We start from the raw sequence: 56,754 nt of genomic DNA on the forward strand, positions 1-56,754 counted from the left end.
GATTTTTAACAGCGCAATTGGTAACTTTTCATCAGGGGTGTTATATAACGGCAGTAATGAAACGAGTTATAGCCATGAAAAATGGGTACGTCTGGAAAGTAAGTGGCAGTATATAGACCCTGAAAAGATCAGGATATATACCTTAGGGGACTTTATTTCCAATAGTTCTGATTGGGGGAATAGTGTACGTCTTGCTGGTTTTCAGTGGTCGAGTGCCTATACCCAACGTGGTGATATTGTCACTTCTGCACTCCCACAATTTTCCGGTTCGGCTGCACTGCCTTCGACTTTAGATTTATATGTCAATCAACAAAAGATTTATTCAGGACTTGTTCCCTCAGGTCCATTTGACATTAAGCAGCTCCCGTTTATTTCGGGAAATGAAGTCACGCTTGTGACCACCGATGCAACGGGTCAGCAGAGCATTACTAAACAGGCTTACTATTTTTCATCTAAAATTCTGGCAAAAGGCATTAATGAATTTTCGGTAGATGTTGGAGTTCCACGCTATAACTATGGGCTGTATTCGAACGATTATGATGATGCCACCTTTGCTTCAGGTGCGATTCGGTATGGTTATAGTAACTCACTGACTTTAAGTGGGGGTGCAGAGGCTTCAACAGATGGACTATCAAATCTGGGCACTGGTTTTGCCAAGAACCTGTTTGGTTTTGGGGTAATTAATGCTGATATTGCAGCGAGCCAGTATAAAGATGAAAACGGTTATTCTGCCTTGGTTGGTTTAGAAGGACGGATTAGTAAGAATATTTCGTTTAATACCAGTTACCGTAAAGTCTTCGATAACTATTTTGACCTTGCCCGTGTCTCTCAAATTCGATATTTAAAAGATAATCAAACAGATGCTGAACCCAAAAATTATTTGAGCTACAGCGCACTGGCAGATGAGATTTTTAGGGCGGGGATGAGCTATAACTTTTACGAAGGGTATAGCGCCTATCTGGGATATAACCAGATCAAATATAGCGACAACTCTTATAAATTACTCTCTACAAACCTAAGTGGGAGTCTGAACAAAAACTGGGGCTTTTATGCCTCAGCATATAAAGATTATGAAAACCGTAAGGATTATGGAATTTACTTTGCGCTGCGTTACACACCGTCTACCCGAGTGAATGCGATTACAAGTGTATCTAGTGATGCTGGCAGGCTGAGTTACCGTCAAGAAATATTCGGTTTATCAGAACCACAAATCGGTTCATTTGGATGGGGAGGCTATGTTGAGCGTGATCAAGATGCGAATCAAAACAATGCATCTATCTATGCATCTTACCGTGCTCGGGCGGCTTACTTAACAGGTCGATATAACCGAATTGGGGATAATGACCAAGTTGCACTTTCAGCGACAGGATCACTGGTTGCGGCAGCAGGGCGGATTTTTGCGGCCAATGAAATTGGAGATGGTTACGCTGTTGTAACCAATGCTGGGCCGCAAAGTCAGATTATAAATGGCGGGGTAAATTTAGGCGTAACCGATAATTCTGGAAGATTTCTGATTCCTAGTCTCATGCCATATAAAGAGAACCATATTTATTTAGATCCATCGTATCTGCCTTTGAATTGGAGCGTGAAGTCTACAGATCAGAAAACAGTTGTAGGTTATCGCCAAGGTGGTCTTATTGATTTTGGCGCTCATCAGGTCATTTCTGGATTAGTCAAACTTGTTGACCAGAATAATTCACCTTTATTACCGGGTTATACGGTTCGAATTAATGGGCAACAAGATGGGGTAGTTGGCTACGACGGTGAAGTATTTATTCAAAACCTATTAAAACAAAACAAGCTTGAAGTCGATCTTCTGGATCATGGCTCATGCCAAGTTGACTTCACATATAACAGTAATCAGTACTCAACTAAAAAATTGGGACCTTATGTATGTCATTAAATATTATGAATAAGGCTCAAATAGAGAGCTATAAGAAATTTTCATTGGCTTTAAAATACTTTATAGGCATTTGCTTATTTTATCTCGTTTATGCTTTTTTTAGCCCAGCACATGCTGCTTGTACAGTAAGCGGAACTACTAATAGTACTTTTACCTACACGGCAGCAAATATTAATAGTGATGCAACTGTAAACCTTTCAGGCACAATTACTTGCACGAATTTAGGACTTCCCCAAATTTCTAATTTCATGTGTATGAAAACCGTATTTACAGGAGCAACCACTGCGAATAATAGTGTGACTTTACCATATACGGTCACTGCAACTGTAGGTGGAGCTGGGTCTTCTACCACCAACCAAACCTCCAATGTGTGGTATGGTCCAGTAGCAACAGTGGCATCAAATAATATTGTGAGTTACTCGGTAAATGTGAAAGTTCCAGCTCGAACGGGGTCACTCATTGCATATCCTAAAGGAACATATACGGCTTCGGTTCGGTTGTATTGGGATATGGATCTTTTGGGTTTATCATGCGGTGATTTAATTGGTGGCTGGGATTCAGGTGATGCATTACTAACAGCAAACTTTGTGGTACCAAGTATGTGTCAATTAAACTCAACCTCAACTGTAGATTTCAGCAATATTAATGATATTAGTACCACTAGTCGTGATTACACAGCGCAAGGAGCTGTAAATTCGACCTGTAATTATGGAACACCATATAGCATTTATTTAGGCGATGGCAATAACCGTATTCCTGGCGGATTTAGGCGTATGACCAATGGTAATAATGAATATATTCCCTATCAGTTATATAAAGACTCTAACTATAGTACGGTGTGGGATGCCACAGGTGGCGTAACCAATGTTGGGGGAGCCGGTGGAGTGTCTGGTACGGGAACAGGTAGCGCTCAAAGTACACCTGTCTATGGAAAAATTCCACAAGGTACTTCCATCGCAAGTACACCAGGAAACTATTCTGACAGTGTAGTTGTTACAGTGACTTATTAATTTATCAAATATACGCGGTTCTATTTTAGTAAAAATGGTTCCGCGTAATTTTAATTATATTCATTAAAATTGGCTGAGCATAAAACGATATAAATCAAATGATTTTAGTTTTTTGAAACTTGTCCGTCATCAAAAACAGTTTGACTTAAAAATACATACTGTATATTTATTGATTAGTTCCAAAAAAGAACTAGCAAGTAAAACAGGCAATTAAAATAAAGGTGAATAAATGTCGGATATTATTTTGCATCAATGGGAGATTTCGCCATTTTGTCAGAAAGTTTCAAGAATTTTGAAATTTAAAGGAATTTCATTTGAAACAGTTAACTATAACGGTATTTTGGGAGCTAAAGTTCCTTTATTGAGTAAAGTGGGCAAGGTGCCTGTAATTGACCATAGTGGTCAGCGTATTCAAGATAGTACTCGAATTGCTCGTTATCTGGATGAAACTTATCCAGATACGCCTCGGCTCTATCCAGAAGATCCAAATCAAAAGGCACTTGCAGAGTTATGGGAAGACTGGGCAGATGAGTCTCTCTATTTTTATGAAGTCTATTTACGAGTAAATGATCCAGAAGCCCTAGATGAAGCAATTCGTATTAGTAGTATTGGTCGCCCATCTTATGAAAAGCCAATGGTAAAAGGATTTATTTTAGCTGAATTGAAAACACAGCTTTTCTTTCAGGGCCTTGGCCGAATGAAAGCTGAGCATGTTGAAGAAGAGTTTAGAAGACACTTAGGCCGTATCGAACAAGTTTTATCACAAAGTGAGTGGTTGGTTGGAGATTCTCAGACAATTGCTGACATTGCTGTTGTCGCTCAACTAGGTGAAGTGATTCGCACAAGCAAAAAATTTCGTAAAGAAATTTTGGATCGTCCGTTTATTGCATTATGGTATAAAAAACAAACAGGGTGAAATGACTATGACATTAGCAACACCAGATAAAATATTAGATTGTGTAGTTGTTATTGGCGTTGGGGCATCACAAGGTATTGGCGCAGCCGTGTGCCATCGTTTTGCAAAAGAGGGCTTAAAAGTTTATGTCGCTGGGCGTACTTTCCAAAAAATTGAAGCAGTGGCTGCCGAAATCCATTCGAAAGGCGGTGACGCTGTTGCATTTCGTTTAGATGCAGAAGATGTAAAGCAAGTACAAGCCTTGTTTGACACAATTACTAGTCAAAATGAGCGCATTACTGCTGTAATTCACAATGTAGGAGGGAATATTCCCTCAATTTTTTTACGTAGTCCATTATCGTTTTTTACTCAAATGTGGCAATCCACTTTTTTATCGGCGTATTTAGTTTCTCAAAGCTGTCTAAAAATCTTTAAAGATCAAAACTACGGTACGCTTATTTTTACTGGGGCGAGTGCTTCTTTGCGCGGAAAACCTTTTTTTGCAGCTTTTACGATGGGTAAATCTGCCTTGCGAGCTTATGCACTAAATTTAGCTCAAATCTATAAATCACAAGGCATACATATTGCTCATGTGATTATTGATGGAATGGTCGATGGCGATAGAGTGAATAAAGCATTATTTGGCCTAGGACGTTTAGCCCGTCTTACGCGTGGAACGGGGGGGCTCAATATTGATGCAATTGCAGAAAACTATTGGATGCTTTACCAACAAATGCCTGAGCTTTGGACACATGAGTTGGATTTACGCCCTTATCAAGAAAAATTTTAAGAGACTAAAATGCTAAAAAAAATATGTCAGAGATTTCAAAAAAAGCTGGGCTGTGTTGTCGTTGCTGGTCATGACTTACACTTGATCGAGCGTGACTTTGTAATTCTAGATAAAAACGCTCAATTTCCCTTACATCTTTATCAAGTTGTGCATGATTCAGCCGTGCAGAATATACAAGTGCATTCTATAAATGATGGTGTGACAGCAGTTCATTTGAACTTGGTGAATGCAGATCATTTAAAAAGCTTGTTGAATTATATTTCCAGTCACAGACATACAATTGAACTATGTGTGTTTCAGCCCAACTTTTCATCTTCACCAAATATTGAGGCTTTATCTTTAGAAGAGATTGAACACCATTGGCAGACCACCGGTTTAAGTGCAGTGAGTGTAGCGCAAGCTGTGATTAAGCCTATGCTAAAACAGCAACGGGGCACAGTTATTTTTCTTGGAGCGCCATTTAGCAACTCGACTCATTATGATGTATTAAGCCAAAGCATGTTCGCGGGAATTCGTGCTTTAGCGCAGTCATTGGCAAGAGAGTTTCAACCTAAAGGCATTCATATCACCTATTGTATGGTTGAGAAATGGGATGGACAAAACCAGCACTTTACCTCATCTCTTAAGCAAGTATGCCAACACATCTATCAACAACCTGATTCGGCATGGAGCCAAGAACTTAGCCTATCTTGAAATTTTACTTTTGCATGTTGTTAAAATACAGTACTGATCTGGAATGATGACAAAACAATAATTTCGATAGGTATTTGCATGGCAAAAATTAAGCGTGTTCAGCAAGCTGTTAAAACGGTTTGTACATTGGCAGTTTTCATGTGCTTTTCTTCATTAGCACAAGCATATCAATATGATCAGACTGCCCGTTTAATTAACGAGCGCTTATCTTATATGAAGGATGTAGCGGGTTATAAAGCAGAGCAGCATTTGCCGATTGAAGATTTAACTCAAGAAAAGAAAGTTCTCGATCAATCTGTTTCCGAAGCTGAATCTTTTGGTTTAAATAGCGAAATAGTGAAGCCATTTATTGTGACTCAAATGAATGTTGCTAAGGCAATTCAGTACCGATATCGAGCAGACTGGTTATCGAGTCCGGAAACCAATTGGAAGCCCCAAGATTTAGCAGAAGTACGTTTAAAAATTAGTACGCTAAACACGGAGCTTCTAAAAAATATTGCCTATGAACTTAAGAAAAATAATAACAAGGCACCTCATAGCTGTGGCTACATGTGGTCTGTACAGCATCCTCAACTTAAAGAGGCCGACAAAAAAGCTTTATGTATGACACTAAATAAAATTAAGTTAAAACAATAGGTTTTTTAAACTCATGCATATAACTTGCTGATTCAAGCCAAATTAAATCAGCAAGTTCTTCAAGCTTAAATTTGTTGAAGAGTAGTTGGATGAGTGCGGAAATACTTTAAGTTGTAAATGCTTTTAGATAAAAAGCATTTACAACAAGTTTTATTTATTGAGTAATTAGCAAAACAGCGAGAATAAAAAAGATACAACCACTGATTTTATTTAATCGAGCAAAGTTATTTCCAGACAGCATTTTTTCTTTAAAAATTGAAGAAAAATTAGCGTATACCAAGTGGATTAAGAAACCAATAAGGCAAAAAGTTAAAGATAGTATTAAAAATTGGTTGATTATTTTTTCTTTTATATCAATAAATTGTGGAAAAAGAGCAATAAAGAAAACAATGGTTTTTGGGTTGAGAAGTGACGCAAATAATCCTTGATAGAATAATTTAGATTTACTCACCGCTTTTTCACTTGTTTCTGTATCTAATAAGTCCTGAGAAGATGACGTTTTGACAAAGTTTTTATAGCCTAAATACATTAAATAAAATGCACCAACAAATTTTAATACAGTAAAAATAGTGGGATTACTGGTAATGATTAAACCAACTCCACTGGCCGAAATGACTGCAATAACAAACATGCCAATAATTAAGCCAATAATTCCAAACAGGGCTGTACGTACCCCGTAATTTATTGAGTTTGTAACAGTAAATAAAACGCCTGGTCCGGGACTAGATAGCGTAAGAAAGGCAATTGTTATGAAAACTAGTAAACCACTCACTTAATATATCCTTTTAAAAATGAATTATTTAAATAAAAAAGCCTTCTGATGTTCCTCAGAAGGCTTTTAGTTTTATGCGCTTGCCAATTCTTTAACTGAATCTAAAGTAGTTTTGTCTCTTACTTCAAAGGCAACAAGACCTTTCCAATTGTGGCGGTTGATTGTTTCGATAAAGTCAGAATAATTTACAGTACCGCGACCAATACTAAAGTGTTGATCTTGTTCACCATTGTTATTGCTAAAAGAAATACCTTTAATTTTGTCATGGTATTTGTCTACAACAGCAACAGGATCGCCTTCACCCACATTTGCATGTCCTGCATCTAAGAAGAAATAGACATTTTTGTGGTCAATTTTATTAAAAACATAATCGTATTCTTCCATGTGGGTAAATACATAATGGAAAGGGCGATAGTTTTTATAATTTGATAAATTTTCTAAATAAATATCAACTGATTTTTCAGCAGCATATTCAGCTAATTCTTTAACAGATAAAATATAGTTATCGAGAGCTTTTTGTTTAGCCAATACAATTTTCTTTGGTTCTACAATACCACCACCGTGAATAACTAAAGGTGCCCCAATTTTTGCGGCAATATCAATTTCTTTTTTTACATATTCAACGGCTGCTTCACGTAAATAATCTACGTCGCTACCTAATGGTGCTTTGAAGTTACCATGGAAAATAGGTTGTACATTATATTTCTTTATTAAGTTATTTAGATTTTCGATCCGTTCAGAAGACCAGTCTGGAACCATTTCCCCATGCAAACTTCCATCCACATACCAGTGGGTGCAACCATCGTTAAAAGCCCTAAGGATACCTTCTTCGGCTGGTAAATATTGCTGATGGGCAATTCCAGAAGCAAAGTTAAGGTAATTATTCATTAAAGGCGAAGTCATTGTTATGTTCCTGATTTATTAATGATATTTTGGGTGTAATTATTTATTCACTCGTTACCCAGCCGACATCTTATTTTTATTTTGTCACAAAACATTAGACTAAAGTCTAATATATTTAAGCGGGCTATGTGTTTATACAGACAGATCTGTATATTGCATAATTTATCAAAATATTTAGATCTCATCTTTAAAATATTCTTCTGGTATTAGTTAGATATACTCAAAAATAAGTAATTTTTAATATATATAGTTACTAATTATCATTTGTTAAATTTTAGAGATTTTTTATTATTAGCATTATATTACAGATTTTCGCGTGTATATTTAATAGTCTAATAAGAAAATTAATAGTTTGTTGGTTCGAATTATATACATTATATAAATAATCATACTGTTTACTGAAGCTGAATTATTGATTAGTAGTTTGAATTTTAATCATTGTTGACTCTACTTTATAATCATAAAACTTAAAAATATCCTAGATAAAGATAGATCTGATATATATTCCTTTTTATTCAATACCAACAACAGTCGTGATATAGCTCGTTGTTAAAAGAATGGCTAGACCTAGTGATATTTCAAATAAAATGGCGTAACCCAACTGGTTTGCAAATTTTGAGTGTTGTAAACGAGGAGTGAAATACCATTTGTTAAAGGCTGCTAGCAATAAAATACATAGCACAAAGAGTAGTTTTATAATGAATCCATGCCCATAAGGGGTATTGACCAGCGTATTGAAATCTTTAAGCAATAGCAGGGCAATAGTAACACCACAGACAAGTAAAACTCCGACAATAAAGGCTGCAATTTTTCCAAACAGATGCATACGTTCTTTTAACGGTAGGCCATGAATTATTCTGCTCGTTTTCCATAAGGGATAGAGTGAACCCATCCATAAAGACATTGCAAGTACATGTGTTGATAGTAAGATTTGCGCAAATAAGGATAAATTCGTGACATGACCTAATTGAGAAAAACTGAAAACAATGGGTATTAATAGTAGAGCGAAAATCGATCCTTCAAATTTAGAAATCTGACTATTTCCACTGCTTAATTTTACGAGCATAAAGAGCAATAAAAGCAGAAAGCTCATTGATCGAATGATGTGGATATGCCCAACCGGCGTGTTAATGAGTAGATTTATATAGTTACTATTCCACATACCTGATAGACCAGTATTGGCAAAACTTCCGATGAGAATGAAGAAGCCTAAAGTACTTGAGACAAACCCCAACCCTGCACCAACAGTGATGTATTTGATAATAATTTTTTTAATTTCTACATAGTGTCCAAGCAAGAAATAACAGAAGGCACCTCCAATAACAAATGCGGTCCCCAAGTATAAAAAAGCTTTAACAAGCCAAGTCGCATATATCCATGTTTCAGGCGCCATATTCTTCTCTCTATACAATATGCCAGCTCATTGCTGGCATGGACTAGCGATATTTTTTTATTTTTCTGGTTTATTTAATAGTGAATGTATATTCGCCACTCATGTTGTGACCATCAGAGCCCATTGTGGTCCACACTACGGTATATTTTCCTTTTTTTAGCTTTGGCACAGCGACTTCAAATGATTTTTTTAAATCATGACTCACTTGGTAATTTAAAGGAATGTCTGTACGTTGAGCATCAAGCAATTTAACGTTCATTAACATGACTTCGCCGCCAAAATTAAGCGTTATATTTTTAAGTTGACTCACTACTGAAGCATTAATACCGGGGTTTGCGCTAACTAGGCTGACATGTGCAAATACGTTTGAAGCAGCAACCATCATAGTTGCTCCTACTAGAACATTCCGTAGAGCGGTCATTTTGTTGTGAACAAGCTTCATGTTTTCATCCTCGTAAAATGAATATTTGACTAAGTAATGACTGAATTAAAATAAAGGACATACTTTATTAGTCACACTCTTTGTATGCCTATTATTCAAGATAGAGAGAAACGCGTTGATGACTCCAAAATTACATTTTTGTCATCTTAAAAAATCGAGTATTTATCAGTACCAAAGACTTTTTCTGTTTTGATAATATTTCTCAGTTAGATCAATTCAACCAATAAATGAATGAGAGATCAGAAATACACTTAATATTGAAAGATGATTTTAAAAGTAATATGCCCATTCTCATAGTTCGCCTGAATAGTAGCTCCATGTACATCAAGAATAGATTTGGTAATTGCTAATCCCAACCCCGTGCCTTCTTCAACTCGCTGTCTTGACGCATCTGTACGATAAAAACGATCAAATAATCGAGTAAGTTGTTCTTGTGATAGGGGGGAGCTTTCATTTTCAATGGTTAGTTCAGTTGTATCACTATTCTGTTGGCATTTAATTTTGATGATCGAATCTGATTTACCATATTTGATTGCATTTGATAAAAGATTGTTAAGCGCTCGGCGTAACATTGAAGGATCACCCTCGACATAACCTTGGCCAGTTTGTTTTAGTGACATGCCTTTTTCAGCAGCAATAGCGTCATAAAAATCAAATAATGCCGAGACTTCTTTGACTAGATTTACTTGTTGTAAGTCTGCTCTATGTAAGCCATGTTCTGCTTTGGCAAGAAAGAGCATATTGGACACCATTCTGGCTAAACGTTCAAACTCTTCCAAGTTGGAAAATAGAATTTCCTGATAGGTAGCGATATCTCGACTACGCGATAGACAAACTTGTGTTTGAGTCATCAAGTTATTAATCGGTGTTCTAATTTCATGTGCAAGATCAGATGAAAAATCCGAGAGTTTTCCTACGGCTGTTTCTAGTCGATCTAACATATCGTTAAATGCGATAGCTAACGATTTCAGTTCAGTTGGTGTGTTGTCGACTTCTAACCGCTCGGAGAGATGTTGAGCTGAAATACCTTCTGCAACCTTTGCCATGGTTTGAACTGGACGGAGCCCACGCCAAGCAGCAAACCACCCCAAGAGCATCAAACAAATTGTACCGATAACACCGATATATAAGAGCTGACGTCTAAAATCGTTTAAGAAATGTAGGTGCTCAGATGTATCAATACCCACAATAATTTGAGCCGATGGAATAGCACTATTTTGATCGAAAGACTTTTTATAAATTAAGCCATGATAAATTTTATTTTGTACTTTCCATTCAAGCCACGGACCATGTTTAGATTTTACTAATGTTTTACTCTTAAGCGCTGTTGGCGATGAGCTAAAAATAATTTGACCGCTCGGGCGCTCTATTTGCACGATCAGGTCATGATGTCCAACTAAGGCATCTTTTAAATATAAGTTTAATTCAGAAGGATTGTGATGATTTTGCTCAAGTAGGTTTTCTACAAGTTGAATTTTACCTTCTAATTGAGTTCTATCTTGAGTTTCAAAATGATGCATGACGAGTTGGTGAATGACCAATCCCATAATCATTAAGATAATAACTGTAGAAAAAGAAAAAAGAATTGCAATACGAAAGCTGATCGCATTAAACAGTTTATTAGGCATCTTCAACCTCTAAAACATAACCCATTCCTCGTATGTTCTGGATCAGCTTAGGACTGAAGTTACTATCTATTTTATTTCTTAAACGTTTAATAGCGACTTCTACAACATTGGTGTCACTATCAAAATTCATATCCCATATTTGAGAGGCAATGAGGGTGCGAGGTAAGATTTCTCCACGTCTACGCATGAATAATTCCATCAATGCAAACTCTTTAGCTGTTAAGTCAATACGTTGACCCGTTCGAGTGACACGACGCTTACGAAGATCAAGCTCAAGATCAGCAATTGTAATAATATTACTATCTTCTTTTTGTTGCCCACGACGGAGTAGGCTTTTTATTCTGGCAAGCAGCTCAGCAAAAGCAAAAGGTTTTACCAGATAATCATCGGCCCCAAGTTCTAGACCTTTAACTCTGTCTTCAATTTGATCACGGGCTGAAAGAAAAAGAATGGGCATAGTTTTCCCGCTTTTTCGGATATCGTTAATGATGTTCCAACCATCTAACTTCGGTAACATCACATCCAGAATAATTAAGTCATATTCTTCGACAAGCGCTTGATGTTTACCTGATAATCCATCAGTCACCCAATCGGTAATATATCCAGCTTCCGATAAACCTTGTTTAAGGTAATCACCTGTTTTTATTTCATCTTCAACCAATAAGATTCTCATTTATAAAAAATCTCATATTATTCACTGAGAATATAATAACGTTATAAACACATGATTCGGCGTAGATTACAAAAATGTCATTTTCAGGTCACCTAGATGTCCGTTGGAAGTCTATAGGGTATTTAGATAAAGTTAATTTTTGGATCTAAAAATGAAAACTCTATTTCGCCGTAGTTTAACAATGCTTATGTGTGTTGGTGCTTTAATCACTGGAACCCAGTCTTGGGCAGAAGATGCAAAACAAACAACGGCTGCGAATGCGGAAAACAAGCCAAATTCTAAAGCACAAGAAAAATGCACAAAACCTTGTAGCATGAAGAATGATGGAAAAATGCAGCAAGACCATACGCAGCATGAGCATGGCAATATGGCAGATATGTCTCAAATGGATCACTCTAAAATGGGTGACATGGATCATTCTAAAATGATGAATATGTCTGATAAGTAAAAGAGTAAATATATATGAGAATAAAGAGCATTGTTTTTAGTAAGTATAATTAAACAGTGCTCTTTGCGGATCCAATAAGGGATTAACTTAAGAAAGCAGTAAAACTCTTGCATTTGAAACTTAAGTCTTCATCTTCCACTTGTCTGATTTCATAATTAACATTATCCCACTGATTTTTGTGCTTTTCGATAATTAAAGAAGGGAATTGTTGAGAATTATTTCTAAAACTGTCATTCAGACTTAAATCTGAAATATGGTTAAAGCATACATTAAATTTAGGGGATGAAGGATCATGTAAATCCTTAGATAGAATCAAAACAAGGTTGTAGCAATTCATTATAGGATCATGTTCTATTTTGAATGTATCTACATGATCAAAATTAAAAAAATTCCCATTCATTTCGTCTAGGTCTAACATAATTATCCTTATTTTAAAGTAGTTGATGAAATATATAATTAAGTTGTAGTTCATATTAACTAAAGACGAGCTAATAATGAATTTTTAACAAAGTAATTAAATATTCTAATCCAATGAAAAACAATAATTATTTAACTGTTTTCTAGCCAATATCACATTGACACTCAAAACCTCTACGATTATTCTTTGCCTGCTGGCCACATTGCCAGTCGGCTTTGACAGGCTGTATACCCAAAGCACACGAAAAAGTCTTTCTTTTTTGTGGGCATCCCTGCGTGCCCCCTCTGCGGCGGAACGGGAGGGGGACACCTTCGGGTGTGCTGATCTTTTGGGTATCAGTCTGTCAACCCTCTCTCGTTTCGTCACCATTATTTGACAGTAATGTGGTGAAGCTTCTTTATTACCCAAAGGAGTCCGCTCATGCGTACTAATTCTTCTTATTTCTTGGCCTTTGCCAAACTCCCTCTACCGATACCATTCAACTGGCATTTAAAGCGGTTTAATCGACTATAGGTTTTAACCTTTAGATCATTACGACTAAAAAATCATAGCAACAATAAAACCTGAGATAGGTGAACACACCACTTTTGTGTCGTTTTCACATGCCTGTTTTTAGCGCTCATTTTAAGAGTGCCGGTATTTCTATCTCATTTATATACAACAAAAATTTATTTTAAACGGTATATCTATGCCAAATTTAGAAGCTTCATTTAGAGCACTACAAGTGCTCCACGCGGCAAAAGATTTATTTAATCAACATGGGTTTTACATTGGTATCGACCGAATTATTAGTGAAGCCAAAATTCCAAAAGCCACCTTTTATAATTACTTTCACTCTAAAGAAAAACTGGTTGAGATGTCTCTGACTTTTAAAAAAGACGCATTAAAACATGAGGTGTTTTCTATTATTCATTCGTACCAAGAACTTATGGTTTTCGATAAGTTAAAGAAAATCTACTTCTTACATGCAAACTTAAACGGCTTTTATCGGTTGCCATTTAAAGCGATTTTTGAAATTGAAAAGCTTTATCCTGTGGCCTATAAACTCGTTATTGACTACCGAAATTGGTTCATTAACGAAATTTATAAGCTACTTTTGACCGTAAAAGTTACCGCTACACTTGAAGATGCTTACATGTTTTTATTTATGATTGATGGAGCAATGGTTCAGCTTTTAAGTGTAAATAAGATCGATGAAAGAGATAAGTTATTAGAATATTTTATGTCGATGCTCGTTTAGGTTGATTAATACTCTAGTTTTTAATGCCTTTAGAAAAGCCCTCAGAAGAGGGCTTTTTGTTCAATTTGATTTAGCTTTAAAAGTCAAAAGATGTTTGTAGATAGAAAGTACGTGGTTGCCCTACATACTTACCACCTGTAGAGTCAGTTGAGCGGGTAAAATATTGCTTATCAAAGACGTTCTTTATTCCACCAGCGATTTTTAAACCTTTAACTTGTGAACTCAAGTCATAAGAGGTACGGACCGCAAAAGTGGTATAACCCGGAATATCTCCATATTTACCATCAGCAGTTTCTTCTGTTTGATAGACATTACTATCTGGAAGATCTGGGGAATGCTGCTTAGACTGCGCAAACATGTCAGCATTTAAAGACCATTTATCTACTGTGTAACCTAACCCAACATTACCAACATGACGCGAGTAAAACGGTAGGTCTTTATCTTTAAATTGACCTGCTTCGGCGACTGCTTTGGTAAAAGTATAGTTACCATATACTTTTAAGCCTTCTAACGTGTCTGTTAATTGACCGAAATCATAGCTAATACCTGTTTCGACACCCTTATGGCTGGTTGCACCTAAATCTGTCCAGATTCCGTTATTGCCAGCATCACGTACTAATGAAAGCTCTTTATCAAAGTCTAGATAGAACACGGTAAATTCGGCATTTAAACCGTTACCTAAATATTTGGTTCCGATTTCATAGTTATTAGATTTCTCTGGATGTAAACCTTCAGTTGTAGCAGTTGCGGTTGTTCCTTCAAGACGAGCCAATTGGCTGTATTGCTGTGGACCAAACGATACACCAGCGTTTGCAAATATGTTCCAGTTTTCATTTGCCGAGTACACGACAGACAAACTTGGCAAAAATTCATCTGAATCAATTTTTGGATGAACTGTATTCGCTAGACCATTTTTGTCATATCCAGTGAAACTATTATGGGTTTCAATTGATTCGAAACGAACACCTGGAGTAATCGTCCAACGGCCCAGTTCCATACGGTTGTCGATATATACCGCATGCGCTTTGGTGCCACCTTCGCTGCTACTACGTGGAGCAAAATCTGGAGCTGATGAATCTGCTGCATAAGATGCAGTACGTCCAGCAAACTCAGAACTTTCTTCTTTTAAGTAGCGATAGCCTACCGTTACTTCATTTTGAGTGTTACCTAACTCATAAATACGAGAGTAACGCGGTTCAATTGCATAGACCTTGTAGTCGCGTGGAGCAGAGTCGAGACGCTTGTCACCACTTGCTAATACGGTCTCAAGATTACTTGTGCGGAAAGAGTCAATGTAGTAAGTCAGAACTTCGAAGTTATTTTTTTCATCTTTATGGTTATAACGTAAAGAGACATCAGTACGTCGACCTGCAAAATAGTTTTTTTCACCAGAAGATTGATAAGGGTTTTCAGCATACTGAGCCTGAGTTAAACCCTCTGGCATTTCGCCTCGACCTTCATAATGATGCAGATTTAAAGCAACTGAATCTTTATCATTAAATTGATAAGCAGACTTTAGCATTACATCATCGATATCAATCTTATTGTTTGCTTCTCGGTACCCATTTCCTTTAGTCCCTGAATATAAGAGGGCAAGGCCTAATCCGTTATCTAAAGTTCCCCCAACAAATAGATTAGGACTGAGTTTTACTTGGTCAGTACCAGATGCATATTCTGAAGTTAAGCTAACAGTTCCACTAAAATCTTGTGGAATTGATCGGGTCGTAAAGTTAATAATTCCGCCTACGTTTTGAGGCCCAAAACGAACTGACCCCGCACCACGTACTACGTCAACAGATTCAATATTACCTATTGAAACAGGCGCTAAAGATAATTGTGGCTGTCCATAAGGAGCAAATGAAAGTGGAACACCATCTACTAAAACTGTTGAGCGTGGCGAAAGACGTGATGCTAAACCACGCACACCAATATTCAATGAAACATCACTACCACCAGTTCCACTACTATCTTGAGCTTGAACTCCAGGAATTTGCTTTAGGGCTTCTCGAATTGAAGTCGCAGCCGTTTCATCTAACCGTTTGCGGTCAATAATAGTTCGAGCACCTGGGTGTTTGTGAACAGTTTCAGCATTTGCTTCTTCTAACCAGTTACCTTGCGCCTTAATAGTGATGGTTGGTAATGCGCTGGTAGCTGTATCTTCGGCATGTACTGGAATTGCTAGATAAGTACAAGCAAGTCCGATCGCATAGCTAAGAGTAGAAACTTTGAACTTAAAATTTGGGAGTGAAAGAGCAGATGAGCGTTCCATGTTTATGTATCGAAATCCTAAACGATAATTATAATCATTATAGCGAAAAAGTAACAAAATTTTATAAATTGGTTTATGTTTTTCTCAGAACTTTAAACAATTTCTAAAATAAATTGGTGTTAAAAGCAGAATTAAAGAGCTCCTAAAACAGGGCTTTTTTCTGTTCGATGATCTCTACTAAGTGTTCACATGACTGATTTACTTTTGATAAGGGTGAGGTTGCAACACCTAACATTAAGCCTGAAACAGCATTTTTAGGGTCTTGGTACCAAAGTGATAATGGAGAGGGAGCCAGATTGAAAGCTAATGCTTCATTCACAATTTTTTGATCGGATAATGAGGGCGGTAAATTAATGAGTACAGATAAACCAGCAGTATACGTTTGCAGATTAAATCGTTTTAAACACTTAATTAATTCATCACGCTGAGCACTATAAGTTCTTTTTGTTCGTCTTAAATGTCTTAAAAAATGGCCTTCATGCATAAACTCTTGAATTGAAAGTTGTAAAGATGGAGATGGAGCGGGTACTAAAGTAGCTGTCGTTTCTGCAAAGTGATTAATCATGTGAAAAGGCACAACCGCAAATCCAATCCGTAATTTGGGACTGATTGTTTTACTAAAGCTTCCTAAGTGAATAACTCTTCCAGTAGTATCTAATGAAAATAAAGCGGGGGCTGCTCGGCCATCTAATTGTAATTCTCCTAAATAATCATCTTCAATAATCCAGCTTCCGTTCTGGTTAGCCCAATCAAGTAACTTTAATCGTCTGGTCAAAGAAAGTGACATTCCTAAAGGTGCTTGCTGTCCCGGGGTGACTAATGCAAGGGAGGCATCCGGTACATTTTTCATTGCGAACTCTACATCTATCCCATCTTTATCAACGGGAATTGGACATATTTCCAGTCTTCCAACTTCAAGTGCATGTTTAGAGAAAGGGAAACCGGGATCTTCCACCCATGCCTTTTTTCCACCTAATCCTAAAACATGTAATGTAAGGCCCAATCCACCAGAGAAACCAGAAGTGATAAATACTTGGTCAGGAATACATTGAATGCCCCTTGATAGAGCTAAATAAGCCGCAATTTCTCGACGAAGGCCATGTTCACCTCGAGCGTCTGGATAGCTAGGCCATCCACTAGATTCATTACGCATAGATCTTGATCTGATTTTTGAAAATAACTTTGCTGGAAAAATTTCTTTTGATGGGACGCCTAATTGAAAAATGCCCTGCACAGTTGTCATATCTAAATACATCTGTGTAAACGAACTATTTTTATAGTCATCTTGAGTAGAGGGTGGCTTAACTGCTTGGTAGGCAACACGTGTACCTTGTGATCGGGACGCAATGATAAATTGACCATCGGAAAGTCTTTCATATGCAACTTTTACGGTACCTCTAGAAACACCAAGTTGACTGGCTAAATCGATCCATGAGGGTAGACGATCACCTTGTTGTAGCGTCCCAGAAATAATAGCTTGTTCAATCCCAAGGCGTATTTGTTCGGCTAATGGAGTCTTTAATTTGCGATCTAAATTAATTTTGAGCTGCTGATACATGCGTGGTACAGCCTTTTAATGCATTTTTGGTTCATGAATTTATACTACGGATCTATAAAATAAAAACAACTTCCTATCTTTATGTAGGTTTAATTTGAAATGAAAATAATCAAAAGCAGATTTTTTTTAGGTATAGGTCTAATGCTTGCGAGTATTGCACCATCTATGGCACATGAGCCAGTGGAAAAAGTTACGCCTAATTTTGAACACGTAATTTCTAATATACCGGGCAAGTCTTTTATCGCTTTAGAGGTGGATTATCCGCCTGGTGGAGCTTCTATTCCTCATACTCATGCGAAATCATCTTTTGTATATGCCTATGTGGTTGAGGGCAGCATTGAGTCTAAAGTGAATAATGAGAAACCGAAAATTTATCAGGCAGGTCAGAGTTGGTTTGAAGAGCCAGGAGCAGTTCATTCTATTAGTCGCAATGTAAGTAAGACTAAACCAGCAAAGCTATTGGCAGTATTTGTTGTAGATACTGACGATAAAGAGTTAGTTACCCCAGTAAAATAATTGAAAGTAAACAGGTGTCTATTATGGTTCAACGTATTGATTACAATCAGGTCGCTCCAGCAGGTGTTAAAGCTCTAGGTGGTGTCTATAGCTACGTAATGCAAAGCGGTTTGGCAGCAGAGCTAGTTGAATTGGTTTATCTACGCATATCGCAAATTAATAACTGTGCATATTGTTTGGACATGCATACGAGAGATTTAATTAAAAAAGGCGTAGCAATTGAAAAACTAGCTTTAGTTCAGGCTTGGCAAGAAGGTGGTCATCTATTTGATGAAAGGGAGAGAGCTGCTTTAGCTTGGGCTGAGTCAGTAACTAAAGTCTCTACAACCGGAGTACCTGATGATGTTTATCAACTTGCCCATTCTGTATTTGATGAAAAAGAACTGGTTGATTTAACGATAGCTATTAGTTTGATGAATGCATATAACCGTATGGCGATTAGTTTTAGAAATACCCCACAAGCCGCAAAGTAATATTCAAAAAGCCCTCTAGCGAGGGCTTTTAACTTATTTAAAAGAAGGTTGGCTTAAGATTTTGTAGACCTTTTCTTTATATACATCGTTGGAAATGACGCCTTTATCTCGCTGTTGTTTTAGCGATTTAAACTGCTGACCATGAATTTCTCTTTGAATATTCACATTATCATGATTTCTAATGTAGTAAAGACTACGCTCATGATCACTCATATTGACTGTTTCATCAGTAGAGTAGGACGGCTTAGCTTCATTTTCTTGATACTGTTTCGCAATCTCAAAAAAATCTACATTTTGATGATGAGCGGCAGAATTAGAAAAGTCTTTTGGTTGCCCATTAAATTTATGGTCTTGAGCACTCGTGTTTACTGCAAGCATGCTTTTATGCATATTAAAGTTAGGGTAGCTATATTCTTGTTTCATTTGAAATGTGTTTGTTTCAGAAAAAGCTACGGGAGAAAAAAGACTAATATTTAAAGATAAAAAAATTAATAACAATCTATTCATTTCTTTTGAAGTCCAATTGAAATTGAGTAAATCACTGTATTGTAACATTAAAGTTTAATTTTTAAAGGTTTTTCCTTTAGGGTATTTGATCATCTGGTCAATAATAGGGTGAATCGACAGGTTTGTGTGAAGTTCTATTGAAAGCTTCATACAAAGAATTTTATATAAAATAAAATCTAAAATTCTTCATTTTAGAGTCTTTGTCTATTATCTAATTCTAATATTTTCCCTGTAGCAGATTCTAATTTTTTAAAATGCTTCTTTTAAATTTATTATTAAGATTAACTAAATAGTACAGGTGTGACAATGGGGATTAAATTTGTTAAATTGCGTGGTTTTTATAACAGTGGGCGAAATTTATGAAGACGTTTTTGGTTATATCTTTATTGGGTTTTGGGCTGATTGGCTGTGCTTCATCTACATATAATTCTCAAGAAAATTACTTAAATAAACCTCCAATTGTTCCAGAAAATAAAGCCTTTAATAGTTTTAAAACACCTGAGCATGGAATTTTTACCGATCAAGATATCTATAATATTCCAGAAAATTCAAATATGAATATCCGTTATGAAGTCCCTTTTTAAAGAAAAATAAAACATTAATTTAAACAAAGGTGGAATAAGAACGGCTTACTACCTTTGCTGATTAGGGATATTCAATGATTAATACCACCTTCGGGTAGTTTTTTAAATTTTAAACTGTTAAATTTTAGTTATTGAAAAAAGGTATTTTAAATGAAAAACTTCACTATTATTGCTTCTTTATTTTTATTAGTTGGGTGTACTACTGGTCACAAGCAAGTTACTTCTGCTCAAGTGAATGATAATAAAATTACCTCAGAGGCTGAGATATATAAAAAGCAATATCAAAAGAAAATTTATAAAATATGGGATATTCCAAAGTCTTCTACAGGGATGAGTGCAAGCGTTAAAGTATTTTTAAGTGATAGTGGGGAAATTGAGCAAATCATCTTTTTAGATAAAGAAGAACAAAAATTTAAAACAAGTATTGAAAAAGCGATCTGGCGTGCAAGTCCATTTGCTTTGCCTTCCAACCCAGAAGTAAGAAAACAAGCAAGAAGATTTAATATGAAATTTCAGGTAAAATAAATGAATTCTTCTTAAAACAGTTGAAAAACATTGATGTGCAGTACTGCTAGTTTGTAGAAATAGAGTGAAATAATTATTTACTGTACTTCTATCGCTAGCGAATAAGAATTTAGCAACCGCCTTCTAGGGCGGTTTTTTATCGGAAAATGTATCTTAAAGTGTCAGTTACACAAATGATGATTGTTTGGTGTTGAATCTATCCGTTAATTATTTAAGGATGGAATGACACAAGTTAAGTAAAGGATGAATCTCATGATAGATGAAGAAAAACCCTTAAATTTTGACGATGATGAAGAACCTCTCGATTTTGCCGATGAAGAATTTATCGATGATAAAAAAGAGGATGAGTTATATAACAGCATTACAAAAGATGGCTCAAGTGTAGATCCCGCAGACGATGGTGAGCGACACATTCGCCCTGAAGATGGGGATCCCATCGAAATCGAACAATAACTCAAAGCCCAATTCAATATTGGGCATTTTTAATAGGTTTGATTTTTTTATCTGAACAGTACGATACGTCAGAGGTTATTCAATTATTATCATTAATGACTCAAAAAATTGATAGCTAAGCAATGAGTGTAGAGATGTGTACATATATATTTATTGAATGATTTATTCTCGAATTGAAGTAAAACTATGAGTAATTATATTTCTACATTTACCAACAAAATCAAAAATAAAGCAGTTCCACCTGTCAATGATGTTCTGATCGCTTTTAGGACTTTGAAGACCGTACCGGGCGGATTAACGCTATTGTCAAAAGTCGTTAGCCGAGTTGCTCCATATTTTCAGACTGTTAATCCAATTATTCAAAAATTAGAGGTAGATGTGTGTGAAGCCTCGATCAAAAAAAATAAATCAATCGAAAATCATATCGGGACGGTACACGTGATCGCGATATGTAATGGGCTGGAATTTGTCATGGGTGTGTTAGCTGAAGCATCTGTGCCTCAACATTTAAGATGGTTACCTAAGGGTATGAGTGTAAATTATGTCGCTAAGGCAAATTCTGATATTAAGTTAGTGGCAACAATTGATGAGGAATGGAAAGTTGGAGATATGCAAATAAAAGTTAATGCTTATAGAGCGGATGGGCAGCCTGTAGTTCAAGGATATATTACGCTTTGGGTTACAGAGAAAAAGTAAATAGCAGGGCATTAAATGCAAAAAATATTGGATTATCTCCGCAAAATTTTTACTCCCAAGCCTCAGCAAGATGCAACAGCGGATCGCCTTATTGCTACGGCAACTGATCATGGCGATGAATTGACAGGTATTGCTGTTGATGAGATGTCTCTTAGTGTGGATGGTGTAAACCAAATCTGTAATTTTGAGGGGTTAAAACTCAGTGCATATGATGACGGTACAGGCGTCTGGACTATTGGATATGGCACGACGAGATATCCTAATGGTAAGCGTGTAAGTGAAGGAGACCGATGCTCTCTTGAACAAGCTAAAACCTATATGCAGCACGATTTAAAGATATTTGAGCGTGCAGTAAATAGTTCTGTAAAAGTGCCTTTAAAACAGAATCAATTTGATGCACTAGTCTCTCTAACGTATAACATTGGGGTAGGTGCCTTTAAACATTCGACCTTACTCAAAAAGTTAAATTCAGGTGATTACAAAGAAGCAGCAAACCAGTTTGATGTCTGGGTAAATGCAGGCGGTAAGCGTTTGAAAGGGCTGGTTAATCGCCGTGCAATGGAAAAGAAATTGTTTTTATCATTAAAGTAGTTGTCTCAATTTCTTATTACACTTGGTTAAAAAGTCATGAAAAAGCCTCGAATGGTCAGGGCTTTTTCATATAGCAGCTGAATAAATTAACTTTTATCACCTAAAGTGATTCTGAGCCGGTTTAATGCTCCCATAAGCGAAATGCTAGTCGTTAACTCTACAATCTCTCTTTCACTAAAATATTCAGCTAAATGAGCTTTTACAGTTTCAATTTTTTCAGATAAAAAAGTGACTGCCTCCGCAAGTTCAAGAGCAAGAAGCTGCTTATTTGAAAAGACATTCGAATGTTTATAGCCCGGAATTTTATCAATGACTTCTTGGCTTACTCCCATATCTCTTAATTCTTGAGCATGAAAAGCGCAGCAGTAAGCACAGCCGTTGATTTGTGACACATATAACTCAACTAAAGCAACTATTTGAGGATCAATGCCAGAGGTTCGTATAGATGCATGTGCTGAGTACAAATGATTAATTGTTTTTTTAGCAACTTCTTTATATTCCATCATATAGACCAGTTTTTCGTAATGAAAAACTATTATTCATCACTAGGTATAGATTGTAAATCAGGCACTATTTTGTTATATAGGTATATTTTTTATACCTAATTAGACAATGAAAGATAATATTTCTGGCTGTTCTGTAGAAGAGGCAATGACAGTATTGGGTGGTCGTTGGAGAATGTTAATTATTTCATTTCTCATCGAAAGACCTATGCGTTTTAATGAGCTAAGACGAGCAATTCCTAATATTTCTCAAAGAATGTTAACTTTAGAGCTACGTTTTCTTGAAGAAGAAGGTTTTATTAACAGAGAAGTTTTTGCGGAAGTTCCTGTTAAAGTTGAGTACTCATTAACGGAAGATGGTAAGAAATTAAACGGTTTAGTTGAGGTGCTAAAAGAAGTTGGCTCTTGGCTAAAAGTAAGATAGTGCAGTTTATTTTATAGTTTTATTTACTTTGTTTTAGGTCACGCCGAGATCGTATGTCATCATTTTGACAGGATCATTTATACAAGTTTTAGGTGTAAAAAAAGCCTGATGCTACGAATCAGGCTTCAGTATTCATCAACAATAGGAGTTGATGAACAAGACCAATCTAACAGACCTGCCCTATAAAGGCAAACCAATGTCCGACCAGACAGTTCAGATACGCATAATTTTCTCAAATTATAGGCGTTAAAAAAGCCCTTGCTCGAAAGCGAAGGGCTTAGTCGTTCATTGATCTAGCAATGAACTATATAAGGCTCATCTCATACTAAGTTCAGTATATCTGAAATTGAAGTAACAAAGAAGAAAACATTCTAAATATCTTCTTCACTCTATTTAAACTCAATTTATTCATTCCTATAGCAACTTACATCTTTGATAAATCAATACACAAAATTTGCACTTTGCATTTTTGAGGACGTGTTATTTGTGTGTAGCGCTAGAGGGAAGCAAGGGAGTAAGGATGAATTTGATTAGATTAGAAGAACTTTCATTAATGAGTAATGCTGTTTTAACACCCCAATTAAACAATTGGCCGTGTGTACTATCTGGAAATACGGGCGTTGCTTCCTATAATAAGGATAAGGACAGTTTTTTGGAACAATCTGATAAAAAATTTTATAAAGAATGGCTGAAAAAACAAAAGAAAATACTTAAAAGTATTCCGAGTAATGCTGTTTTACTGAGCATGAAAACACCTATTTAGATTAGACATGAGACAAGTGTATAAAGATATATTACAAGGATGAGCTTTTAACCAAATATACACACTTAAACAATTAGTTGAAAAAAGTTTCCGTAATCTCATCAAATAGCGTGTTAAGTTTTTCTCAATCATAAAAATTTAAAAGGATTGAAACATGAAATTTTCATATCAAGATCTTGCCGGAAATAAGGTTGAAGTGGAGTGTGAAAGTTATATCCATATACCATCAGGAACAGCAATAAAATCTACAGAAGCTGGCAATTATCACCTTACTGAAAACTTCAGATTCTTTAAGAAAACTGAAGCTGATTCTATACCTATCTATCGATTTGCCATTGACCAAAATTTTAATGTTTTTAATAGTGATGAATTACCCGCATTAGCTCAAATCGGCACTGACTGGAAAAAATTGGTTTAAGTTTGTATTCAAAAATAAAACCCTCAACCGAGGGTTGCACCCTAAAATCTTTAAGAATTATTTCTTTTTAAATACGAGCATTAAGCCTAGCAAAATTGCAATCATCCCAATTAAACCTGCTAGTGGTAACTTATTTTTTAAAATTAGAAAATCTAAAAGTGCAGTCACGATAGGAACCAGATAGAACAGGCTTGTTACATTTACAATATTGCCCTGACTTAGAAGTCGGTAAAGTAAAAGCTGAGCAACTACAGAAATTAAAATTCCAAGAAATAAGACTGAAATAATCAGTTGTGAATTCCACGTTATTTCAAAATGTTCAAAGGGAACTATAAATAAGCAGACGATAAGACTGATTACATATTGTAGCGGTAAGACATCAGTCGGGGCTTGTTGAATGTTCTTTTGCATTATGGCCCCAAAAGTTATACAGATTAGGGCAGCCAAGGCAAACAGCATACCAATTGGAGCAATAAAAGACAGCGTTAGGCTTTTCCATACTAACAGTATGAGCCCAGCTAAAGAGATGCATAATCCTAACAGTCTTTCTTTTTGCCAGTTCTTTTCCAGAAGGCAAAGCGTGAGTATGGGCTGTATTCCCATAATTGTTGCCATTAAGCCAGGAGTGACCCCATGTGCCATGGCTTTAAAATAGCAAATTGAATAACCTGCAATAATAAGCAACCCAGTCAGTAGAACTTGTTTTCGAGTTCCATGTTTGGGTAAAAGTCTTTTTCTAAAAAGAGCAAGTACGAACAGAATAATTAAAGCAGTTGAAAAACGCAGAATTAATAATGCTATGGGCGAGGCATTATCTAACCCCCATCGAGTAAAAATTGCGGCACTACCCCAGAGTAAAACAAAAGCCGATGTTGCACTTTGTGATGCAAGCATCTGTTTATTTAGGCGCATAAAACCTCCTCCTAGTGTGTAATACCTAAGAAATACGAAGTGATAAAATTGTTAGTAAGTGCAGTTATTAATGTGTTCTTCAGTCATTAATCATGTACTGATCTTGGTTAAAATTGTGAATAGGGCAAATAAATCGCTTTGAACTTATTATGATTTCAGTATGGAAGAGAGAATAGGTAAAGAAAAGCGCATAATTCTTTTATATACTATTTGAAAATCGAATAGATAAATTGTAATGACTTTAAAAAACCTACAGATTGATTGGCTGAAGTGTTTTGTCACAGTAGTAGATACAGGCTCATTGTCAAATGCAGCGCCTGAGCTATATCGTTCGCAATCTGCTGTTAGTATGCAATTGAAAAAATTAGAAGAAGCTCTACATTGCCAACTTTTAATACGAACGCATCGACAAATTGAATTAACTCCTCAAGGGCAACTACTTTTAGGTTATGCACGCCGTATTCTCGATTTACATGCAGAAGCACAAATGGCATTTCATGGGGATGAATTGAAGGGACGTATACGCCTTGGAGTGCCTGATGACTATGCCGCTAAATATTTAACACCCGTACTCAAGCGTTTTGCACCACGTTATGGAGGTGTTGAAATCGAATTGATCTGTGAGCAATCTACCTCTTTAATTCCGCGGGTAGAAAGTGGTGATATAGACTTAGCATTAATTTCGAGAGATAACGCTCGTCAAGGAACACTTTTATTTCATGAACCAATGGTGTGGGTAGGATCTCCACAGTTTGAACTCTGGCGAGAAGACCCACTTCCAATTGCAGTTTATGAAAGTACGAGCCAAGCCAAAAAGAGCGCTATTCATTCTTTAGCATTACAAGGGCGCCGTTATCGTGTGGTCTACAACAGTTCAAGTTTAGCGGGCCAAATTGCAGCAGTTGAAAGCGGTTTAGCAATCGCCGTGTTCACACAGTGTAGCGCTCCTGAGCATTTAACCATATTAGGTGCAGATCATGGCCTCGGACCTTTAGAGCCGATGGAGGCTGCGGTTTATCGGAGTAGGTCATCGTTAGAGTCGAAGGCTGTAGATCATTTATACGAATTACTCATTAAAACGCTCAGACACTCAGTTAACGTTTAATGGCCAAATCTTAAGTTGATATTTAAATGTAAAACTAAAGAGCTTTACATTTTTGCGCTAAATCTACAAAAAAGCCTAGAAACGTATGCTGATCGTAAAACTAATAAAAAGTATTTATTAAATCACTATCTGAACAATTCATGAGGTGAAGTATGACAAAAATTATGGCTACCTTAGGTTTAGCTGCGATTATTTCTTTAAGTGTGAGCGCTTGCCAAGGTGAAAACGATACAAAACAGCAAGATAAAACGACAACCCCTCATTCAATGGACAAAGATTCATAATCTATAAATTCTCAAGCCCATCGTAAGATGGGCTTTTTTATATCTTTGTATTTTTACCCTAAAGTGTGATTTGTAACTCAAAATATTTATTTTTAATGTTGCTGTTCAAAATATGTTGACTAATATGCTAGGTTTTAAATATATTTAAATTCAACACGAATCATTTTAAATATAACTCTATATTTAAAGTAAATTGGTTCAAATGCCATCAGATCAGAAATTTAACCTTTAAATTTGATTATAAAAATATTAATTAATCAAGGAGGTGGGTATGGACGCTAAATTTCATTCTGAAAATGAATATGGTTTTATTCTAGATATATTGAATACTTATGTTGTGATAAAGAAGACATTAAAAAATGATCATTATCCTTATGATTCATTTGGTTATCTTCTTGCTCTTTATCAACCACTAAAAGTTTATATCCCTCAACTTCCACATCCGAAAATTTATATTGAGATTGGTGGAATTTCATATGACCGAATGATTGTTGGGCAAACAGAGGATGAAACGGAAGCCATAAATATTTTATCGAATTTAGGACAACTTGTTGCTTAACCATTAATTGATATTTTAATGCTGAGTTTAATTTACTTAAGGAAAGCGTTTTCTTAAGTAAATTAACGATAAAGCTATAGGCTAGAAAATGGTTGTTGGAAGAGAAAACTTAAAGAAATTCTTTGCAGATACATTTGCGATGGTTCTATTTTCGCTAGCCATAGGTACTTTTGTTGAGCTTGTAATTACGGGTCTTACACTTGAACAAACATTTAAAATACGTGCTATCGCAATACCTATTTCTATAGTGATTGGTCGACCATATGGGTTTTATCGCGATTGGGTTTTTAAAAAAATATGGGGAAAACATAAAACAGCTGTACAAAGCTTTTTGCTAGATACACTCGCTAATTTAACATTCCAAATACCACTATATATTTTAATACTTGCTTTTAATGGAGCAACTTTAGTGCAGGTAGTTACGGCTGTCAGTTCTATTCTTATAATTGTTAGCGTTTCTGGAAGACCCTATGGAATCTTCTTAAATTTTTGCCGCAAATTATTTGGTGTTTTTACATGACATGATTAAAGAAACTTTCTTATAAGATACAAAAAACCACAAAAGCTAAATCTATAAGTTTAAAAGAATTTGTTTATATAACTAAGAACATTAAAAGTAGGTCATCGTAATGAAAAAAATATTCTTAGCAACACTCACTGGATTGGCTTTATTAGGTAGTAATGCGGTATTGGCTAAACCAGATGCTGCCTTATTAAAAGAAGCGACAAAAAATGTAGTCACGGTGTCTAAAGCAAAAACTTTGGCTGATGAGTCCGGTGTTACTTTAACAGGCACCATCGTAAAGCATATTGCTGGTGATCATTTTGAGTTTAAAGATGCAACTGGGTCAATTGTAATTGATATAGATGATGACTTATGGAAACCTTTACAACTAAAAGCCGGAGATAAAGTCCGTGTTGTAGGAGAGGTGGACACACATAGAGTTAAGCCTACCGATATTGAGGTTTTTAAGATTGAGCGTGTTAAATAAAACTAGATCATTTATATAAAAATTGCTCAGAGCAAACAAAAAAGAAAACTCCTGTTCTAAGGAGTTTTCTTTTTAACGACAATAATTTTTATTATTGTGTTGCATTAAATGCCTCATGATAGTGTACGTTTCCTTTAGGAATATTGCCTGAGAAGCTTAAGGCTTGGAAATATTCACTTGGTACATCGGGCAAAATTAGCTCAGGATATGCTTTAAAACCAAATCTGCTGTAATAATTGGGATCACCCAGTAAAACACATCCTTCTGCGCCTAACTTTTTTAATTTATCTAGTGATTTATTCATCAGAAGCGAGCCAATACCAAGCCCCTGTTTATTTGGATGAACAGAAATAGGGCCTAAACCATACCAACCCATTTCCCCTGAACTCATTTGAACTGGAGAAATAGCAACATGCCCAATAACAGCGCTATCTTCAATCGCGACTAGAGAGATGGTCAATTGTCCGTGGTCTCTTAAACTATTCACAATAAAATGTTCTGTATGACTGGTGTGCTCAGCATTTTTAAAAGCTGCTTTCGTTAGTTTTTCTATTGCTTCAACATCCTCATTTCGCTCATCACGAATCGTAATATTCATTAAAATTCTTCCTTATTTATTGACCAATCATACGCTTTAATTTTTTAAATAAGTAAAACTGTAATTTAGATTTCTAAGATACTTTATTTGTTATTGGTTATAAAAAACAACTACTACTCATCAAAATCATACATAAAGTAAAATTTTATAAAAATTATTTTTAATATAATAATTTAAAATATTTTGAGGATTAAAAATTGAAAAAAATCATTAAAACTTTATTATTATCTACACTGATTTCAACTACATCCTTCACTGTTTTAGCTAAAAATATTGAGCAAAAAGTTAATTTTTTACAAGGTTCAACACATACCACATTAACTGGAAAATTTCAGGGCTATAATGATGTAAGGTACAGGGTTTATGCAAAGAATGGACAAGTATTAAAATTTAATATTAATAGTCTTGGTAATTTAGCCTATGTCAATATTTTTGCACCAGGTAAAAAACCAGGTAAAGATAATGCATTATTAATTGGCTCAACTGTAGGATCGAAAGGAGAACTTATTTTGCCAGTTGATGGCGATTATATTGTTCAAGTTTATCAAATGCGTAATAGTGCTCGTAAAAATAAAACCGTGAAATATAGTCTAGATGTCGAATTATTAAATAAAGTAAAAAAATAATATTTTATAAAATTTACTAGCTTTCACATGAGAGCTAGTAAATTTGAAGAAATAGTCTGAGTGAAAACTATTCGGCTAACGAAAATGACTCACTTATACCGCAATTTTCAACAAACAGTGGGTCGTGCGAAATGAGTAATACAGCACCTTCATAACTCTGAATGGCATGAGCGAGTAACTCCCTTGATTCAATATCTAAATGATTTTCTGGTTCATCTAATAACAGGAGTTCAGGTGTAGGTTTTATCTGGCTAAGCGCTAATAAAGCTACTTTGAGTTTTTCACCACCACTTAGCTGAGACAATAGTTGGATACCTTTATCACCGCGAATTCGGAGTTGACCTAATAAATTTCTCCATTCCAATTCTGAAAGCTCATTATTCATGTGGGTTAAATTCTCAATAACAGACATTTCATCACATAAAAAGCTAAAGTTTTGATCGAGATAAAAGCACTCTACAAATAATTGAATGCTGTCACAGGACTGATTCTTCTGTGCATTGATTGCTTTAAGCAGCGTTGACTTTCCAATACCATTTTGACCCGTTATGTGAATTTTTTCGGCTGCATGTGCAGCTAAATCTATAGGTTGTTGAGTCCCATAGTTCAGTTTGAGTTTCTTAATTCGAAGAATCTCTCCAGATTTTTTATGAAAAGTGGGGAAGACAAACTGTTGTGGTTTGACGGTTTCAAGACGCATTTTTTTGTCTTTTAACTCGTTTTGACTATTTGTAATTTGTCGTTGGTGCTGAGACTGTATAACCGCAATACTTTGGCCTGCTTGTTCCTTTTTAAAGTCGAGCAAAATTTTGGCTTGAGAATTTGATTCTCTTAATTTATTGCCAGCACGTTCACGTTTTTGAGCTTTCATTAATACATCATGTTGCTTTTGCTTCATGTGCTTAACTTCACGTTGGTTTTGTTGAACAGATTGCTCTAAAGCTGCAACATGAGTTTGATATTGCTCATCAAATTTCTCATAGTTTCCGGTTGTGTGATGTAAGCCGTGTTCATTTAAATGATAAATGTGGTTTACTTCGTTCAACAAAGTTCGGTCATGACTAATGATCAGTGCACCTGCTGGGTGCCTTTTCAAATGATCAATTAACCATTTTCTAGATTCCTGATCTAAATGATTGCTAGGTTCATCAAGAAGTAAGTAGTGATCTGATTTTAAAAATAAACAGCTTAAGGCCAACTTGGTTTTTTGACCTTCACTTAAGTTTTTAATTGGAAAGTCTAAATCAGTGGGTAAATGAGCAGATTCTAAGAGAGTATTCCATAAGGTAGGTAAATCCCATTTACCTTCCAATAAATCATAGTCATTGAAACTGGCAACACCTTGTTCAACTCTTTTAAGAGCTTGATAAATATCTAAGATATCTAATGCTTGGGCTATGGTCAGTCCCGTTAACCGATGCAATTGAGGTAAATAAGCATGTTTTACATGCCAAGATATTTGTCCAGATGTAAGAATTGAATCTGCTTTAAGCGTCTGATTTAACATTTGCATAAGCAAAGATTTACCTTGACCATTACGGCCAATTAAGGCAGACACCTGATTCGATTCAAGGCTAAAATTGAGTTGTTTAAACATGACTTTAGATGAAAGCTCTAAAGTCAGCTGTGATATTACACATGCCTGCTGAGTCATAAAAAAACCTCATAAATACAGGATGTACAAAATAGGAAAAAGTAGTTTTAAGCAGAGACGTTAAATCACAAAAAAATAGTCTATTTTGCACATCAAAAAAGAAAAAATTGATGGGAAAAAAGACTTACTTCATTGGCGTGACTCACGAAATTGGAAGAATAAGAAGCTATTCTAGCTCGGTTTTTGATTAGTGTAAAATTTATGCAATCTATTTTATTAAAAAACCCAATCGTTGGATTGGGTTCTTTTCATTTAAAAAGTTTATTCTTTTACAACCAATACCTGAATTTTGGTACTGTTTAAAACATCTTGAGCAAAACTACCCAAAATAAGTTTTTGGAAGCCTTTACGACCATGAGAACCAATCACAATCAAGTCTGAACCTAAATCTTCTACAGCTTTAAGAATACCATCTGAAGAAATTTCACCTTGGATAATCTGAGTTTCTGCATCAATACCTTCTTCAGCACATAAAGCTTTTACTTTAGCGAGAGTTTTTTCAGCATTGGCGCGTGCTTCAACAAAATAATCTTTTACAACTGGTGAGATATAGTAGAAATCTACGCCGCTAAAAGGATCTACTGCAACTAAGCTAATAGCGGTTAATCTACTACCAAATGCTTTGGCAATATGAGCTGCTTGTCTTGCTGCTGCTAAAGAAATTTCAGAACCATCGACAGGTACAATAATATGTTGGTAATTCATAATGTTATTCCTCTTATTTACAGTTGTTATATGTATGAAGCATTTATTAATTAAAGATTAACATATTTCATTCTCGGTAAACATCTATTCGACTAAACGAAAGAAAAATTAAATAAAACTGTTTTAAATCATTTGCTTATATTTATTCTTGTATTGGTTGTGATGGAGTTTAAGTGCTATTTCTGAATAATTGATAATATTTACATGAAAATTACAAAAAATTACCGTTCATATTTCTGTCATATAGAAACCGTATAACAAAATAGTGAACTAAGGGGGAGAGTGAGGAAGATGGCTGATTTAACAGCAAAGAAAGTCAATAAATTGGTAGAAGAGTTTCGTCAAACAGGTAAAGAACCCGAAAAATTAGTCATTGGCTATAAAACGTATGCCAGACTCATGACTGAAGATAAATTTGCAGAGAAAGTTGTTCCGTCGCTTGAAGATTCAAAAGAGCGGTTATATAAAAATTTGAAAATCAAACTTGTGACTGAAAAGCATTACTTTGAAATTAAATAAAAGTTATGTGACCTTCATCACTATCTATTAAACTAAAGTAACACTAAATAAGTTTTATAACATGATTATTGTATGATGATACAAATTAATAGTGTAGTGAACATTTGAAAACAGCAATCGTTTATAAACTCGATAGAATAAATTGCTTTTATTTTTAAGTAGTGGAATAAATTGAAATGCCAACACTCAGTGTAATTATATTTTATGTTTTAACTATATTAGGTAGTGTAGCTATTGTTTATGGATTAGTCAGCTTAAGTGTTTTTTTAATTGTTATTGGATTAGCTCTATTATCTGCAGCATTATTATTAAAAAAAGAATTTAAATTAGATATTTTGTTCTGGAAGTAAATAAAATATGTATTTATATTTTTAATTGTCTATAAAACTTTTCAATAGAACTGAAACGAAAAATTTCAGTTCTAAAAAGATTAAATTATTTTTTTATGATGAATATTGATGTAATAACGTTTTTTTGATCGAAATTATTACAATAAAATATAAAAGTGGAAAATTTTAAATTTATTTAAGTATTTAAAAATAAAAAAGTTTCATTTAGGATGAAAGTAAAATTGTAAAAGCGTTTGTAGCGATTAAACAATAACAAAGCGAGGTGAGCATGACTTATAAGTATGAGTATGCAGGGTTCTGGTTAAGATTTGGTGCAATGATTATTGATACTCTTATTCTTTTTTTGGCAGTTATTCCTGCGGCATGGATTTTTTATCAAGGGGATTATGATTTAGTCTTTGCCACGGGCTTAAGTACAAAACCACAAAACTATTGGTTCGATTTGATCGTGAACTATGTATTTCCTTTATTGTATTCAGTTTTATGTTGGCTGTATTTTGCAGGTACTCCAGGTAAACGATTGATGCGATTAAAGGTTTTAGATGAAAAAACAGGCAATAAGCTAACAGTCACACAGAGTATTATTCGATATATTGGCTATATTCCATCAATTTTAGTCTTTGGTATTGGTCTTTTTTGGGTCGCATTTGATGCTAAAAAACAAGGCTGGCATGACAAAATGGCAAAATCAGTTGTAGTAAGAGAGCTATAAGAAATAAGATGAAAAAACGTTCATAGCATTGAAAATAAGGGCTATAAACGCTTTTTTATTAACTTTTTTTGACTTTAAGTCTTAAAATAAAATATACAACTACACCCACTACCAGTCCCCAAAAGGCTGATCCGATACCGAAAAATTGAATGCCCGAAGCGCTACATAAAAAGGTAAATAATGCAGCTTCACGATCTTCAACCTGAGCAAATGCGATTGCAATGTTGTGGCTGATCGTACCAAATAATGCAATGCCAGCTAAAGCTACAATAAAGATATGTGGAAAAGACATCAGCAAGCTTGTCAATGTTGCGGCAAACAGGCCCATTAAAATGTAGAAAAAACCACAGCTCATGCCTGCAATATATCGTTTACTTGGGTCAGGATGAACTTGGTCATCTAAGCTTACAGCCGCACTAATCGCAGCAATATTGACGCTATAACAGCCAAAAGGGGCAAGCACAACTTGGGTTAAACCTGTCCAGCCAATCAGTTGATTAACATGCGGTTTATAGCCATAACTTTTAATCATGGCAATTCCGGGTAAATATTGCGAAGCCATGCTAATCACAAAAAGTGGTAGAGCTAAGCCCAAAAGTGCTGACCAGCTAAATTCCGGACTAATCCAAACAGGTTTAGCCAAAGACCACTGAAGTGTAGGCATATGAAATTCTAAAAAGACAGGGCACAGGGCAATACCCGCAAGTGCTGTGAATACAATGCTATAGCGGGGCCATAATCTTTTTGTAATGATATAAATGACCAGTAAAGATAAAACGAATTCCCAATCATTTTGCAAACTGGCGAACAGGGAAATACCAAATTTGAGTAAAACACCTGCAAGCATGGCACTGGTTAAGCTTTGAGGAATATATGAAAGTGCTTTTTGAAATATACCTGAAAAGCCTAAAATAGCAGTCAGTAAACCACCCACTAAAAAAGCACCAATCGCTTCATTTAAGCTATAGCCACTGCCGGTTGCCATAATTAAAGCGAGGCCTGCGGTTGACCATGCCGTTGCTACAGGATATTTAAATTTCCAAGAAAGTATGAATCCTGATAAACCAATACCTAAGCCTAAAGCCCAAAACCATGAGGTGATTTGCTCGGGTGAAGCACCTAAAGCTTGAGCCGCCTGAATCACTAAGATGGCCGAAACACTTATACCTATTAAAAAAGTGATAAAGCCAGCAAATACGGCTGGAATTGAAAAATCTTGAAGAATCTTTTGCATAGCTAAATGTTCTAAATCCCTGAAAAATTAATATGTTTCTGTCTCTGCTTTCAGCTAGGTAAATCTAACAATTTTTTTAAAGAAGGTGCTTTCTATTTTTTACTTAAAATAGAAATAATATTTTCAAAATATTGAATAATGCTATTATTCCTTTCAGAAGTGACACTAAATTTGGGATATTATTTTATGGAAGAACAGACTGAAAATTTGACAGTGCTTGAACTTAAAATTATGCGTGCTTTACAAGAAAATGGGCGCTTAAGTAATGCTGAACTGGCTAAGCTTGTAGGCATAAGTACTTCATCTTGTTGGAATCATACACAGCGTCTTTTTAAAATTGGGGCAATTCTAGATGTACGTGCTCGGATCAATCCGAGTATGGTGCAGCGTGATACGGTGGTGCTAGTCGGTGTGGTTTTGGACCGTTCAACGCCTGATAGCTTTCAAGCATTTGAACAGGCGGCGGGTGATTTGGAGAATGTTCTAGAATGCTATCTGGTTGCTGGAGAAGTCGATTATTTTCTAAAAATTCGTGTTAAAGATTTAGCTGCTTTTAACCGATTTCATAGTGAAAAAATTATTGCTTTACCGGGGGTAAGACAAGTCAGAACATTTTTTGTGCTCAATGAAGTTAAAACAGATGGCATGCTGGCATTTTAGCAGTTCATTATGTTTTAACTTGATAAATGCAAAAACTAGGATAAAGATGATTAGATTGTTGAGGTTGCCAGTTTTAAACCGAATCCGAAAAATAGAATCCCTACTAAAAAAATACTACTTGCTGCAATTTTATGGTTCTGTTTAAAAAATGCTGAAAGTTTAATTCCAGAGAAGATTAATGCAGTTAAATAACTAAAGCTAATCACCTGTAAAATAATCGCTAAAATTAAAAAGCTTAGTGCTGGGTAGGCATAATCGGGTTCAACAAATTGAACAAAGAAAGATAAGAAAAATAAAATCGCTTTCGGGTTGAGTAAACTAATGCTTAATGCTGTTTTATAAGGATGAATTTTATCTAAAGCTGGTAAATCAGCCATTTCAGGTTGTGGTTGATTACGTTGTTTCCAGCGTTGAATACTACCTTGTAAGAGCTTAAAGCCTAGATAAGATAGATAAAGTGCGCCTGTTAATTTAAGAATAACAAATATCCATGGGAATGCTTTTAATAAAGAGGCTGCACCCAGTACGGTACAAAGCATTAAAATGAGATCACCGGTAAAAATACCTAATGCACCCATATATCCAGTTTTAATGCCATAACGTGAAGCAATTGACATCACATAAAGAGAATTGGGCCCCGGCAATAACACAATTAGGAATGTACCAATAATATATGTTGTTAAATCTGTTATGCCGAACACGAGAAACCCAATAAAAAACCGATTTTTGCCATGATAACAAAAATCGGTGATTTTGTATGAAAAGTGAAGTTTTTTAAGGTTTAATTTCCGCATCAATTCCAAAAGACTGACGTAATAAGAAACTTAATTGGTCACGAGCTTTAATAAAGCCATCAACACCACCTTGTAAAAGTTGGAATGCCATTAAGTCGTGGTTAAGTTCGTCTTTAAAACTTTGCTCATCTTGAGCTGGTCTAACAATAGCATCTGCTTGCTTTGATTTAGTTGCATCAAGAGCTGCATCAACTGTACGTGTATCTTGCTCAAGCTGGGTAAGTAAGCCCGGAGAGATCGTTAGTAAATCACAGCCAGCAAGTCCAAGAACCTGATCGATACTACGGAAGCTCGCACCCATTACTTGAGTCGGGATATTTTGCTGTTTGTAATAGGTATAGATCTTTTTAACTGAAACGACCCCTGGGTCTTTTTCGATTGGGTAAGAATCTACACCTTCAGCTTTTTTGTACCAATCTAGAATACGACCTACAAATGGTGAAATTAAAGTTACTTTTGCATCTGCGCATGCTTGAGCTTGATGTAAACCGAAAAGGAGAGTGAGGTTACAAGCAATACCTTCAGCTTCGAGTACTTTCGCGGCTTGAATACCTTCCCAAGTCGACGCAATTTTAATAAGAATACGTGACTGATCAATACCGTAACCTTTGTAAAGTTCACATAATTCATGCGCTTTTTGAATGGTCGCTTCGGTGTTATATGAAAGGGCAGCATCAACTTCAGTCGAAACGCGACCTTCAATCAGTTTTAAAATTTCTACACCGAATTTTACGGTTAAAATATCAATAGTTCTTTCGATTAACTCATCGTTGCTATAGCCTTCTTCTTTGGCTTGATAATAAGCATCTTCAATGAGTTCTTTACTTTCTGGTTGTTCTGCTGCTGCCGTAATCAATGAAGGATTAGTCGTCGCGTCTAATGGACGAAATTTACGAATTGCATCAAGGTCGCTACTGTCGGCAACAACGGTCGTTAGTGTTTTTAATTGGTCAAGTGCTGTATGAGTCATTGATATTCAACATCTTCAGTAATAAATCTTATATTTTCTTTATAGCACAAAGTCTATTCATACTGTCGATATATCAATTGTTATATTTCAAAGAAAAACGTTTAGATTCTGCATCTAAATTGAAATAATTTTAAGGGACCTGTTGCGTTCGTTGCTTACGGATATGTTCAATAAGGAATCTGGCAGCAGCACCAAGCTCACTTTCACGACTCCATACCAAATCTACGTAATATTCAAATCTTGGAGTGAAATCTAATAAATTCAATATTTTAAGCTTATTTTTAAGTTCAGGGTTTTCTTTAAACATTTCTTGAGGAAGAACACCCCAGCCCAGATCACGTAAAATCATTAAGCAAGCAGAGTGGTGGTTATCTGTACGCCAGTAATGTTTCGAAAAAAGTAATTCGGGTTTTAATGTCTCATCTCGACTTGCCACAACAATTTGTCGTGTTGTGAGGATCTGTTCATAAGAAACCTGATTTTGGCTTGCGAGTGGATGACTATTTGAAATAACTGGAATTAAAGCCTCAGGCTTGAGTTCTACAAACTGTTCTCTGTTATCTAGATGCTCACGTTCAAACATGAGTGCAAGTTGGGCAGAACCATCTAACAACATTTGTAACGCATCTTCTTGGGGAGCAGAAACAATATTAATTTGTAGGTCAGGAAAACGACCCTCTAAAAGGCAAATATAATCGGTCCAGTTGGTGTGTAAGAGTTCAGATACAATCACAATGGTTAAGTTAGCTTCTAAACCTGTGCTTAACGCATGTGCATGTTGTTTCCATTGATTCATCTCAATCAAAAGCTGAGAAGTCTTTTCATATAACACCCGTGCTTCGTCAGTAGGGACGGGCTCACGACCTTTACGATCAAATAAGGTTAAGTCCAAATCAATTTCTAAGTTGGCAATAGACATGCTTACAGCCGAAGGAACTTTTCCAAGTTTACGTGCTGCTGCTGAAAAGGATCCAGTTTCTATAACGGCCTGAAACATGAGTAATTGTTCTTGATTAATATTCATCTGTCAAAAAAACTGAAAGAACCTGATTGGATTAATCAATATTATAAAAATAAAATGCACATTATCCAAGTATTATTGAGTATTTAAAAATGTTGATTTCCAAGAGAAGGATCATTCATGCAATCAGTTATGAAGGAATTTTATTGGTCATCATTGCGATTGCATTAAGTTTTATTTTTGATATGCCTATGGACGTAACCGGAACACTCGGTGTGTTTATGGCAGTGGTTTCAGTTTTCTGGAATATGATTTTTAACCACTACTTTGAGAAAGTAGAGCATAAATATAATTGGGAAAGAACAATCCCTGTAAGGATTTTACATGCGGTTGGTTTTGAAGGCGGTTTGCTGATTGCAACAGTGCCAATGATTGCTTATATGCTACAGATGAGTGTCATTGATGCGCTTATTTTAGATATTGGTTTAACCTTATGTATTTTGGTCTATACCTTCATTTTTCAATGGTGTTATGACCATATCGAAGATAAGTTTTTCCCTGAAGCAAAAGCTGCCTCACTGCACTAAATTTATAAATCCTAAAATGAAATAAGCACCCAAATGGGTGCTTATTTTTTGTAGTTAGATGTAGAAATTATTTCTCTACAATTGCAACTACACCTTCGCCGCCAGCAGTACAGATAGAGATTAATGCGCGGCCTGAACCTTTTTGATTAATCAATTTAGCAGCAGTTGCTAAGATACGACCACCAGTTGCAGCAAATGGATGGCCAGCACCTAAAGATGAGCCATTTACGTTAAGTTTAGAGCGGTCAATTGAACCTAAAGGTGCATCTAAGCCAAGACGTTCTTTACAGAATTTTTCGTCTTCCCATGCTTTAAGTGTAGACAATACTTGAGATGCGAACGCTTCATGGATTTCGTAGAAATCAAAATCTTGAAGTTTAAGGTTTGCACGCTTAAGCATACGAGGTACTGCATAAGCAGGAGCCATCAATAAGCCTTCTTTAGGACCATTTTTACCAATGAAGTCAACAGCAGCGGTTTCTGAGAAAGAAAGGTAAGCTAAAACTTCATGACCGTTTTCTTTTGCCCATTCTTCAGAAGCAAGTAACACAACAGATGCACCATCAGTCAACGGAGTTGAGTTACCCGCTGTCATTGTTGCAGTTTCGCCTTTACCGAAAACAGGCTTTAATTTAGCAAGTTTTTCAACTGTGCTGTCTGCACGTAAGTTGTTGTCACGGTTAAGACCTAAGAATGGAGTGATTAAGTCATCAAAGAAACCGCGCTCATAAGCAGCAGCAAGTTTTTGATGGCTGCTTGCAGCGAGTTCGTCTTGAGCTTCGCGAGTAATACCCCATTCCAATGCAGTAATTGCTTGGTGTTCACCCATTGAAAGGCCAGTACGTGGTTCACCATTGCTTGGCGCATCAAGAAGCTTTTTAAAATCAATTTTTGTTAATGCTTTAAGACGGTCTTTACCAGTTTTAGCAACATTGAGCTCAAGCAAAACTTTACGTAAACCATCACCAACAGCGATTGGAGCATCAGAAGTGGTGTCTACACCGCCTGCAATACCTACATCAATTTGACCAAGTGCAATTTTGTTAGCAACAACAAAAGCAGCTTGTAAGCCTGTACCACAAGCAATTTGAATGTCGTAAGCTGGAGTTTCAGGAGCAAGATCAGTGCTCAATACAACTTCACGAGTCATATTAAAGTCACGGCTGTGTTTTAAAACAGCACCAGCAACGACTTCACCAATACGCTTACCTTGTAAGTTAAAGCGCTCAACCAAACCATTCAATGCTGCTGTCAGCATGTCAGAATTCGATGCTTTAAAATAAGCAGTATTTGAACGTGCAAATGGAATGCGGTTGCCACCAATAATTGCAACGCGGCGAACAGTATTTTGGCTCATGGTTTTATCCTGTTGAACAGAAGTTTTGGTTTTTGTTGCTTTTGGTGCTGCAGCTACATTATTAGAAGATGTAGATGAGGGTGCAGAAGCAGCGCTCTTATTACGAGGGCTTCGTGCAGGTGCAGTCGTTGAACGAGTACGTGTCGTTTTTGGTGTATTAGTTGCTGCTTTAGGAGTTGTGCTGTTACGCTTAGCCGTGTTAGAAGCCGGCTTTGATGTATTTGACACTTTTTCCTCAGCAGAATTCTCGACTGCTGGATTTTCTTGAGTTGTCTTGCTCATAAGGCTTTTCCAAGCATATTAACGATATTCTTATAAGCTACATTAACACAATTCAAATAGACCTGTATTGACTAGAATGACATTGTAGATAGCATTCAGGTCAAGACATCCAAAGATGAACTCAAGTATGATTTGGAGTAACTCTAATGAACGACTGATTTCATATTGTTGCTATTCATCTCATAACATAATGAAGCCTGTCGTAGAAAATTCATTTCTTTGAGAGATAATAATCATGACTGATCAATACCAAGCATTTACACAATCTCCTATTGGTAAATTCGTTGTTAAAAATTTGGGTTTACCATCACCAGTTGCATTAGAGCGTTTTGAAAGTGCTCAGCCAGTAGTGAATGGTGCAGTATTGGTTGGCGCAGCGCCGTCAAGTGTATTGTCTGGTGCGATTGCACAAGTACTTAGCAATATTCATGCTGACAGCTATGTAGGCAATAATGTTGCATTACAGCAAGACGCTGCAAAAGTTGGTTTAAATTTACGCCCATTCAATGCAGGCGACAAAGAATCAAAATTCAAAGCAGTAGTATTTGATGCTTCTGGTATCCAAAACTCAGAACAGTTAAACGAACTTTATAAATTCTTTAACCCGATTGCACGTCAAGTTGCGACTTCTGGTCGAGTGATTGTGATTGGTACAACTCCTGAAACTGCAAAAACTGTAAAACAGGCAATTGCACAGCGTGCACTTGAAGGCTTTATCAAGTCTGTAGGTAAAGAATTTAAAAAGGGCATTACGGCTCAAGTTGTATATGTAGATGAAGGTGCTGCTGCAAACCTTGAATCAACTTTACGCTTCTTGCTTTCTCCGCGTTCAGCTTATGTATCTGGTCAAGTTGTTCGTGTTTCTAAAGCAGATGTCGTTGATGTTGATTGGGCAAAACCACTTGCTGGTAAAACTGCGTTAGTAACAGGTGCAAGCCGTGGTATTGGTGAGGCAATTGCACATGTATTGGCGCGTGATGGTGCTCATGTCATTTGTCTAGATGTACCACAGCAACAAGCTGACCTTGACCGTGTAGCTGCTGATATTGGCGGTTCTACATTGGCAATTGATATTACAGCTGCCGATGCGGGCGAAAAAATTAAAACTGCTGCTGCAAAACAGGGTGGTTTAGATATTATCGTTCATAACGCAGGTATTACTCGTGACAAGACTTTGGCAAATATGAAGCCTGAGCTTTGGGACTTGGTAATTAACATTAACTTGTCTGCTGCTGAACGAGTAAATGACTACTTGTTAGAAAACGATGGTCTAAATGCAAATGGCCGTATTGTTTGCGTATCATCAATTAGTGGTATTGCAGGTAACCTTGGTCAAACTAACTATGCTGCATCTAAAGCAGGTGTGATTGGTTTAGTTAAATTTACTGCACCTATTCTAAAAAATGGTATTACCATTAATGCAGTAGCTCCTGGTTTTATTGAGACACAAATGACTGCTGCGATTCCATTTGCAATTCGTGAAGCCGGTCGTCGTATGAACTCGATGCAACAAGGTGGTTTACCTGTTGATGTAGCAGAAACGATTGCATGGTTTGCATCAACTGCATCTACAGGCGTAAATGGCAACGTGGTACGTGTGTGTGGTCAAAGCTTGTTAGGCGCTTAAGCACTCTTAGCTAAAGATAAGGGGTGCTTGGGCATCCCTTTTTTATTCAAGAATCTATAAATTATAAAAGGTTAGGTATGAATACTCGTCATTTTAGCCAGCTACCAAAAGCGGCATTGGCTTATCCAAAAGTTGTGCAAGGTTTAATCTTTAAAAAGCCTAAAGGGCCAAAAATCTTGCCGCAAGTTGAATATGTGGTTGATAGTCTTGAGATTGATCAAAGTCATCTCAAAGCTTACAACGAAGTATGTGGCTTTAAAAATAATGGCTTTGTACCAGCGATTTATTTGGCTGTGCTTTCTCAAAGTTTGCAAATGCACATGATGACGGCAGAAGCTTTTCCATTTCCGATTTTAGGTTTGGTCCATATTCGTAACCAGATTAAACAAACTAGACCGATTGGTGTAACTGAAAAACTCACTCTGTCATGTAAATTTGGGGAACTAAAACCGCATGATAAAGGTGTTCAGTTTGACTTTATTACCACTGCAAAAGTTGGCAACGAAGTAGTTATGGAAGGCTTAACGACTTATTTATCTCGTCAAAAAGTTGAGAAAAGAGTCGGCGAAAAAGCCAAAGAAGAACAAGTACCAGCTTATGTGCCAAAGGCCCAGTGGGATATTTTAGAAAACACAGGCCGCCGTTATGCGAAAGTATCTGGTGATTTTAACTTAATCCATATTCATGCCATTACTGCGAAAGCATTTGGCTTTAAGCAAGCAATTGCACATGGCATGTGGAGCAAAGCTAAAGCACTAGCGAATCTTGAATTACCAAATGCTTATGAAGCAGATGTGTGGTTTAAGCTGCCAATGTTCTTACCTTCAAAAGTTGAGTTTTTAACTGCCAATGCAGAGAAAAAGACTGATTTCTTGATTCGTAATACGAAATCACAAAAACCGCATGTTGCAGGAACTGTAAAAGCATTATAAAAATATCAGCAGCCTGAACAGATGTTTGGGCTGCTTTTGAGCAAAATAACAAAAAATGCAAGGAACTTCATGTGATTAAAGAGATTTTACTGGCCGATACCCAAAACTATCACGGTATTTTAGATGAACGTTTTATTGATTTAGCTCACCAGTTTAGCCGTCTTCAAGATGCTAGAACAGGACAAGGTGGAGCTGCATTAGCGGTTTATTTTAGAGGCCAGAAAGTTGTAGATATTTACACGGGTCTAAAATCACAAACTGAAGCTTGGCAACCAGATACCTTGGCAGTTTGCTACTCTACAGGTAAGGGTGTACTTGCAACTTTGGCGCATATTTTAGTAAGTGAAGGTTTTTTAGAATACGACAAACCGATTTCGACTTATTGGCCTGAGTTTGCTCAAAATGGTAAAGAGCAAATGACATTGCGTCATGTGCTGAGCCATCAAAGCGGTATGTTTGATATTCGAAATACCATCGAAAGTGCGAGAGAAATGCTCGACTGGTCACACATGTTAGATGTGGTTGCGGCGACTAAGCCAAGATTCGTTGCTGGAGAGGGTAATGCTTATCAAGCTTTAACATTTGGTTGGCTTGTGGGCGGCGTGCTTGAAAAAGCAACTGGTCAATCTTTACATCAGCTCATGCAAAAATATCTTGTTGAACCGTTGCAGTTAGATGGTGCTTATTTTGGAACGCCTGCAAGTGAGTTAGATCGTGTAGCACGTCTAATTATTCAACCGAAACCAGAAAAACCAGCATCTACTCAAGTTGAAAAACCTAAAAAGCCGCAGCCGCGCAAAAGTTCACTCTCTGAAAAAATGATTACGTGGACTGGACAAGACCCGCAAGATTTTCAGGATGCTATGATTCCAAAAGGAATGAAGCATTTTAGTTTCTTTAGTGATGAAGGGTTGCAAGCTGTTATTCCGGCAGCAAATGGGACATTTACTGCAAGTAGCCTTGCCAAAATTTATGCGATGCTAGCAAATCACGGTGAATGGGATGCACAGCAACTGATTCGTCCAGAAATATTTAAAGAATTGAGCACTATCCAAAGTTATGCACGTGATCGTGTTATGCCAATTCCAATGAATTGGCGTTTAGGTTATCACCGTATTATTACCATGGGTAAGCGTGCTAAAAATGGCTTTGGTCATATTGGCTACAATGGTTCAGGAGCATGGTGTGATCCTGAACGTGATCTTAGCTTTGCTTATACCCATAACTTTCAGATTGGGTCAATAACGGGTGACTATCGTTTGTGGGGCCTGACTCAAGAAGCTTTACGTTGTACCGACCAAATTTTAAAAGGCCGAAAAGGCTGGTTCTAAATTCTGTACTTTCAAAAATGCTGGTATTTGAATAAATGCCAGCTCTACGCTTATAACAATTCTAAGCGAATAATCGCTTCTGTATGACGTTTAAAATCTTCTTCAGCTAGTCCTTGTAATCCAAGTTTATAAATACCTTCTAGACCGCATACAAAAGCAATCAAACGCCAAGCAATGTCTGTTGAGTTAGATAGAGTTTTAAATTCCCCATCTTTTTTGCCACATTCAATCGCTTGAACAATCGTTTGATGCCAACTTTGCATGGCCAAGTTATAAGCTTTTTGTATTTCTATATCTTGTTCAATCAAGAGTTCAGCTTCATTCCATAATCGTAAGTAGGGTTGAAGTCTGTCTATGTTTTCCGCACCTAACAGGATAAAGAGCCTTTGAAATTGGCTAGTGGTTTGTAGAGCTTGTTCAATTTCATCCAGCTGTTCCATAAGCTTTAAAAAAGCTTCAGCTTTTAAGTGAGATGCCGACGAAAAGTGATGATGAACTTGTCCAGTCGAGGTTTGGGCTTCACTTGCGATTCTTCGTACCGTCATGGCCGTAAAACCTTCAGCCAAAGCAACTTGCATGGCAGCTTGCAGAATCATTTCTCTGCGTTGATCACGATTAAGATAGGCCATGTTTATTTCACCTGACTGAATTCGAGACAAACTACATTAAAATTTAAAGTTGGACAAGTGTCCAATTGTGTATATAATAACCTTAACTTGAACACATGTCCAAGTTTTGGATATCGAAGAGCGTTATGCAAAAGAAATGGTTAATTCTGACGATCATCGTCCTTATTTATTTGCCGGTTACAATTGATGCAACAGTGATGCATGTTGCAACACCATCTTTAAGTGCAGCATTGAATTTAACTGCCAATCAGCTTTTATGGATCATTGATATTTATTCACTGATTATGGCGGGTTTGATTTTGCCGATGGGTGCACTCGGTGACCGTATTGGCTTTAAAAAATTATTATTTATTGGAACTGCAATTTTTGGAGTTGGTTCACTGGCAGCTGCTTTTTCACCAACAGCCTATGCCTTAATTGCTTCCCGTGCTCTTTTAGGGCTAGGGGCAGCCATGCTTATTCCTGCAACTTTATCAGGTATTCGAAATGCTTTTACCGAAGAAAAGCAAAGGAATTTTGCACTTGGCCTTTGGTCTACAGTAGGGGGCGGTGGTGCCGCTTTTGGTCCATTAGTGGGTGGTTTTTTACTCGAGCATTTCCATTGGGGAGCAGTATTCCTCATCAACATCCCAATTATTTTGGTTGTTCTGGTCATGATTGTCATGATCATTCCTAAGCAGGAAGAGAAAACCGATCAACCAATTAACTTAGGACAAGCTTTAGTGTTGGTTGTGGCGATTTTAAGTCTGATCTATTCGATCAAATCGGCCATGTATAACTTCTCAGTACTTACAGTCGCGATGTTTGTGGTTGGGGTAAGTGCTTTAATTCACTTCATTCGAAGTCAAAAAAGAAGTACCACTCCAATGATTGATTTGGAGTTATTTAAGCATCCAGTCATTTCTACCAGCATTGTCATGGCTGTCGTTTCCATGATTGCTTTGGTTGGATTTGAATTACTCTTGTCTCAAGAATTGCAGTTTGTGCATGGTTTTTCTCCCTTGCAAGCTGCCATGTTTATTATTCCATTTATGATTGCAATTAGTTTAGGTGGTCCATTAGCAGGAATCTGTTTAAATAAATGGGGACTTAGACTTGTATCTACTGTTGGGATTTTAATAAGTGGCTTTAGTCTATGGGGGCTTGCCCAGCTTAACTTTTCGACCGATCATTTTTTAGCATGGACGTGTATGGTCTTTTTAGGTTTTAGCATTGAGATTGCTTTACTGGCTTCAACAGCAGCCATTATGTCTTCTGTACCATCAAACAAAGCGAGTGCAGCAGGTGCGATTGAAGGGATGGCCTATGAGTTGGGTGCTGGTTTAGGTGTCGCTATTTTTGGTCTAATGTTGTCTTGGTTTTATAGTCGCTCAATTATTTTGCCAGAGGAACTCCCGACGAACTTAATTGAAAAAGCGAGTATTTCGATTGGTGAAACCATGCAATTGGCTTCTAACCTTGAAAGTCCTTTAGGAGGGCAATTAATTGCAGTTGCGCAGCAAGCTTTTAGCTATGCGCATAGTTGGGTGCTTACTATCTCAGCTATTTGTTTCTTCCTTTTAACTGTATTTGTCTGGTTTAGCTTTCCAAAGAAAGTAAATTAAAACTAAAGGATAAAAAGAGAGACTACCTTTCTTTTTATCCTTAAATATCTTTTTAATATTTTCTACATATTAAAAATTGGTTATTTAATTCTCATAAACAAACTATTCTTTAAAAAGGTTCATATTTTTATTTCAAAATGATTCAGTAGTCATGTAATTGAAATTTAATAAAAAATTAATTGTTATGAAATTGACTGCGTAAAAATGGTTTGCTAACCTGCTATTCGAAAAATCTAAAAACAAATACAAGAGGCTGCTGTGAATTTTAAATTAAAAACATCACTCATTATTGGAGCAATTGTTGCATCTTCATTTGTATATGCCGCAACTGTACTTTCACCAAATCAGAATAATAATAGTGGATCAATTCCATCTGGTTATTCAGATTTAGAATTTTCTTTAGCAAATGGGAATTGGGTCAAAAACCTTACTTTACCAACAAGCGCTAATAATTTGGACAAAATTACAATTCGTTCTAGTGCTGCTTATAGTAGTTATTTAGATACTTCTAATACCAATATTCCGTTAGAAGTATTAAAGGTAAATAGTGGAGATGTTTATCAATTCATCTTTAATAGCAGTCAAAATAAATGGATCGCACAGTTAGCGACAGTGAGTCCTACGAATGGTGCTAACTATGAGGTTGTACCGTTAACAACTGCATCCATACAAAAAGTACTTATTCAAAATGATAAATGGGCACAAACCATTGCATTACCAAGTGACGTACGCGATGGAACGACTGTACAAATTGTTTCCACAGCAAGTGCTGATTCCAATATAGATAAAGCAAATTTGCTATTTCCAAGCAGTTTTTTATTAAAAAATGGGTCTGAATATTGGTTTAAATATTATTCTGCTTTAGGAAAATGGGTTCCAGAATATATAAAACCTCAGAAGTTAAATGTTCAGCAAATTGGATCATCTTTAGCAGCTGTAAATAGTCCACTTACAGAAGTTTCATTTGGGGATGGGAACTGGGTATCCAATTTTACTCTTCCTGCGACTGCAAGTGATCGGGATAGAATTATTATTAAATCTACCGCGACTTGGTCTGCAAAAATTAATAATACCAATATTAATAGCCAAGCGACTTTAACGCTAAAAACAGGCGATCAATATGAGTTTATGTATGTAAGTGACAAAGGATATTGGCAGCTGATCTCTTCACCAACGAAGGTGATTGATTCATCGGCAACAATTCCTGCAATTTTACCGAATATGACTCAACCCGCTTTAAAAGTAAAACTTTCTACCTCAAATTGGCAGCCAACCTTACAACTACCAGTTAAAGCTCAAGTCGGGGATAAGGTGGTTATTGCGTCAAATGCATCGGCTGATACCTATATTAATGCCGCCAATGGTTTGTCTGCGACCATTAAAAATGGTGAAAACCGCCGTTTTATTTACACGGCTCAAGGCTGGTCAGTAGATAGCTACACAATTGATATGTTGTTAGTTTCTAGTCCAGAAGTAAATTCAATTTTAGGTGAAAGTGCTGCAAAACTTAGAATGATTGAAGGCGTAAATTTAACGAATTTAACTGCTGAAAATTCGAATGCACGTTTTTACTTAAGAGATGTGGGCTATTTAACTTATAAAATACCTGCTGCAACTTTAAAAGAAGCGATTTCTTTTGGACGTGATGACACGACCGTACAAAATGAGCGTAAACGCGTATTGGCTGATGGCGTCTATTATCAAGGCAATGAACCAGGCGATGGCGGTTGTGGCTGGGCATGGATTAATGCATCTTCATATAACATGATTGGTGCAAATGATATTGCAGGTTGTTCTTTTGCTGCGATGCGTCATGAGGTAGGACATAATCTTGGCTTATACCATAATGGTTCAACCAATATTGGTTCAGGCTTTGCTCATCCTTTAGGAAGTACTGCGATGGGTGGTAATAATATTAATTTTTACTCTAGCCCATACTTATACAACCCTAAATATGGTGTCCGTTTGGGCGTAGAAGGAAAAATTGATGCGGTGAGTGTCATTAACCTAAATGCACAGAAAATTTCTCTATATAACTAATCTCTATTTTTAGCTGTAAATAATGAAAAAAAATAAATTGTTAATAGGAACTGCTATCGCTTGTTTAGCGCTAGCAGTTCTCATCTGGCTCGCATTTTCACAGCAAAGTTCTTCTGCTTTAACGTCATCTGCAGATAGTCGACAAGAGAAAGTTGGCTTAAAGCGAGTTGAAGGTCAGACTGGTTTTGCTCGTCAAAATACAATGAATCTGAGCCCGTCAGAGAAAGAAAGATTATCTAAGCAACAAATTGTTTTTAATGAGATAGAAAAGGATCAGCTACCTTCTAATGTTAATTTTCCATTGATTAAAAATGGACAAGGCATGGTGATTAAGTATGATCCAAACGTGATTGAACTCAAAAAAGTAGGTGATACGGTTAAGTTTCAAATGTTGGAATACGGCATTAACCGCACAGGGAAAATTGTAGAGATCGAACCTGTTGACCAAGATATTGTTCGGTGGACTGGGAAATTTGATCAGGGAGATCCAAATCAGAATTTCTTTACCATTACTCAAAGTCAAAAAGACCACTATACGATCATGCAAATTTTTACCGAGAAAGGAAATTATTCGGCTGAAATTAAAGATGGGGTTGGACTAGTACAAACGATGGATGACGGAGTCACTGATCACGAGTTACATCATGATCACCCTTAGTCAAATAAATGGTTTGGATGGGAAAAGAGTATAGTTCGCAGTTTATCTGTACGGATATGAGCTTTATGCGTTCACTCTCTTTTAAAAACAAAGTATGCTTATGCCTGTAACAAGGAGCATACATGTATCAAGTACTTGCTAGAAAATACCGTCCACGTAATTTCAATGAGTTAGTGGGGCAAAACCATGTTTCTCGTGCATTAAGCAGTGCATTGGAACGTGGTCGTCTACACCATGCTTATTTATTTACAGGAACGCGTGGTGTGGGGAAGACCACAATTGCACGTATTTTAGCCAAGTGTTTAAACTGTGAAACAGGTGTGACCTCTACACCATGTGAAGTCTGTGCAACTTGTAAGGCGGTAAATGAAGGTCGTTTTATTGATCTGATTGAAATTGATGCTGCTTCAAGAACAAAAGTAGAAGATACGCGTGAACTTTTAGACAACGTTCCATATGCGCCAACGCAAGGTCGTTTTAAAGTTTACCTGATTGACGAAGTACATATGTTATCTACGCATTCCTTTAATGCGTTATTAAAAACATTAGAAGAACCACCAGAACACGTTAAATTTTTATTTGCAACGACTGATCCACAAAAGCTGCCGATTACGGTCATTTCACGTTGTTTGCAATTTACATTGCGCCCTTTAGCTGTCGATGAAATTACAAAACATCTTGGCACTATTCTTGAAAAAGAACAGATTGTTTCTGACCAAGATGCAATTTGGCAAATTGCCGAATCTGCTCAAGGTTCATTACGTGATGCATTATCTTTAACCGATCAGGCAATTGCCTATGGTCAGGGTGCTGTACAGCATCAAGATGTTAAAGAAATGCTCGGTCTAATTGACCGCACGATCATTTATGATTTGATTTTAGCGATTCATCAGAACCAACGTGAAAAAGTGAGTCAGCTTTTATTACAATTTAGACATCAAGCGCTCGATGTTTCACTTGTACTTGATCAGTTGATTTCGACATTGCATGAATTGGCAATTTTGCAATATCTGCCTGATTTGAGTTTGAAATATAGCGATGAAATCAATCGCAAAATCATGCAACTGTCCAAGCTGATTTCTGCTCAAGATTTACAGCTTTATTACCAGATTGCATGTAAAGGACGATCTGACCTACAACTTGCCGTGACGCAAGAACAAGGTTTTGAAATGTGTATTTTACGCTTATTAGCGTTCCGTCCTCTAACGCCAAATGAAATTGTGGTGTCAGAGCCTGTTCAACAAAATCAGCAAGTTGTAGTGAATCATCAAGTTCAGCAAACAGCTGAAGATATTGCTCCTGTAAGTGCTGTGCAGCCAGTTGAAGTTATTAGCCAACCCGCTATGGTTGAACCTGAACCTGAACCTGAACCTGAACCTGAACCTGAACCTGAACCTGAACCTGAACCTGAACCTGAACCTCAGTCTAATCAGGACTTAATGGTATTTGACCCAAATCATCATGAGTTAATCGGATTTGAGTCAGCATCTGTTCAAGAAACAAGTAATGTTTTGGAGGAAGATTTTATTCCTGTACCAGAACAAAAGTCAGTACAAGTTCAGGCTGAAACCCAGACCCGAAGTATTGAACCTGAACCAGCTTGCACTGCTGAGCCTATAGGTTTATTTGAAGCACCTAGCACTGATTTTCCACTTGCCCAAGATATGCCTATTGCTAATGATTTAGCCTTAGAACCTGTTGTCGAGCAACCGTTACTGGTGGAAACCCCAGAGGCGATTGAGAAGATTGAAGTTGTAAAAGAAGTTAGTGCAACTGATAACGGGCAGCTTATGCCTCAAGACATTTTGAAGCTAACCACGCAAACCTTAAAAGGTGAGTGGACACTAGCAAAATGGGAATATTGGTTTAGAACTAGTCAACTGTCTCCAGCCGTTCAAGAGCTTGCTCAGCATGGCGTAATGACAGGTCAAATTGGTGGCAATACAGTTTTCCATATTCCTCAAGAATATGAAAATATGTTGACTCAATTACAACAAGGTCTTATTGATGCATTAAATGAGCAATGGCCTGATACTCAATTTACAGTTGAATATGGTGCTGTAAATACGGCTACACCATATATCATTCAAAGTGCGCGTAAAGAAAAAGCCTTTCAAAGAGCAGCTGAGTTATTACAACAACAGCCAGTCATTAAAAGCCTCATAGAGACCTTTGATGGCGAATTACAAAATATTCAATTAAAGCCTTAACTTTTTAGTCCTGTGATGAGCTTGGAAATTATACAATTCCATGCTTTTTCACGGGATTGAAACATTCAGGTCACGTCATTGTCATTGTACTTTTCTATGTTAGCCATTTTAGATTTTAAATGGATTGTACATAGACATGAAAAGGCAATACGCAGGAATAACTTCTTTTAAATATTCATATTTTTTATTGATCAGCGCACTTTTGCTGAGTGGCTGTAACGACTCATCAAATGATAATTCAAATGCACCAGACACAGGTAAAAAGCCTGTAATGCGCTGTGCTCCTTAAACTTAAATAATAAAAAGAACCTGATCATGATTACACGTCGTAAATTTTTAAATTACTCTTTAAATATGGGCTTTGGTGCTGCGGCATTGGCGGCTTTCCCATCTAGTATTCAAAAAGCTTTGGCAATTCCTGCAAACAATAAAACAGGCACAATTCAAGACGTCGAACACGTTATTATTTTAATGCAGGAAAACCGATCTTTTGACCATTATTTTGGAACATTAAAAGGCGTTCGAGGTTTTGCTGATCGTTTTACGATTCCTCTACCGAGTGGCCGCCGTGTATGGGAGCAACTCAGAAATAACGGGCAAGTTTTAACGCCTTTTCATTTGGATGGTACAGCCAATAATGCACAGCGTGCAGATGGTACGCCTCATACATGGAATGACAGTCAGTTGGCTTGGGACAATGGACGTATGGCGAATTGGCCAGCCCATAAAACTGATATATCAATGGGCTATTTTAAAGAAAAAGAAATTCCATATCAGTTTGCGCTTGCAAATGCTTTTACGATTTGTGATGCCTACCATTGCTCTATGCACACTGGAACAGATGCGAATCGGTCTTTTCACTTAACAGGCACAAATGGGGCAACACCAACCAAGCGTTCATTTGTAAACAATGAATGGGACTGGATTGATGGTAATCCAGCCACGGCAGATCGAGGTTATACATGGAAGACCTATGCCGAGCGTTTGGAAGAAGCAGGAGTAAACTGGATTTGTTATCAAAATATGCCAGATGAATGGGGCGATAATATGCTTGGTGCATTCCGCTCATTTAGAAAGGCCAATATTGCATCTGGCTATCCGGTTGCAAGTGGTGGTGAACCGAACAAACCCTATGCCGACACGGGGCAAAAATTACCGTATAAAGCTTATGAAGCTGCGACTGATAATGCCAAAAATCCATTATATAAGGGCATCGCAAATACTTTACCGGGCAATAAACCTGAAGAATATCTTGATGCATTTAAACGAGATATTCGTGAAGGCAAATTGCCGCAAGTCTCTTGGATTAATGCGCCGTCAATTTACTGTGAACATCCAGACCCTTCAAGCCCAGTTCAGGGGGCATGGTTTATTCAAGAAATTATTGATGCATTAACTGCTGTGCCAGAGGTTTGGAGTAAAACAGCACTGATTATCAATTTTGATGAAAATGATGGCTATTTTGACCACGTACCATCACCATCTGCGCCATCTCGACTTAAAAATGGTCAATACGCAGGGAAATCAACATTAAGCAGTGCCGACATGCAGGATGAATATTTTGATCATACTGCACCAGAGGCAAGCCATTCTCAGCCTACACCTGATGGGCGCGTTTATGGGCCAGGGCCTCGTGTTCCGTTATATGTGATTTCTCCATGGAGCCGTGGTGGTTGGGTCAACTCTCAAGTTTTTGACCATACGTCCGTGCTTATGTTTTTAGAAAAACGATTTGGTGTAAAAGAGCCGAATATTAGTCCATACCGCCGTGCAGTGTGTGGTGATTTAACCAGCGCATTTAATTTTAAAACTCCAAATGCCGATGTTTTACCGCAGCTCAATGGAAAGCAAACACGTTTACAGGCAGATGAATTAAGAGAAAATCAAGAGGCTTTACCTGCTGTTCCAGTACCAACAGATAGCAAGTTACCGATTCAGCAAAGTGGTATACGTCTGTCACGAGCATTGCCTTATGAGTTGCATACCAGTTCGCGTTGTAAAGCGGATGGAAAGGTGCAATTGATTTTCTCTAATACAGGTCAGCAAGCGGCGGTTTTTCATGTGTATGACAAGCTCAATCTAGACCGTATTCCAAAGCGTTATATTGTCGAGCCGAATAAAACCTTAGATGATGAATGGGATGCTTTAAAAGATAACTTAGGTCGCTATGATTTATGGGTGTTAGGCCCAAATGGTTATCATCGTCATTTTAAAGGAGATACTCAACGTATTGTCGATAGTGGAATTAAACCTGAAATTCGAGTGTGTTATGACATTGCTAATGGTGATGTCTATGTAGAGCTTATGAATGAAGGAACCAAGGATGCGATATTGACAGTAAAACCTTGTGCATATCGACAAGACGCACCGTTACAACTTACCGTAAAAGCGGGGCAAGTCATTAAGCAGCACTGGGCTTTGGCTGACGTAGGGCATTGGTACGATTTTGAAATCACATGCCAAAGTGATGTGTCTTATTACCGACGCTTTGCTGGTCGGGTTGAAACGGGTGAGGACTCTTTTAGTGATCCTGCGATGATCTAAATAATGAAGAGGCAAAAAGAACAACGCATTTTCTTTTTGCCTCATTTTTTTATAATAAAAATTTCTCTAAAACGTCACGAGTAGACTCAGAAATTGGAACAGTCTTACGCGTTTCGCGATCAACAAAGACATGCACAAAATGTCCTTGAGCTGAGGCTTGCTCTTGGCCTTGTTTAAAGATGGCCAGTTCATAGCGCAGTGAAGTGGTACCGATTTTACCAATCGCAACACCTACCTGAATAATTTCGGGAAAAGATAATTCCTGAAAAAAACTACAAGCTGAATCGACCACTAAGCCAATTGATTGTGATTGATGAATATCAAAACCTGTTTTTTGAATGAGCAAAGCATTGGCCGCCGTATCAAAGTAACTATAGTAAGTCACATTATTCACATGACCATAGATATCGTTATCTGCCCAACGGGTCTGAATGTCTAAAAAGAACTTAAATTGATCGCGGGTTTTTAAAACTGGTTTAGTCATTAATGAATCGCCTGATAAATTGCCAAAGCAGCAGCTTCTGTCATGTCACGAGGGTTATTTTGTAGCAAGCGAGTTTGTAGCATGGCATCTTGAGCAAGCTTAGGTAGACTAGACTCTTCAATATTCAAATCTCTAAGCTTTAAGACCAAACCACTACGATCCAAATGGTTTTGCATATGGTCAATAAACAGATCACACAAACCATCTGTGCTGCCATTGCTATATGGATCTAGCCATTGCATCAGTTCCGCATAGTATTTTTTTGCATTTGGTGCATTAAATTTTAATACTTCAACCAACACTAAGGCATTGGTGTGACCATGCGATAAATGAAAATGTCCGCCAAGTGGGTAAGCTAAAGCATGCACAGCGGCAACGGGTGAATTTGCAAATGCTTGACCTGCAAGCATCGAGGCGAACAGCATGTTTTGCCTTGCTTCTAAGTCATTACCGTTTTTAAGAACTTTCGGTAAGTTATGGTTCAGTAACTTCAAAGCATTTTTGGCTAAAATATCAGTATAAATATTCTTTTTATGCTTAGAGGTATATGCCTCAATGGCATGCACCATCGCATCAATACCTGTTGCGGCAGTAATATGTGCTGGAAGATTTTGTGTAAACGTGGCATCTAAAATAGCAGTATCTGCATACAGTACCGGAGAGACAATCCCCATTTTTGTTGTCTCGCCCGTGGTCACAATTGAAATTGGAGTGACTTCCGAGCCTGTACCAGCTGTAGTGGGAATTAAAATGAGTGGAAGGCGAGCTGTGGTTACCTGATTTACGCCATACATATCTTGCAAACTTTGAGTCTGGTCAGGGTGTGCGAGCAAGGCAATTACTTTTGCAACATCTAAAGAACTACCACCGCCAAAACCAATAATGGCATCTACATTTTGCTGTTTTGCATAATTGGCTGCATCTAAAACAACTTGTTCGGGTGGGTCAGCCTGAACATCGGCATAAATGACATGTTCAATATTAAGGGTATCTAAAATTTGAATGATGGGTAGATGTAGTTGGTTTTTGACCATGCCTGCATCAGTCACTAGTAACAACTTACGGTAAGCTTTTGATGACAAAATATTCTGTAATTCTTGTATAGAGCCTAAGCCTGAGATGATATTTGGAACGGTTTGAAATTGAAAATGGCTCATATACGTTATTTCCTTATTTTTGAACATTATTGTAGAAGGGTTCTTTAGGATTCAATCTTTAAGTAACTTAGCATAAGACACTTTAAAATAAAGTAGTTCTGAAGTGATTATGTTGAGTGTTGTATGAGATATGCACTACTTTCATATGGTAGGAGGGGGAAGGTAGGCGGAGATCACGCAAGGTATTTAAACGTTTATGGAAAGGTGGGCTTTTTGTTATTTATACTGTTTGGTAGATTTTCCTGAAGACTACTAATTCATATAATGCCCTAACAATTTATAATTTTATTCGGTTCAAAAGTGAAAATTTCTAAAACTGTACTTAGTCTTATTGGATGTTCTTGTTTAATGCTTAGCTCAGCAGCAATGGCGAAAACCAGCTCTAGCGTCTATTCACCTAAAAATGGTGTAATTTGTGACAAATATATCTGCGCTGACAAGAAAGGTGTATCTAAAAAACTTACAGCCAAATACTTAGGAACTAACAAAGCGAACAGAGCATTCTCTCAAGGTGATTTTGATACTTCAGCATTCACACTCTCAAATGGTGTGTTCTGTGATACCAAAACAAAACTATGCCATGTCGATCGATACTTTGAAAATGGGCATCGTAGTAAAGTTGATAGAAAAATGACGGATAAACTTTTTAAAAATAAATGATTTTTATCCAAGTTTTACTTAAAAGCCCATAATATTGGGCTTTTTTTACATAATATCAGATAAATAGACTATTAATTAAAAAATATCTAAGCCCTGAAAATCTGTTTTTTGCTTAAATTTTCTGAAGATATCAACGAAAACAGTTTTTACAAGTAGGATTACTACTATTTAAAAATTTTATGAACCTATAATTATAGCGACTTTAGCATTCGCATTAATTGCCACAGTTGTAGTGATGATACTTAGCCTGATAGATCCTTAATTTCATAGACGAAAAAAGATTGTAGAAGTAATCAAAGAAGTTAAGAAAGCCAAAGATGATATTCAAAGTAGTTAACCGCCTTCTGGCGGTATTATTAACTAGATCACATATATTTCTGTCATTTGTCGGATTTAATTAAATTGTTTAGAGACCTGTTTATACTGAATGTTCAAAATAAAAACAGGGTAACGACGTGAAAAATATTATTTTAGCAACAATAATGGGCTTCAGTGGAATCAGTAGTGTATTTGCTGAGTGTACATATAGCTTTGATGCAACATTAGCTCAGTTGCAATCTTTAGGTAATACTTCTGTTCAGAAGTTTCCAACTATTATAGGAAATAAGTTTTCTTATAAGACATCTCAACAAAGTCCAATTTATACGGCTTATAGTCAGGATTATCTGACAAGGGCATTAGCCGCAAATGATAATCAAGCTTCGCTCTATACACGTGGTGACAAAATACTACCGACAACCGGAATAATAGCTTTTGAATATAAAATTAAAGTTCCTACACTAGGTAATACTGGTTATGTAAATATTTTCCCAGCTTTATCTGGTGGAATCATGCAGAACGGTAAGGCTGTACATTTTATAGTTGCTTACCAACATGGGCCGACAAGTAATAAT

The 56,754-nt window shown here is 36.7% G+C and carries 62 protein-coding genes and 1 pseudogene (2 of these 63 only partly in view); 40 read left to right on the top strand and 23 right to left on the bottom strand.

Annotated elements, in window-relative coordinates; all coding sequences use genetic code 11:
- The 6 genes from RMB13_RS05730 to RMB13_RS05755 form a co-directional block, all read left to right on the top strand.
- Positions 1–1,903: the 3' portion of a fimbria/pilus outer membrane usher protein gene (locus tag RMB13_RS05730; protein WP_311084653.1), read on the top strand. The gene continues 557 nt to the left of window position 1, outside the view; only the last 1,903 of its 2,460 coding nucleotides appear in the window; the start codon falls outside the window, past its left edge; its stop codon occupies positions 1,901–1,903.
- Complete coding sequence (locus RMB13_RS05735; protein WP_080027356.1) at positions 1,894–2,913, top strand: spore coat U domain-containing protein; 1,020 nt, start codon at positions 1,894–1,896, stop codon at positions 2,911–2,913. Before RMB13_RS05730 ends, RMB13_RS05735 begins: the two co-directional genes overlap by 10 nt.
- A gap of 229 nt (positions 2,914–3,142) precedes the next feature.
- Positions 3,143–3,829 carry a glutathione S-transferase family protein gene (locus RMB13_RS05740; protein WP_311084654.1) on the top strand — a complete coding sequence of 229 codons (687 nt, stop codon included), beginning with the start codon at positions 3,143–3,145 and terminating at the stop codon, positions 3,827–3,829.
- Between the two features lie 7 nt (positions 3,830–3,836).
- Positions 3,837–4,598 carry an SDR family NAD(P)-dependent oxidoreductase gene (locus tag RMB13_RS05745; protein ID WP_311076449.1) on the top strand — a complete coding sequence of 254 codons (762 nt, stop codon included), beginning with the start codon at positions 3,837–3,839 and terminating at the stop codon, positions 4,596–4,598.
- Positions 4,599–4,607: 9 nt separating this feature from the next.
- On the top strand, positions 4,608–5,291 hold the full coding sequence (locus RMB13_RS05750; protein WP_311084655.1) for an SDR family NAD(P)-dependent oxidoreductase: 684 nt from the start codon (positions 4,608–4,610) through the stop codon (positions 5,289–5,291).
- A 78-nt stretch (positions 5,292–5,369) separates the two neighbouring features.
- Positions 5,370–5,927, top strand: coding sequence for a chorismate mutase (locus tag RMB13_RS05755; RefSeq protein ID WP_311084656.1), 558 nt, complete (start codon positions 5,370–5,372; stop codon positions 5,925–5,927).
- Positions 5,928–6,081: 154 nt separating this feature from the next.
- Here RMB13_RS05755 and RMB13_RS05760 read toward each other — a convergent pair whose 3' ends face one another.
- The 6 genes from RMB13_RS05760 to RMB13_RS05785 form a co-directional block, all read right to left on the bottom strand.
- Positions 6,082–6,699, bottom strand: coding sequence for a LysE family translocator (locus tag RMB13_RS05760; RefSeq protein ID WP_311084657.1), 618 nt, complete (start codon positions 6,697–6,699; stop codon positions 6,082–6,084).
- A 72-nt stretch (positions 6,700–6,771) separates the two neighbouring features.
- Positions 6,772–7,602 (bottom strand): sugar phosphate isomerase/epimerase, encoded by an 831-nt coding sequence (locus RMB13_RS05765; RefSeq protein WP_017392131.1) that lies wholly within the window; start codon positions 7,600–7,602, stop codon positions 6,772–6,774.
- Positions 7,603–8,113: 511 nt separating this feature from the next.
- A complete protein-coding gene (locus tag RMB13_RS05770; protein ID WP_311084658.1) occupies positions 8,114–8,995 on the bottom strand; it encodes a CopD family protein in 882 nt (293 codons plus the stop codon).
- 70 nt (positions 8,996–9,065) lie between these two features.
- Positions 9,066–9,437: a copper resistance protein CopC gene (locus tag RMB13_RS05775; protein WP_311084659.1), complete on the bottom strand. Its 372-nt coding sequence runs from the start codon at positions 9,435–9,437 to the stop codon at positions 9,066–9,068.
- A gap of 251 nt (positions 9,438–9,688) precedes the next feature.
- Positions 9,689–11,065 (bottom strand): heavy metal sensor histidine kinase, encoded by a 1,377-nt coding sequence (locus RMB13_RS05780; protein WP_311084660.1) that lies wholly within the window; start codon positions 11,063–11,065, stop codon positions 9,689–9,691.
- Positions 11,058–11,738, bottom strand: a complete 681-nt coding sequence (locus tag RMB13_RS05785) for a heavy metal response regulator transcription factor (RefSeq protein WP_311084661.1) — start codon at positions 11,736–11,738, stop codon at positions 11,058–11,060. Before RMB13_RS05785 ends, RMB13_RS05780 begins: the two co-directional genes overlap by 8 nt.
- A gap of 151 nt (positions 11,739–11,889) precedes the next feature.
- On the opposite strand from RMB13_RS05785, the gene RMB13_RS05790 reads away from it, so the two are divergent.
- On the top strand, positions 11,890–12,186 hold the full coding sequence (locus tag RMB13_RS05790) for a hypothetical protein (protein WP_311084662.1): 297 nt from the start codon (positions 11,890–11,892) through the stop codon (positions 12,184–12,186).
- An 82-nt stretch (positions 12,187–12,268) separates the two neighbouring features.
- Here the strand turns inward: RMB13_RS05790 and RMB13_RS05795 are convergent, their stop codons facing one another.
- Positions 12,269–12,604, bottom strand: a complete 336-nt coding sequence (locus RMB13_RS05795; RefSeq protein ID WP_311084663.1) for a hypothetical protein — start codon at positions 12,602–12,604, stop codon at positions 12,269–12,271.
- 688 nt (positions 12,605–13,292) lie between these two features.
- On the opposite strand from RMB13_RS05795, the gene RMB13_RS05800 reads away from it, so the two are divergent.
- On the top strand, positions 13,293–13,844 hold the full coding sequence (locus RMB13_RS05800; RefSeq protein WP_311084664.1) for a helix-turn-helix domain-containing protein: 552 nt from the start codon (positions 13,293–13,295) through the stop codon (positions 13,842–13,844).
- 76 nt (positions 13,845–13,920) lie between these two features.
- Here the strand turns inward: RMB13_RS05800 and RMB13_RS05805 are convergent, their stop codons facing one another.
- Positions 13,921–16,113: a TonB-dependent siderophore receptor gene (locus RMB13_RS05805; RefSeq protein WP_311084665.1), complete on the bottom strand. Its 2,193-nt coding sequence runs from the start codon at positions 16,111–16,113 to the stop codon at positions 13,921–13,923.
- Between the two features lie 142 nt (positions 16,114–16,255).
- Positions 16,256–17,671, bottom strand: coding sequence for a PLP-dependent aminotransferase family protein (locus RMB13_RS05810; RefSeq protein ID WP_311084666.1), 1,416 nt, complete (start codon positions 17,669–17,671; stop codon positions 16,256–16,258).
- A 141-nt stretch (positions 17,672–17,812) separates the two neighbouring features.
- On the opposite strand from RMB13_RS05810, the gene RMB13_RS05815 reads away from it, so the two are divergent.
- Together RMB13_RS05815 and RMB13_RS05820 are read left to right on the top strand one after the other, a co-directional pair.
- Positions 17,813–18,187 carry a cupin domain-containing protein gene (locus RMB13_RS05815; RefSeq protein ID WP_281830930.1) on the top strand — a complete coding sequence of 125 codons (375 nt, stop codon included), beginning with the start codon at positions 17,813–17,815 and terminating at the stop codon, positions 18,185–18,187.
- Positions 18,188–18,210: 23 nt separating this feature from the next.
- A complete protein-coding gene (locus RMB13_RS05820) occupies positions 18,211–18,660 on the top strand; it encodes a carboxymuconolactone decarboxylase family protein (protein ID WP_017392141.1) in 450 nt (149 codons plus the stop codon).
- Between the two features lie 33 nt (positions 18,661–18,693).
- On the opposite strand, the gene RMB13_RS05825 is transcribed toward RMB13_RS05820, so the two are convergent.
- Entirely contained in the window at positions 18,694–19,215 is a 522-nt protein-coding gene (locus tag RMB13_RS05825; RefSeq protein WP_311084667.1) for a hypothetical protein, read from the bottom strand.
- 311 nt (positions 19,216–19,526) lie between these two features.
- Between RMB13_RS05825 and RMB13_RS05830 the strand changes: the two genes are divergently transcribed.
- The 5 genes from RMB13_RS05830 (at position 19,527) to RMB13_RS05850 (ending at position 22,016) form a co-directional block, all read left to right on the top strand.
- Entirely contained in the window at positions 19,527–19,751 is a 225-nt protein-coding gene (locus tag RMB13_RS05830) for a hypothetical protein (RefSeq protein WP_005039804.1), read from the top strand.
- Between the two features lie 150 nt (positions 19,752–19,901).
- The gene (locus RMB13_RS05835) at positions 19,902–20,276 is read left to right on the top strand and encodes a TonB C-terminal domain-containing protein (RefSeq protein WP_311084668.1); all 375 of its coding nucleotides are present in this window, start codon (positions 19,902–19,904) and stop codon (positions 20,274–20,276) included.
- A 252-nt stretch (positions 20,277–20,528) separates the two neighbouring features.
- A complete protein-coding gene (locus RMB13_RS05840) occupies positions 20,529–20,729 on the top strand; it encodes a hypothetical protein (protein ID WP_003652344.1) in 201 nt (66 codons plus the stop codon).
- A gap of 186 nt (positions 20,730–20,915) precedes the next feature.
- Entirely contained in the window at positions 20,916–21,425 is a 510-nt protein-coding gene (locus tag RMB13_RS05845; RefSeq protein WP_311084669.1) for a hotdog fold domain-containing protein, read from the top strand.
- Positions 21,426–21,440: 15 nt separating this feature from the next.
- Positions 21,441–22,016, top strand: a complete 576-nt coding sequence (locus tag RMB13_RS05850; RefSeq protein WP_311084670.1) for a lysozyme — start codon at positions 21,441–21,443, stop codon at positions 22,014–22,016.
- Between the two features lie 86 nt (positions 22,017–22,102).
- On the opposite strand, the gene RMB13_RS05855 is transcribed toward RMB13_RS05850, so the two are convergent.
- A complete protein-coding gene (locus tag RMB13_RS05855; RefSeq protein WP_311084671.1) occupies positions 22,103–22,519 on the bottom strand; it encodes a carboxymuconolactone decarboxylase family protein in 417 nt (138 codons plus the stop codon).
- A gap of 109 nt (positions 22,520–22,628) precedes the next feature.
- On the opposite strand from RMB13_RS05855, the gene RMB13_RS05860 reads away from it, so the two are divergent.
- The 3 genes from RMB13_RS05860 (at position 22,629) to RMB13_RS05870 (ending at position 24,124) form a co-directional block, all read left to right on the top strand.
- Positions 22,629–22,943, top strand: a complete 315-nt coding sequence (locus RMB13_RS05860; RefSeq protein WP_005039816.1) for a helix-turn-helix domain-containing protein — start codon at positions 22,629–22,631, stop codon at positions 22,941–22,943.
- Positions 22,944–23,463: 520 nt separating this feature from the next.
- A complete protein-coding gene (locus RMB13_RS05865) occupies positions 23,464–23,706 on the top strand; it encodes a hypothetical protein (RefSeq protein ID WP_311084672.1) in 243 nt (80 codons plus the stop codon).
- A gap of 154 nt (positions 23,707–23,860) precedes the next feature.
- Complete coding sequence (locus RMB13_RS05870; RefSeq protein ID WP_311084673.1) at positions 23,861–24,124, top strand: hypothetical protein; 264 nt, start codon at positions 23,861–23,863, stop codon at positions 24,122–24,124.
- 57 nt (positions 24,125–24,181) lie between these two features.
- On the opposite strand, the gene RMB13_RS05875 is transcribed toward RMB13_RS05870, so the two are convergent.
- The gene (locus RMB13_RS05875; RefSeq protein ID WP_311084674.1) at positions 24,182–25,036 is read right to left on the bottom strand and encodes a DMT family transporter; all 855 of its coding nucleotides are present in this window, start codon (positions 25,034–25,036) and stop codon (positions 24,182–24,184) included.
- Between the two features lie 235 nt (positions 25,037–25,271).
- Between RMB13_RS05875 and RMB13_RS05880 the strand changes: the two genes are divergently transcribed.
- The 5 genes from RMB13_RS05880 to RMB13_RS05900 all read left to right on the top strand — a co-directional run bounded on the left by RMB13_RS05880 (position 25,272) and on the right by RMB13_RS05900 (position 27,976).
- Entirely contained in the window at positions 25,272–26,141 is an 870-nt protein-coding gene (locus tag RMB13_RS05880; protein WP_132069324.1) for a LysR family transcriptional regulator, read from the top strand.
- Positions 26,142–26,293: 152 nt separating this feature from the next.
- The gene (locus RMB13_RS05885; protein WP_004643213.1) at positions 26,294–26,425 is read left to right on the top strand and encodes a hypothetical protein; all 132 of its coding nucleotides are present in this window, start codon (positions 26,294–26,296) and stop codon (positions 26,423–26,425) included.
- Between the two features lie 271 nt (positions 26,426–26,696).
- Positions 26,697–26,984 (top strand): hypothetical protein, encoded by a 288-nt coding sequence (locus RMB13_RS05890; protein ID WP_042896947.1) that lies wholly within the window; start codon positions 26,697–26,699, stop codon positions 26,982–26,984.
- An 88-nt stretch (positions 26,985–27,072) separates the two neighbouring features.
- Entirely contained in the window at positions 27,073–27,504 is a 432-nt protein-coding gene (gene alaE / locus RMB13_RS05895; protein WP_311084675.1) for an L-alanine exporter AlaE, read from the top strand.
- 109 nt (positions 27,505–27,613) lie between these two features.
- Positions 27,614–27,976: a NirD/YgiW/YdeI family stress tolerance protein gene (locus tag RMB13_RS05900; RefSeq protein WP_205468996.1), complete on the top strand. Its 363-nt coding sequence runs from the start codon at positions 27,614–27,616 to the stop codon at positions 27,974–27,976.
- A gap of 91 nt (positions 27,977–28,067) precedes the next feature.
- On the opposite strand, the gene RMB13_RS05905 is transcribed toward RMB13_RS05900, so the two are convergent.
- The gene (locus RMB13_RS05905) at positions 28,068–28,574 is read right to left on the bottom strand and encodes an N-acetyltransferase (protein ID WP_311084676.1); all 507 of its coding nucleotides are present in this window, start codon (positions 28,572–28,574) and stop codon (positions 28,068–28,070) included.
- Between the two features lie 77 nt (positions 28,575–28,651).
- Between RMB13_RS05905 and RMB13_RS05910 the strand changes: the two are divergent.
- Together RMB13_RS05910 and RMB13_RS05915 are read left to right on the top strand one after the other, a co-directional pair.
- Positions 28,652–28,738, top strand: a pseudogene (locus RMB13_RS05910) (hypothetical protein); the annotation flags it as partial.
- Between the two features lie 33 nt (positions 28,739–28,771).
- Positions 28,772–29,200, top strand: a complete 429-nt coding sequence (locus tag RMB13_RS05915; protein WP_311084677.1) for a DNA breaking-rejoining protein — start codon at positions 28,772–28,774, stop codon at positions 29,198–29,200.
- A gap of 67 nt (positions 29,201–29,267) precedes the next feature.
- Here RMB13_RS05915 and RMB13_RS05920 read toward each other — a convergent pair whose 3' ends face one another.
- Complete coding sequence (locus RMB13_RS05920; protein ID WP_311084678.1) at positions 29,268–30,854, bottom strand: ATP-binding cassette domain-containing protein; 1,587 nt, start codon at positions 30,852–30,854, stop codon at positions 29,268–29,270.
- 261 nt (positions 30,855–31,115) lie between these two features.
- Complete coding sequence (locus tag RMB13_RS05925) at positions 31,116–31,559, bottom strand: universal stress protein (protein WP_056480860.1); 444 nt, start codon at positions 31,557–31,559, stop codon at positions 31,116–31,118.
- A 291-nt stretch (positions 31,560–31,850) separates the two neighbouring features.
- Here RMB13_RS05925 and RMB13_RS05930 point away from each other — a divergent pair, with 291 nt between their 5' ends.
- From RMB13_RS05930 to RMB13_RS05940, 3 genes are all read left to right on the top strand, one after another.
- Positions 31,851–32,078: a hypothetical protein gene (locus RMB13_RS05930; protein ID WP_005039839.1), complete on the top strand. Its 228-nt coding sequence runs from the start codon at positions 31,851–31,853 to the stop codon at positions 32,076–32,078.
- A 176-nt stretch (positions 32,079–32,254) separates the two neighbouring features.
- Positions 32,255–32,428, top strand: a complete 174-nt coding sequence (locus RMB13_RS05935) for a hypothetical protein (RefSeq protein ID WP_005039840.1) — start codon at positions 32,255–32,257, stop codon at positions 32,426–32,428.
- 268 nt (positions 32,429–32,696) lie between these two features.
- Positions 32,697–33,140, top strand: a complete 444-nt coding sequence (locus RMB13_RS05940) for an RDD family protein (RefSeq protein WP_080027328.1) — start codon at positions 32,697–32,699, stop codon at positions 33,138–33,140.
- Between the two features lie 58 nt (positions 33,141–33,198).
- Here RMB13_RS05940 and RMB13_RS05945 read toward each other — a convergent pair whose 3' ends face one another.
- Positions 33,199–34,374 carry a benzoate/H(+) symporter BenE family transporter gene (locus tag RMB13_RS05945; protein ID WP_311084679.1) on the bottom strand — a complete coding sequence of 392 codons (1,176 nt, stop codon included), beginning with the start codon at positions 34,372–34,374 and terminating at the stop codon, positions 33,199–33,201.
- A gap of 186 nt (positions 34,375–34,560) precedes the next feature.
- Between RMB13_RS05945 and RMB13_RS05950 the strand changes: the two genes are divergently transcribed.
- Complete coding sequence (locus RMB13_RS05950) at positions 34,561–35,034, top strand: Lrp/AsnC family transcriptional regulator (protein ID WP_004643202.1); 474 nt, start codon at positions 34,561–34,563, stop codon at positions 35,032–35,034.
- A gap of 50 nt (positions 35,035–35,084) precedes the next feature.
- Here RMB13_RS05950 and leuE read toward each other — a convergent pair whose 3' ends face one another.
- The 3 genes from leuE to RMB13_RS05965 form a co-directional block, all read right to left on the bottom strand.
- Positions 35,085–35,735, bottom strand: a complete 651-nt coding sequence (leuE, locus tag RMB13_RS05955) for a leucine efflux protein LeuE (RefSeq protein ID WP_262472288.1) — start codon at positions 35,733–35,735, stop codon at positions 35,085–35,087.
- Between the two features lie 73 nt (positions 35,736–35,808).
- Entirely contained in the window at positions 35,809–36,798 is a 990-nt protein-coding gene (gene tal / locus RMB13_RS05960; protein WP_092706928.1) for a transaldolase, read from the bottom strand.
- 130 nt (positions 36,799–36,928) lie between these two features.
- Entirely contained in the window at positions 36,929–37,822 is an 894-nt protein-coding gene (locus tag RMB13_RS05965; RefSeq protein WP_005039849.1) for a LysR family transcriptional regulator, read from the bottom strand.
- 89 nt (positions 37,823–37,911) lie between these two features.
- Between RMB13_RS05965 and aceI the strand changes: the two genes are divergently transcribed.
- A complete protein-coding gene (gene aceI, locus RMB13_RS05970; protein ID WP_045430845.1) occupies positions 37,912–38,346 on the top strand; it encodes a chlorhexidine efflux PACE transporter AceI in 435 nt (144 codons plus the stop codon).
- Between the two features lie 67 nt (positions 38,347–38,413).
- Here aceI and RMB13_RS05975 read toward each other — a convergent pair whose 3' ends face one another.
- Positions 38,414–39,985 carry an acetyl-CoA C-acetyltransferase gene (locus RMB13_RS05975; protein ID WP_311084680.1) on the bottom strand — a complete coding sequence of 524 codons (1,572 nt, stop codon included), beginning with the start codon at positions 39,983–39,985 and terminating at the stop codon, positions 38,414–38,416.
- Positions 39,986–40,220: 235 nt separating this feature from the next.
- On the opposite strand from RMB13_RS05975, the gene RMB13_RS05980 reads away from it, so the two are divergent.
- From RMB13_RS05980 to RMB13_RS05990, 3 genes are all read left to right on the top strand, one after another.
- Complete coding sequence (locus RMB13_RS05980; RefSeq protein ID WP_017392163.1) at positions 40,221–41,612, top strand: 3-oxoacyl-ACP reductase; 1,392 nt, start codon at positions 40,221–40,223, stop codon at positions 41,610–41,612.
- Between the two features lie 77 nt (positions 41,613–41,689).
- Complete coding sequence (locus RMB13_RS05985) at positions 41,690–42,544, top strand: MaoC/PaaZ C-terminal domain-containing protein (RefSeq protein WP_311084681.1); 855 nt, start codon at positions 41,690–41,692, stop codon at positions 42,542–42,544.
- 71 nt (positions 42,545–42,615) lie between these two features.
- On the top strand, positions 42,616–43,875 hold the full coding sequence (locus RMB13_RS05990) for a serine hydrolase domain-containing protein (protein WP_311084682.1): 1,260 nt from the start codon (positions 42,616–42,618) through the stop codon (positions 43,873–43,875).
- Positions 43,876–43,925: 50 nt separating this feature from the next.
- Here the strand turns inward: RMB13_RS05990 and RMB13_RS05995 are convergent, their stop codons facing one another.
- Positions 43,926–44,504: a TetR family transcriptional regulator gene (locus RMB13_RS05995; RefSeq protein WP_080027322.1), complete on the bottom strand. Its 579-nt coding sequence runs from the start codon at positions 44,502–44,504 to the stop codon at positions 43,926–43,928.
- A 125-nt stretch (positions 44,505–44,629) separates the two neighbouring features.
- On the opposite strand from RMB13_RS05995, the gene amvA reads away from it, so the two are divergent.
- From amvA to RMB13_RS06020, 5 genes are all read left to right on the top strand, one after another.
- On the top strand, positions 44,630–46,108 hold the full coding sequence (amvA, locus tag RMB13_RS06000) for a multidrug efflux MFS transporter AmvA (RefSeq protein WP_311084683.1): 1,479 nt from the start codon (positions 44,630–44,632) through the stop codon (positions 46,106–46,108).
- A 258-nt stretch (positions 46,109–46,366) separates the two neighbouring features.
- Positions 46,367–48,148, top strand: a complete 1,782-nt coding sequence (gene cpaA / locus RMB13_RS06005; protein WP_311084684.1) for a metalloendopeptidase CpaA — start codon at positions 46,367–46,369, stop codon at positions 48,146–48,148.
- A 22-nt stretch (positions 48,149–48,170) separates the two neighbouring features.
- Positions 48,171–48,806: a metalloprotease secretion chaperone CpaB gene (gene cpaB / locus RMB13_RS06010; protein ID WP_311084685.1), complete on the top strand. Its 636-nt coding sequence runs from the start codon at positions 48,171–48,173 to the stop codon at positions 48,804–48,806.
- 122 nt (positions 48,807–48,928) lie between these two features.
- Complete coding sequence (locus RMB13_RS06015) at positions 48,929–51,016, top strand: DNA polymerase III subunit gamma/tau (protein ID WP_311084686.1); 2,088 nt, start codon at positions 48,929–48,931, stop codon at positions 51,014–51,016.
- A 315-nt stretch (positions 51,017–51,331) separates the two neighbouring features.
- Positions 51,332–53,560 carry a phosphocholine-specific phospholipase C gene (locus RMB13_RS06020; protein WP_311084687.1) on the top strand — a complete coding sequence of 743 codons (2,229 nt, stop codon included), beginning with the start codon at positions 51,332–51,334 and terminating at the stop codon, positions 53,558–53,560.
- 49 nt (positions 53,561–53,609) lie between these two features.
- Here the strand turns inward: RMB13_RS06020 and RMB13_RS06025 are convergent, their stop codons facing one another.
- Both RMB13_RS06025 and RMB13_RS06030 read right to left on the bottom strand, forming a co-directional pair.
- Positions 53,610–54,044: a thioesterase family protein gene (locus RMB13_RS06025; RefSeq protein WP_004643183.1), complete on the bottom strand. Its 435-nt coding sequence runs from the start codon at positions 54,042–54,044 to the stop codon at positions 53,610–53,612.
- Entirely contained in the window at positions 54,044–55,201 is a 1,158-nt protein-coding gene (locus RMB13_RS06030) for an iron-containing alcohol dehydrogenase (RefSeq protein WP_311084688.1), read from the bottom strand. Before RMB13_RS06030 ends, RMB13_RS06025 begins: the two co-directional genes overlap by 1 nt.
- 348 nt (positions 55,202–55,549) lie before the next feature.
- Here RMB13_RS06030 and RMB13_RS06035 point away from each other — a divergent pair, with 348 nt between their 5' ends.
- A complete protein-coding gene (locus tag RMB13_RS06035) occupies positions 55,550–55,861 on the top strand; it encodes a YcgJ family protein (RefSeq protein ID WP_004643179.1) in 312 nt (103 codons plus the stop codon).
- 455 nt (positions 55,862–56,316) lie between these two features.
- Positions 56,317–56,754: the 5' portion of a DUF4882 family protein gene (locus RMB13_RS06040; RefSeq protein WP_311084689.1), read on the top strand. It continues 336 nt past the right edge of the window; 438 of the gene's 774 nt are visible here — the first part of the coding sequence; the start codon lies at positions 56,317–56,319; its stop codon lies beyond the right edge, outside the window.

The sequence above is a fragment of the Acinetobacter sp. V102_4 genome, assembly GCF_031799005.1.
Lineage (GTDB): Bacteria > Pseudomonadota > Gammaproteobacteria > Pseudomonadales > Moraxellaceae > Acinetobacter > Acinetobacter calcoaceticus.

Bases quoted from the DNA above. Each gene is read 5' to 3' on its own strand.
- RMB13_RS05735 (WP_080027356.1), top strand. From the start codon at position 1,894: ATGTCATTAAATATTATGAATAAGGCTCAAATAGAGAGCTATAAGAAA.
- RMB13_RS05740 (WP_311084654.1), top strand. From the start codon at position 3,143: ATGTCGGATATTATTTTGCATCAATGGGAGATTTCGCCATTTTGTCAG.
- RMB13_RS05745 (WP_311076449.1), top strand. From the start codon at position 3,837: ATGACATTAGCAACACCAGATAAAATATTAGATTGTGTAGTTGTTATT.
- RMB13_RS05750 (WP_311084655.1), top strand. From the start codon at position 4,608: ATGCTAAAAAAAATATGTCAGAGATTTCAAAAAAAGCTGGGCTGTGTT.
- RMB13_RS05755 (WP_311084656.1), top strand. From the start codon at position 5,370: ATGGCAAAAATTAAGCGTGTTCAGCAAGCTGTTAAAACGGTTTGTACA.
- RMB13_RS05765 (WP_017392131.1), bottom strand. From the start codon at position 7,602: ATGACTTCGCCTTTAATGAATAATTACCTTAACTTTGCTTCTGGAATT.
- RMB13_RS05770 (WP_311084658.1), bottom strand. From the start codon at position 8,995: ATGGCGCCTGAAACATGGATATATGCGACTTGGCTTGTTAAAGCTTTT.
- RMB13_RS05775 (WP_311084659.1), bottom strand. From the start codon at position 9,437: ATGAAGCTTGTTCACAACAAAATGACCGCTCTACGGAATGTTCTAGTA.
- RMB13_RS05780 (WP_311084660.1), bottom strand. From the start codon at position 11,065: ATGCCTAATAAACTGTTTAATGCGATCAGCTTTCGTATTGCAATTCTT.
- RMB13_RS05785 (WP_311084661.1), bottom strand. From the start codon at position 11,738: ATGAGAATCTTATTGGTTGAAGATGAAATAAAAACAGGTGATTACCTT.
- RMB13_RS05790 (WP_311084662.1), top strand. From the start codon at position 11,890: ATGAAAACTCTATTTCGCCGTAGTTTAACAATGCTTATGTGTGTTGGT.
- RMB13_RS05795 (WP_311084663.1), bottom strand. From the start codon at position 12,604: ATGTTAGACCTAGACGAAATGAATGGGAATTTTTTTAATTTTGATCAT.
- RMB13_RS05800 (WP_311084664.1), top strand. From the start codon at position 13,293: ATGCCAAATTTAGAAGCTTCATTTAGAGCACTACAAGTGCTCCACGCG.
- RMB13_RS05805 (WP_311084665.1), bottom strand. From the start codon at position 16,113: ATGGAACGCTCATCTGCTCTTTCACTCCCAAATTTTAAGTTCAAAGTT.
- RMB13_RS05810 (WP_311084666.1), bottom strand. From the start codon at position 17,671: ATGTATCAGCAGCTCAAAATTAATTTAGATCGCAAATTAAAGACTCCA.
- RMB13_RS05815 (WP_281830930.1), top strand. From the start codon at position 17,813: ATGCTTGCGAGTATTGCACCATCTATGGCACATGAGCCAGTGGAAAAA.
- RMB13_RS05820 (WP_017392141.1), top strand. From the start codon at position 18,211: ATGGTTCAACGTATTGATTACAATCAGGTCGCTCCAGCAGGTGTTAAA.
- RMB13_RS05825 (WP_311084667.1), bottom strand. From the start codon at position 19,215: ATGTTACAATACAGTGATTTACTCAATTTCAATTGGACTTCAAAAGAA.
- RMB13_RS05830 (WP_005039804.1), top strand. From the start codon at position 19,527: ATGAAGACGTTTTTGGTTATATCTTTATTGGGTTTTGGGCTGATTGGC.
- RMB13_RS05835 (WP_311084668.1), top strand. From the start codon at position 19,902: ATGAAAAACTTCACTATTATTGCTTCTTTATTTTTATTAGTTGGGTGT.
- RMB13_RS05840 (WP_003652344.1), top strand. From the start codon at position 20,529: ATGATAGATGAAGAAAAACCCTTAAATTTTGACGATGATGAAGAACCT.
- RMB13_RS05845 (WP_311084669.1), top strand. From the start codon at position 20,916: ATGAGTAATTATATTTCTACATTTACCAACAAAATCAAAAATAAAGCA.
- RMB13_RS05850 (WP_311084670.1), top strand. From the start codon at position 21,441: ATGCAAAAAATATTGGATTATCTCCGCAAAATTTTTACTCCCAAGCCT.
- RMB13_RS05855 (WP_311084671.1), bottom strand. From the start codon at position 22,519: ATGGAATATAAAGAAGTTGCTAAAAAAACAATTAATCATTTGTACTCA.
- RMB13_RS05860 (WP_005039816.1), top strand. From the start codon at position 22,629: ATGAAAGATAATATTTCTGGCTGTTCTGTAGAAGAGGCAATGACAGTA.
- RMB13_RS05865 (WP_311084672.1), top strand. From the start codon at position 23,464: ATGAATTTGATTAGATTAGAAGAACTTTCATTAATGAGTAATGCTGTT.
- RMB13_RS05870 (WP_311084673.1), top strand. From the start codon at position 23,861: ATGAAATTTTCATATCAAGATCTTGCCGGAAATAAGGTTGAAGTGGAG.
- RMB13_RS05875 (WP_311084674.1), bottom strand. From the start codon at position 25,036: ATGCGCCTAAATAAACAGATGCTTGCATCACAAAGTGCAACATCGGCT.
- RMB13_RS05880 (WP_132069324.1), top strand. From the start codon at position 25,272: ATGACTTTAAAAAACCTACAGATTGATTGGCTGAAGTGTTTTGTCACA.
- RMB13_RS05885 (WP_004643213.1), top strand. From the start codon at position 26,294: ATGACAAAAATTATGGCTACCTTAGGTTTAGCTGCGATTATTTCTTTA.
- RMB13_RS05890 (WP_042896947.1), top strand. From the start codon at position 26,697: ATGGACGCTAAATTTCATTCTGAAAATGAATATGGTTTTATTCTAGAT.
- alaE (WP_311084675.1), top strand. From the start codon at position 27,073: ATGGTTGTTGGAAGAGAAAACTTAAAGAAATTCTTTGCAGATACATTT.
- RMB13_RS05900 (WP_205468996.1), top strand. From the start codon at position 27,614: ATGAAAAAAATATTCTTAGCAACACTCACTGGATTGGCTTTATTAGGT.
- RMB13_RS05905 (WP_311084676.1), bottom strand. From the start codon at position 28,574: ATGAATATTACGATTCGTGATGAGCGAAATGAGGATGTTGAAGCAATA.
- RMB13_RS05920 (WP_311084678.1), bottom strand. From the start codon at position 30,854: ATGACTCAGCAGGCATGTGTAATATCACAGCTGACTTTAGAGCTTTCA.
- RMB13_RS05925 (WP_056480860.1), bottom strand. From the start codon at position 31,559: ATGAATTACCAACATATTATTGTACCTGTCGATGGTTCTGAAATTTCT.
- RMB13_RS05930 (WP_005039839.1), top strand. From the start codon at position 31,851: ATGGCTGATTTAACAGCAAAGAAAGTCAATAAATTGGTAGAAGAGTTT.
- RMB13_RS05935 (WP_005039840.1), top strand. From the start codon at position 32,255: ATGCCAACACTCAGTGTAATTATATTTTATGTTTTAACTATATTAGGT.
- RMB13_RS05940 (WP_080027328.1), top strand. From the start codon at position 32,697: ATGACTTATAAGTATGAGTATGCAGGGTTCTGGTTAAGATTTGGTGCA.
- RMB13_RS05945 (WP_311084679.1), bottom strand. From the start codon at position 34,374: ATGCAAAAGATTCTTCAAGATTTTTCAATTCCAGCCGTATTTGCTGGC.
- RMB13_RS05950 (WP_004643202.1), top strand. From the start codon at position 34,561: ATGGAAGAACAGACTGAAAATTTGACAGTGCTTGAACTTAAAATTATG.
- tal (WP_092706928.1), bottom strand. From the start codon at position 36,798: ATGACTCATACAGCACTTGACCAATTAAAAACACTAACGACCGTTGTT.
- RMB13_RS05965 (WP_005039849.1), bottom strand. From the start codon at position 37,822: ATGAATATTAATCAAGAACAATTACTCATGTTTCAGGCCGTTATAGAA.
- aceI (WP_045430845.1), top strand. From the start codon at position 37,912: ATGTTGATTTCCAAGAGAAGGATCATTCATGCAATCAGTTATGAAGGA.
- RMB13_RS05975 (WP_311084680.1), bottom strand. From the start codon at position 39,985: ATGAGCAAGACAACTCAAGAAAATCCAGCAGTCGAGAATTCTGCTGAG.
- RMB13_RS05980 (WP_017392163.1), top strand. From the start codon at position 40,221: ATGACTGATCAATACCAAGCATTTACACAATCTCCTATTGGTAAATTC.
- RMB13_RS05985 (WP_311084681.1), top strand. From the start codon at position 41,690: ATGAATACTCGTCATTTTAGCCAGCTACCAAAAGCGGCATTGGCTTAT.
- RMB13_RS05995 (WP_080027322.1), bottom strand. From the start codon at position 44,504: ATGGCCTATCTTAATCGTGATCAACGCAGAGAAATGATTCTGCAAGCT.
- amvA (WP_311084683.1), top strand. From the start codon at position 44,630: ATGCAAAAGAAATGGTTAATTCTGACGATCATCGTCCTTATTTATTTG.
- cpaB (WP_311084685.1), top strand. From the start codon at position 48,171: ATGAAAAAAAATAAATTGTTAATAGGAACTGCTATCGCTTGTTTAGCG.
- RMB13_RS06015 (WP_311084686.1), top strand. From the start codon at position 48,929: ATGTATCAAGTACTTGCTAGAAAATACCGTCCACGTAATTTCAATGAG.
- RMB13_RS06020 (WP_311084687.1), top strand. From the start codon at position 51,332: ATGATTACACGTCGTAAATTTTTAAATTACTCTTTAAATATGGGCTTT.
- RMB13_RS06025 (WP_004643183.1), bottom strand. From the start codon at position 54,044: ATGACTAAACCAGTTTTAAAAACCCGCGATCAATTTAAGTTCTTTTTA.
- RMB13_RS06030 (WP_311084688.1), bottom strand. From the start codon at position 55,201: ATGAGCCATTTTCAATTTCAAACCGTTCCAAATATCATCTCAGGCTTA.
- RMB13_RS06035 (WP_004643179.1), top strand. From the start codon at position 55,550: ATGCTTAGCTCAGCAGCAATGGCGAAAACCAGCTCTAGCGTCTATTCA.